This is a genomic window from Thalassospira sp. HF15 (assembly GCF_011806525.1).
In the GTDB taxonomy this organism is placed as follows: Bacteria; Pseudomonadota; Alphaproteobacteria; order Rhodospirillales; family Thalassospiraceae; genus Thalassospira.
This window is the reverse complement of the sequence record NZ_JAAVKI010000002.1, coordinates 346,028-401,596: the sequence shown is the minus strand read 5'-3', so window position 1 is coordinate 401,596 and position 55,569 is coordinate 346,028. Positions and strand designations below refer to the sequence as shown.

The window sequence follows — 55,569 nt, the reverse complement described above, 5'->3', positions numbered from 1 at the left end:
AGGCAACGACTTAGCAAGCTTCACGCAAATGACTATCGGAAACACGTTCCTATCAGTCCTCGTCGATCAATTTCTTGAGGAGATCAATCATCTCGGCTTTTCTATCGGCACCAATACGATCATCAAGCTGCTTCTTATGGATTTCACCCTTTTCCAGAACTCGCGCATAAAGCTCGCGCCCCTTGTCGGTGATATAACTGGCATAGGATCGACGATCCCCTTCGACACGGATACGTTCAATCAGTCCGTCATCTTCCATTTGGCGCAGCGAGAGCGTCACCCCGGACTTGTCGCGTCCGGCTGCACGGCAAATCTCGACCTGAGTAATGCCGGGATTTTCATAGATTAGAACCAGAAGTGTAAAGTTCCCCGGTCGCAGGGAATCATTCCCCAGAATATCGGAGAAATCGGAGAAAGCTTTTTCATAGGCGCGGCGTAAGTAAAATCCGATGAAATCTTCAAGCGGACCCAGCACGACATCGTTGTTTTTCGTCAAATTTTTAATCTCATTCTATTGAATGACACGGAATTCGGACCGATTCGATTTCATGTCTTTTCGAATAGCTTTGTTACTTCGAAAGATCAACTATATCCCGCAAGCCTGTCTGGGCCATCGCATTCGTCAGTTCTGCATGAAGCATGGCGAATGCTTCTGCTGCACCTTCTTCGCCAAGGGCGGCAACACTATACAAAAACGCCCGCCCCAACAGCACGAAATCAGCCCCGGCCAACAATGCCTTCAGAACATCTTCGCCGCTTCTGATGCCACCATCGACAATCAGCGGAAAATCCCGCCCGACAGCATCGCGGATCGGGCCAAGCGCATCAAGGGTTGCCGGTGCCCCGTCAAGCTGACGACCGCCATGGTTGGAAACCACAATGGCATCAACCGCCTGACCGGCAGCCTTTTTGGCATCTTCGGGTGACAAAATCCCCTTAAGGATCAGTTTGCCCGGCCATTTCGCACGAATATCGGCCAAGACATCCCAATCAAGACGCCCGGAGCTTTGTTTTGCCATCAGGCTGGCAAGCGACGTGGTGCTCGCACCCGGCGCAGCATAGCGTTCCAGATTGGCAAAACGTGGTGCACCATTGCGCAAGACAGCAAGCGACCATTTCGGATGACTTGCCAATTCCCAGACAAATCGTGGTGTGATGGCAAGCGGCAAGGCAAAACGGTTACGCAGATCGCGGCGTCTTTTGCCCGGTCGCGGTACATCTGCGGTCACAATCAGGGTATCATATCCCGCCACCCGGGCGCGTTCGATGAGATCATCGACAATTTCCGGTGAACTGCCGACATAAAGCTGAAACCAGCCCGATGTCGGCGCACAATCATGCAAATCTTCAAGGCAGGTTGTCGATGGGGTCGAGGCACAATAGGGAACCCCGGCCTTTTCGGCAGCGCATGCAAGAAACCGGTCAATTCCAGGCCAGCCCAGCCCAGCCAGGCCCACCGGAGCCACCCCGAACGGAGCCGCCCACGACCGCCCCAAAAAGCGGGTTCTGGTCGAAAGGTCGCCATCCACATTGATCAGGGCGCGCGGTTCAAGAACCCGGTTGATAAATGCCGTGCGGTTGCGCCCAAGTCCGGTTTCAGTTCCAGCCCCTCCATCAATAAAATCAAAGGCAAAGCGCGGCATCCGCTGCCGCGCCTTTTCCCGTGCATCGTCAAACGAAATGAGTCGTGACATGATATCAGCCTTTTATATCAGCCCTTACCAACACCGCGAGATGTCGGACGGGATGCGAAATCGCGCAAAGCATCGGCATCGGCGACAAAACCAAGACCCGGTTTTTCCGGCAGGGTGATGGTTGATCCAACACGGTCGGGCAAATTGCCATACAGCGCACGGCACATTTCAACCGAAATCAGATGCCATTCCACCAAACCGCCATTGGCCATGCCACCATGCAGATGCATGTTATGGAACGGGAAGGCCCCGCCATTGGCCATGGTCACGTTATGGGCCTGGGCCAAGGCCGCAACCTTTGCCCCGGCTGTCAGACCACCGCAAATTGCGACATTGGGCTGGATCACATCAACAGCCCCGGCTTCAAGGAGATCCCGGAATCGGAAAAGCTGCCCTTCGTTCTGACCGGCGGCGGTCCGCATTCCGGTCTGTTCGCGCAGATCGCGCATTCGTTTCACATCATTGTCACGAAGCGGTTCTTCAAAGAAGGTCACGTTATAATCGCGCAACCGATCCGCAAGATAACGCGCCGACGACGCATCAAGGCTGCAATTAGCATCAATGAACAGATCGCAATCGCCAATCGATTCACGCACGACGCGTACACGTTCGATATCTTCATCAATAATAGCGCGCACCGACGCGCCGTCATTGCGTTTTCTAAGCGCATGGTGACCAACCACCATCTTGAAACGTTCGACCCCGTCATTTTTAAGGTGTTTGGCCGCATCCGAAAGTTGATCGCGGTCAAAAGAGCCAAAGCCAAATGTGACATAAAGCGGAACTTCTGTACGTGCCCCACCCAGCAGACGCCAGCATGGCTGATCGACGACCTTGCCCAGAATGTCCCAAAGCGCAAGATCAACCGCTGAAACCACATGGCTGGCATAGCCGGTCTGACCACGCGGGCTAAGCAGCCAGTAAAGACGTTCGGCGATATGTTCGCGGTTCAGACTGTTGAGCGACACAATGTTGGGTTCGACGAGTTCCTTGATGATCCCGGCAATGACTTCTTCATCGGTAATCGCCGTGAAACCATGCCCTACCACCCCGTCTTGTGTTGTAATCTCGATCACAACACAAGACAGTGCCGTTTCGACATCAACCGGCCCGATTTCAAGGTTTACCGGAATATAGGCCGGGAAGGCCTTAACGGATTTGATAGCAAGGTTCACGTTTCTTCTCCTTGATTTATAAGCATTTTTTCCGGATTTCGATCGCCCGGAAACGACAAGTTTGAAATAATGTATAACTAGATAGTTGACTACTAGAATGTTTATAGTCAATCTAATTTTAATGATCGACACCAACAAGAATGTGCGATCACACAAAAACCCTGGGAGGAACAAAAATGCGATTTATGACCAAAACAGCCATTGCTGCCCTGATCGGAATTTCTTTCGGTGCAACAGCCATTCCGGCCCAAGCCGAATTTCCTGAAAAGCCGATCAAGCTGATCATTCCATTCCGTGCCGGTGGCGGCAGTGACGGGTTGGCCCGTGTTGTGCAGTCAGTGATTGAAAAGGAAAAACTGCTGCCTGTGCCGATGGTGGTGGTCAATGCCGATGGCGCTGCGGGCACAGTTGGTACCCGTCATGTGCTTGACTCAAAGCCGGACGGCTATACCGTCCTGCAAATTCACCAGGAAATGTTTGCGGCCGCGGCCCTTGGGCGTGTGAACTACAGCCCGTCGGATTTTGAACCGGTCATTCAGGCCAGCCAAGGCTGCATGTTTGTCGCTGTTCCAATTGATTCCGAATTTGACAGCCTTCAGGACATGCTTGATTACGCAGCGGAAAATCCCGGCGATATCAAACAGGCCGATGATATCGGCAGCGCAAGCCACTTCCCGTCGGCAGAATTGATGGCGGCATCCGACACCTCATGGACGATTGTCCCGACCGGTGGGACGTCAAAACGTTTTGCCGCGCTGAAAAGCGGTCTGCTTGACATGGCCTTCATGTCGGCATCCTGGATCACACGTGGCAAAGAAGACCTCAAACCGTTGGCCGCCCTTGGTAATGAACGTTTACAGGACGCCCCGGACCTGCCGACCGCCAAGGAACTTGGATTTGACGTCGAGGCCTGCCTGAATCGCCGCTACTGGGTCCCGGCGGGAACACCGCAGGAAAACATCGACACACTTGCCGATGCCATCGAAACGGCCCTTAAAAGCCCGGCCGTTGCGGAATATCTGGAGAAAAATGGTGAAACGTTGTCCATCAAACGCGGACAAGAGCTGAAAGAGGCAGTAGCCCAAGGCTATCAGCGTTATGTCGACGTGGTGGACATCGTCAAGAAGTCCTCTGCAAAATAAGAAAGCCTTCTTTTAAGGCGTTTCCTGTTTGCAGATGACACCCCGCCCCTTACTTGATCGGGGCGAAATTGGAGAAGTCCAATGTACCGCTTCCTCACACAGAATGCGGTAGCACTTGTTTTCCTACTTCTGGTCGCCGCCTTTGCGGCGGCCAGCCTTTACGGAAGCAGTTTGCTGCCCGCTGCCAGATATGAACCGCTTGGCAGTGCCGCTTTTCCCAAAGCTCTTGGGGTGATCACGCTGTTCCTGGTTGCATTACAAGCCATCAGTTTGATCCGAAATCATGCCAGCACAGAATCCTCGACTGAACCGGAAACCGCCAGCCTCTACATTTCTTGGAAGAAATATCGCAAACCGCTACTGATGCTTGGTGCGATGGTGCTTTACCTTGCTGCCATGTCCTACAGCGGAGTTGATTTTCGCATTTCGACATCAGTCTTTCTGAGCTTGGTCATGTGTCTTCTGGCCCGTCCCGACAGCCCGAAAAAGGTCATTCTGATTGCGGTGGCCAGCATTGTCCTTGCCGTGGTTCTCCACCTTGTCTTCAAGCATTTGTTTTACATCGATATCTAAGCCCCAGCACAGATTGCAGGGTCAGGAGTGTCTGTATGCTCGACGCCTATATTTATGTTTTTACGTCTGGTCTGATCTGGGTCTTTGCAGGAGCCGGGATCGGGATATTTGTTGGATCGATACCCGGCCTGTCCGGGGCGATGGTGATTTCATTGACCTTGCCGATGACCTATTTCATGGCAGGCAATGACGCATTACTTTTGCTGGTTTCAATGTATATCGGTGCGACCACAGGCGGTCTGATCAGTGCAACATTGATGCGCATGCCCGGTACCGAAGCCGCCATCATGACAACGCTTGACGGTTATCCGATGGCAGCACGCGGGGAACCGGGGCGGGCTTTGGGTCTTGGCGTTCTGGCCTCAGTCTTTGGTGGTATTTTTGCTTGGGTTATGTTGGCCGTTCTATCACCACCCCTTTCGGCCATTGCCGTAAAGTTTGGCCCATTTGATATTTTTGCCATGACGGTCGTCGCCCTCAGCCTGATTGCCGCTGTATCGCAGGGAAGCCTTCTGGCCGGGCTGATCGCGGCTGCTTTCGGGGCCATGTTATCTTTGCCCGGGATTGATCCGATCTCAGGTTCTTTGCGCCTGACCTTCGGTTTTTCATCACTCGATAACGGTTTGACCTTGCTGCCGGTTATTCTTGGAATGCTGGTTCTGGGACAGGTGTTGGTCGATTGCGAAGGCACATTCAACGGACCCAAAGCCAAACGTGCCAAAGCCAGGGTTTCCATGCATTGGCGCGACATCAGCAACTATATGATCACCTATATCCGATCATCCTTTATTGGAACCTGGATCGGCATTTTGCCTGGCGTTGGCGGTACAGCAGCGTCTGTTGCGTCCTATTCCGTCGCCAAGGCCACCTCGAAAACCCCGGAAAAGTTCGGCAACGGTGCCGAAGAAGGTATTATTTCCGCCGAAACAGCAAACAATGCCGGAACCGTCGGCGCGCTTGTGCCCTTGATTACCCTTGGCATTCCGGGATCAGTGATTACTGCTGTCTTGCTTGGCGCAATGGTTATTCACAATCTCAATCCTGGGCCCCTTCTTTTTGCCGAGAATCCCGACGTCGCCTATACCGTTATTGCCGGTGCCCTTGCTGGTAACCTTGCGATGTTTCTGATCATGGTGGTCGCAACCCCGTTTCTGGCCAAACTTGCCCATATCAACAAGGCCTATCTCCTCGCGCCCATTGTTGTGTTCTGCATGATCGGTGCTTTTTCTGTCTCAAGCCGGTTCTTTGATATTGGTGTGATGCTTGTATTTGCTTGCTTGGGATATGTCATGACCAAGGCCCGTATCCCCACCGGGGCATTCATCATTGCCTATATTCTGACCCCAATGGCAGAGCAGAATCTCAGATCCGGTCTGGTGATTTACGATGGCAGTTTTGTGCCGCTCTTTACCAATCCCACATCCGGTATTCTTCTGGCTATTGCTGTTCTTTCGCTGGTCTGGAGCCTGCGTAGCGAATGGAAATTCCGCAAGAAACGGCATACACAGGTGTCGTAATGCGAAATTCAGCACCGGTCTTAGGACTGATTGTACCACCGCGCGCAGGCCAGGTTCCGCCCGAGGCGAAGCATATCTATCCTGATATGAATTTCATCGCCCGCGGCCTCGGTTTGATGGAAATGGTCCACAAGGATTATGAGCGCGTGATTGCTGATACCACCGATCATGCCATGGCGCTTGCTGCATCGGGTGCCGACGCAATCAGTTTGATGGGAACGTCCTTGAGCTTTTTCAAAGGACCGGAATTCAATGACAAACTGATTGAGAAACTGAAATCCGCAACCGGGCTTCCGGCCACAACCATGAGCCAGGCAATCATTGATGGTCTGTCACGATTTTCGGCCAAAAAGGTTGCTGTTCTGAGCGCCTATGAAACGGATGTAAATATGAGGCTGCGTGAATATTTGTCGGCCTATGGCATAAGAACGACCAGTATTGCCGGTCTTAATATTCGTAATATTGCCGATCTTCGTAATATTTCAGGTGAGTATCTGTTGGCGCGATCACAAGAGCTTCTGAGGCAAAGCGGTGAATGTGATGCCTTTCTTATTTCCTGCGGGGGATTGCAGACGATTGACCTTGCACCGATCCTTGAACAGGATACCGGAATTCCCGTGATTTCAAGTGCAGTGGCAGGGCTTTGGTCAACAGTTGGTTTAATTGGTGATCCAAAGCAGCGTAAATCATTCGGAATGCTGTTTGACCACGCACCAGCGAGATGACAATCAGATAACCCTATTCGTCATTCGCTGACTTGTCGACACAGGTGACACCGTTATTATTCAGATCAAGCATCGCCTTGAGAAACGAGCTTTCAGGATTGGTTGAAAGTCCGTTCCGGCGGCGGTTTTCAACAAAGAAGCCGTTTGTTTTGAACTTATCAAGCTGGTTTTGAAGTTTGGCGATGTCATCATCGGGCACATCACCGCTGATCGCGATGTAAAGATAACAGGTGCGATAAGGCGCGGCACCGGTGACTTCAGGCACAGGCATATCGGGGTGTTCGCTGGTTGTCAGATCAACATAATGGCGCAGGATATTGCCACCAATCGCAATCAGATCAACGCGATCAGCCATCATCATCGGCAAAAGAAGCTCTTCACGTGGCACCATGATCAGCTGTTCTGCCCCACGATCACGCAGATAGGTCTCGCGTGCTGATCCCATCAGGACCCCGATGCGGGCGTCGCGCAACAGGGTTTCAAACGGCATGTCTGGCCAACCTGTGCGATCAAACCCATAGAGTTTCCAGAAGGTGCGGCTGACCGGACCGACCCATTTGAAAACGTCTTCGCGATAGCCAATCCGGGTGGTGGGATAAATTACGTGGCCAACTTCGTGTTCGGCCAGCTCCATCTGACGTTTCCAGGGCATCTGCGGCACGATTTCAACATCGAGGCCGGCCTGAACGAAAAGCTCGATGGCAAGACTGTCAAAATAGCCGGGCTCCGGCCGACCAGATGACCGTACCCGCGTGCTTTCCGACAAATGGATTATGTATTTGCCATCAAAGACGGTTTTGTCAGATGCTGCTTGTGTTCCAGTGTCCTGGGCGTTGACGCTCACAGACGCAAATAACAACGCCGCAGCAAGACTGTAGGCGATTTTTCTGAAATGCAGTTGCAGGAAACGCAGTGTTGGCCACTGCCCTTTTCCCATCTTATGCCTCTTGCTTTGCAAGCCAGAGCGCATCTTTGACCTTGGCTTCGATATAGGCGCGATGGGCAGCAAGTTCTTCCTCGCTGATCACGTGCGGCCTTGGTTCCAGCCGGTTTCCTTTTGGTCCCAGAACCCGCCGACCGCCGTTTTCATCGTCCTGATCGTTACTTAACGCATTGGGATCAAGCGACAGGCCATGCTGACGCCCACCAAGCAGTTCCAGATAAACCTGGGCGAGCAGATCGGAGTCAAGCAGGGCGCCGTGCAGGGTACGGTTGGAGTTGTCGATCTTGAAGCGACGACACAGCGCATCAAGGCTGACCGGGGATCCGGGGAATTTCTTGCGCGCCATCTGAACCGTATCAAGCGCCCGGTCCATGGCAATGCGCGGTTTGTTGAGCCATTCCAGTTCCGCGTTAAGGAACTTCATGTCAAAGCTGGCATTGTGAATGACCAGCACCGAATCCTCGCCAATGAATTCGACAAAATCGTCGGCCACCTCGGCAAAGACCGGCTGATCCTTCAGAAAATCATCGCCAAGACCATGAACGTCAAACGCCTCTTTGGGCATCGGGCGTTGCGGATTGATATACTGGTGATATTGGCGGCCCGTCGGCATGTGATTGATCAGTTCGATACAACCGATTTCGACCAACCGATGGTCTGCATAGGGATCAAGGCCGGTGGTCTCGGTATCAAGCACAATTTCGCGCATATATTCTGGGTCCAGTGATCAACTCAGTTGGTCAATAATGCCTTGAATATATTGAAAAGTTACCGCGCGTCCCAAGCCTGTCGGGATGATGAAATCAGCACGCTTCCGCTTTTCGATATCTGGCATCTGTTTGGACAGAATGGCGGAAAATTTTGCGTCCGTCATCCCCTGTCGCGAAAGAACACGCTGGCGTTGAATAAACCCCGGAGCTGAAACAACCGCAACATGATCACAGCGCTTTTCGCCGAACGTTTCGTAGAGAAGCGGGATATCAAGAACAACCAGATTGCGACCCAGACGCCGTTGGTTGGCAAGGAATCTGTTTTCGGCATCACGGACCAGGGGATGCAGGATGGTTTCGAGCTTTTTCAAAACCCCCGGATCAGAAAAGGCGATCTTGCCCAGCGCCTGTCGGTCGATCCGGCCGTCAACGATCACATCAGGAAAAGCCTTCGCAATCGGATCAAAGGCCAAACCACCGGGCGCCATCAATTCATGGGTGGTGGCATCGGCATCATGGACCGGCACACCAAGGGTGCGAAACATCGCCGCCGCGGTTGATTTGCCCATCCCGATGGAGCCAGTTAGCCCAAGAATTTTCATTATAAGATCACCACTATATTCTTAATCGGCTTATTGTTAATCGGGCGAAAGAACGAAGTCACGCAATTCCTGTGTGACTTCCGGATCAATCCCGAACCAGCGATGGAAGCCCGGTCGTGCCTGATGCAGCAACATGCCAAGCCCGTCGACAATCGGATTGCCGCGTTCCTTGGCCTGCACCAGAAGATCGGTCATCAGCGGCGCATAGACGATATCGGTGACAAGGGCGGTTTGCGGCAAACCGGCCAGATCAATTTCAAGCGCGGGCTGACCAACCATGCCAAGGCTGGTGGTGTTAACGACAAGCGATGCGCCTTCAAGGGCATCGGGCGCAAGCGGCCAGTCAACGACTTTGATCCGTGGGTCATTGATTTCGGCTGCAACGTCTTCAGCGCGTTTGCGGGTGCGGTTGGCCAGGCGAATTTCAGGGCTGCCTTCATCAAGCAAGGCGACCAAAACCGCCCGGCACGCGCCACCAGCGCCGAGAACCACCGCCGGGCCAGATGCAAAGGCGGTGTCGGGGGCAACTTGCCGCAGGTTTTCAATGAAGCCAAACCCGTCGGTATTGTCGCCCAGAAGGCGGCCATCCTTGGCAAAGGTAACGGTATTGACCGCCCCAATACGCCGTGCACGATCGGAAAGCTCGTCACATTCGGGCATCGCCATTTCCTTTTGCGGAATGGTGACATTCACCCCGGAAAATCCCAGATTACGCAATGAAATCAGGGCTGCCTGAAAGTTTTTCGGCTCCACGGGGAGTGGCATATAGCAGCCATCAATGCCGTATTTCGCCAGCCAATAGCCATGCAGGCGCGGCGATTTCGAATGTGAAACCGGCCAACCCATCACGCCCGCCAGGCGCGAGGTTCCACTGAGTGTGCGATAAGGATTACGCGAGGTCATTGACTGATATTTCCTGCCTGAATGCTTGTGAGCGATTTGTTTTTGTGAGGGTCAGGACCTAGGCTTTTAGAACGCCATGATCGCGCAAAAATCCGATCAGCGGCAAGAGCGGCATGCCAAGAACGGTGAAGTAATCACCACGCACCTCGGTGAAAAGCTGCGCACCGAGCCCTTCAAGCTGATAACCGCCAACACAGTGATAGATCTCTTCCCCGGCGGCATCGAGATACTCTTCAAGCCATTCATCGGTGAAGTTGCGCACGGTCAGATGGGCGGTATCAATCGTGCCCCAGATGCGCGATCCCTCTTTATATATAACAGCGGCCGACACCAGCTTGTGGCTTTTGCCACGCAGGGAGAGAAGCTGCGCGCGGGTATTGTCACGATCCATCGGCTTGTCAAACCATATGCCATTGCATTCAAGCATCTGATCGGCCGCAATCACGATGGCATCGGGCTGTTGGCGATACATGCGCAGTGCCTTCATTTCCGCCAGGGTTTCGGCGGCCTCGGCGGCCGTGGCACCCTCGGCCTTCATCGCCTGTTTATAGCCATCCTCGTCAATCATCGAGGCCACAGCTTCGCAATCGACGCCGGCATTGGTCAGCATGGCATGGCGGGCCTTGCTGCTGGAGGCGAGAATAAGACGATGAGTTACAGACATATATTTATCCTGATTGGAGACCGCGACTTTGTTCTGATGTGCGCGGGTCTAGTGACCACGCCGGTCATACATGGTCGATAAAATGATGGCAGCGGTTTCTTCGATGGAACGGCGGGTCACATTAATGATCTTCCAGCTTCGTTCGGTAAAGTAACGCCGCGCCTGATGGACTTCATCGCGCACCGCGACCGGATCAACGTAATCGCCACCCTCGCCGCGTTCGATCTGGCGCAGGCGGTTTTTACGGATCGAAACCAGCTGATCAACATCCTTGATCAGCCCCACCACCAACGGCTTTTTCAGATCATCAAGTTCCGGCGGCAAAGGACAGCCTGGCACAAAGGGAATATTGGCGGTCTTGATGCCACGATTGGCCAGATAGACCGAGGTCGGGGTTTTCGAGGTCCGCGAGACCCCGACAATCACCACATCGGCCTCTTCCAGATCCCAGCCCGATTGGCCATCATCATGGGTCAGGGTGTAATCGATCGCCTCGATCCGGTTGAAATATTCCTCGTCCATTTTATGCAGCGCACCGGTCCGGCCATGCGATTGCTGCCCCAGATAACCGGCCATCATGGTGACGGTATTATCGAGCACATGACTGTGGGGCACCTGAAGCCTGCGACAACCTTCTTCGAGCTTGCGGCGAATGTCGCTGTCAAAGACGGTGTAAAGAACGATACCGGGATTGCGTTCGATATCGGCCAGAACGCGCGCCAGCTGGGCGTCGGTCCGGATCAGCGACCAGACATGTTCATGGGCACGGACAGCAGGAAACTGTGCGACACAGGCACGCGCAATGCCATCAACCGTTTCACCGGTTGAGTCCGAAACCAGATGAAGATGGAAAATTTTGTCCGTCCCGACCATGCCTGTCCGTTTCTTTGGTCCATTTTGGCGCACCAAGCGGAATCTTATCCACTTTTTACGCGCCAAACGATTTTTCTAACTTTCTTCAAACATCCGAAAGCCTGTTCAAAATACCGATCACTAACCGCATGGATAGGATTTTTACCGCAACCCGAAGTTAGCAAATCGGAGTCGGCCCTGTGGATAATTGTGGATAACGGGTGCGACTCCGGCCCGATTTTTTCCACAGGAATTATCCTCCCACTCATACAAAGTTTCTCAGACCCTCTGTCCAGAGCGGGATAAGTGCCAAATTTTTCCCGTAATAACAGGGATAAGATTGCAAAAACCAGACTTATTCACCTTATCCCCATTATTCAAAAACGTCTTTTCCCAAGGCACAGTCAGGGAGTCGTTCGGAGTCGTACACAGTTTTCCCCAAGGCGGCTTGAGATGAATCATTTTTCCCGAGTCGGAATGTGAATAAACTGTGCGTTAAATTTAATCCCTGTTATCCACAGGGAACCACTCACAAACAACATCCTTTTTTATTAAATAAGGTTTTGTTAGGCAGAACGTGGAAAACGTCCCGGCAAAGGCCCCAGGACAAAATTCACGACATAGCAAAACCGGTTCTGGCGATTTCGGGTGAGCCCGTCGTCAGGGCAAAGATGAAAAAAGCGACCGGGACAGAGAAACAGGAAACCAGATGCCTAACACCCAAAAGACCTTCTTGCGTGCCCTTGCGGGTGAAACCCTTGCAACGCCACCAATCTGGCTGATGCGCCAGGCTGGCCGCTATTTGCCAGAATACAAGGCAACTCGTGCAGAAGCGGGCTCTTTCCTCGATCTTTGCTATAATCCTGATCTTGCTTGCGAAGTTACGTTGCAGCCGCTCAGACGCTATGACTTCGATGCGGCAATATTGTTCTCCGATATCCTCGTTATACCGCAGGCACTTGGACAGCATTTGGCCTTCAAGCAGGGAGAAGGCCCACAGCTTGAGGCCATCCGGGATGCTTCAGGCCTGGGCAAGCTTTCAGTTGATGGCATTCATGACACCCTTGGGCCGATCTATGAGACGGTTTCCAAGCTATCGCACGCCATTCCGTCCCATACATCGCTGATCGGCTTTGCCGGGGCCCCATGGACGGTTGCGACCTACATGGTCGAGGGCAAGGGATCCAAGGACTTTGCCAATATCAGGCGTTTTGCCTATGGCGATCCGGATGGTTTCGGCCAGATGATCGACATCGTGATCGAGGCGACCACCCAATATCTGCTCAAACAGGTTGAAGCTGGGGCAGAATGCATTCAATTGTTTGAAACCTGGGGCGGGGTTCTGTCCGAAACCGGCTTTAATCGCTGGGTGATCGAACCGACCAAACAGATCGTTGCCAATCTGCGTGCGGTTCACCCGGATTTGCCGATCATTGGCTTCCCGCGCGGGTGCGGTTTGCATCTGGTGGACTTCAAACAAAAGACCGGTGTGACCGCGGTCGGCCTTGATAGCGGGGTTAAACTCGACTGGGTGGCGGAAAACCTTCAGAAACTGGGGCCGGTGCAGGGCAATCTTGATCCGATGCTGTTGATCACGGGCGGCGATGCGATGTTTGATGAGACCAAACGTATCCTTGATACGCTGGGCAAAGGGCCGTTCATCTTTAACCTGGGCCATGGCATCACGCCGGAAACGCCGCCGGAACATGTCGGCCAGCTGGTGGAGTTCATCCGAAATTACAAAGGATAAATGTCGGCAATTGCTGCATTTTATTTTGTGATTTTTGAAATCAATCAAATCGATTGAAAAATTCAATGCGTATACTGGGTTAAACGCGTTGCGCTTTGAGCTTGTTTGACCAAAATAGGCCACAGCGGAACGGGTTCATCCACGATGTGATGGCTGGTTTATCGGGAACCGGTCGTTTAAGCGATCTGCCATGAAGGATAGCCAAATGTCGGAGACGACGCGCAAGAAACGCGCCATTGTTCTTTTCAATCTGGGGGGCCCGGACAGTCCGGAAGCCGTCGAACCGTTCCTGTTCAATCTGTTTAATGATCCGGCGATCATCAGCCTGCCCAATCCGTTCCGGTTTTTGCTGGCCAAGCTGATTTCACGCCGCCGCGCGCCAATTGCGCGTGAGATCTATGACCATATCGGCGGCAAATCCCCGCTTCTGGAACTGACCCAGGAACAGGCAGATGCGCTTCAAATCGCGCTGAATGCTGAAGATGACGGCTATGAAAACCGGTGTTTCATTGCCATGCGCTATTGGAAGCCGTTTGCCCAGGATACCGCGGCCGAGGTCAAGGCATGGGGCGCGGATGAGCAGATTTTGCTGCCGCTGTATCCGCAGTTTTCAACCACCACCAGCGGATCGTCGGTCAAGGACTGGAAAAGTGCCTGCCAAAAGGTTGGACTGACTCCTCCGATCAAGACAGCGTGCTGCTATCCGACCAATCCGGGCTTTGTCGAAGCATCGGCCGAGATGATCAAGGCGGGCTATGACCGTGCCCTTGCCAAGGCCGAGGAACTTGGCATTGATAAGCCGCGTATCCTGTTTTCCGCCCATGGTGTGCCCAAGGCGGTGATTACCAAGCGCGGTGACCCCTATCAGTCACAGATTGAAAAAACCTCTGCTGCCGTGGTCGAGAAAATGGCGATCGAGGGGCTTGACTGGAATGTCTGCTATCAAAGCCGGGTGGGTCCGATGGAATGGATTGGCCCGTCGACCGAGGACGAGATTGAGCGCGCTGGCGCGGAAAACAAGGCGATTGTCGTTGTGCCGATTGCCTTCGTGACCGAGCATTCGGAAACCCTGGTCGAACTTGATATCGAATATGGTGAGCTGGCCCATGAAAAACACGTGCCGATCTATGAGCGCGTGCGTACGGTTTGCTCCCATCCGAAATTCATCAATGGGCTTGTTTCGGTTGTAAAACAAACTCAGGACGAGCTCGATGAAAAGGGCCCGGATGACTATTCGGTCGAGACACGCGGCTGGTGGTGCCCGGATGAACATTCCTGTGCGGTGGCCAAACAGCCATCACTCAAACCGGCGGGAAAATCCGCCGCGGCCTAGATCACAGTCGTAACGCAAATCAGGCCGGTTCTGTTTTTGGATCGGCCTGATTGCTGTTATGGTCTGAAAAATTCCGAAAAATTCGCCGCTTACGCGGGGGTCGATCAAGGCTCCTGCCCCGATTTCGACCGTCACATCCAGAGAAGAGAGAGATGGATAGTTACAGCATTATCAAATCCCTGCATGTCATCAGCGTAATCGCTTGGATGGCGGGACTTCTGTATTTGCCGCGGCTTTATGTCTATCACTGCGAAGTGGCACCGGGATCAGAGGCCAGCGAGAAGTTCAAGGTGATGGAGCGCCGGCTTTTGCGCGCCATCATGAATCCGGCGATGATCGCGACATGGCTTTTTGGCGGACATCTGGTCTTTGCAATTGATGCCCTGTCCCAGGGCTGGTTCCATGCCAAGCTTTTGTGTGTGGTGCTGATGACCATCTCGCACATGATGCTGGCGCGCTATCGCAAGGCATTTGAAGCGGATGCCAATACCAAATCACAGAAATTCTATCGTATTTTCAATGAAGTACCGACGGTTCTGATGATTATCGTCGTCTTCTTGGTGATCGCAAAACCGTTCTGATTGCCATCACGGCTTCGATCACTACGTGATTTATTACGATATTAAAATAAAAAGGCCGCCAGATTGGCGGCCTTTGTTTTGGTATCGAACCAAAAAGTCGTGAAGGGGGTCAATCAGGCGTTTCCAGCCGGCTGACCTTCCATCTTTTTGGCGAATTTCTTGCGGAAAAGATCAGCAAAATCAATCTGCTGCATCATCAGCGGCGGGAAGCCACCGTCTGCGGTCAGGTCAGCGACGATCTTGCGGACATAAGGGAACAGCAGGCGCGGCACTTCGATCATCAGAACCGGCAGGCGGTGTTCGTCAGAAACATTGAGTGTGACAACGCAGCCATACTGAAGTTCGGCAATGAAGGCCACCTTGTCGGCAACGTCGGCTTTGACATTGATCTTGATGGTGACTTCGTGAAGTTTCTGGTCCTGGGTGGTGCGGGCCTCAACATCAACGTCGATATTGATTTTCGGCTGCTGCTGCAGGGCAACGCTTTCCGGTGCGTTCGGGTTTTCGAACGACAGATCCTTGATGTACTGGGTATGGATCGTAATCGGATTTGACGGCTGCTGCTGTTCTGTAGCGCCTTCTGCACCGGTGGTATTCTCGTCGGCCATTAAAGTCTAGCTCCCTTAGGGTCATTTTGTCTTGATCAGAAAAAAGCTTTCGGCAGGCGCGCTATGGCTTTGCTGAAATGCTTATTACTGACGCCGCCAGATTGCGGCAGATGAATTGGACTTGTTGGCCTAGCACGTCTGACAGAGACGGGCAAGCCAATCAGAAGACGCGTAAAGCGCTTATTTCTGCGGGTTTGCCTGATGCGATCAGCAATGATATCGCCGAAACCAAAGAAGGTTGGCCGTCCATGCCAGCCAACCTTCTGATTTTGTGATTTTCCTGTGAATTCAGCGGGTGTCGTTACGCGGATTGTCAGGTTTCCCGTCCTTGGGTTGCAGATTGCGCGTGGTTTCGCCACTGTCGGTGTCGTTTGACGGGTCATGCGGGCTGACATCTTCGAAATCGCCGTCAATGATCGGTCCCGACCCGCGTGGCCGCGCCCCGCCAGAGCCCCGCGGCCCTGATGCGCCCGGGCCGTGTGGACCATGCGAACCACTGGAATAGGTTGCGCCACCAAAACTGGTGCGGATATTGCCAGACTGAACAAGCTTCATGATCACCTTGGCGCCGATCAACTGGCGCAGTGGCGGCACCAGCAGCAGGAAGCCGAAGGTATCGGTGACAAAGCCCGGGGTCAGCAACAACACACCGGCTACCAGAATGCAGATACCATCAAACAGCGCCCCGATGGGCATTTCGCCCTGATCCATCTGGCTTTGCGCCTTGGCAAGGGTCTGCAAACCCTGGGCGCGCATCAGTGATGTGCCGATGATGGCCGTCAAAACCACTACGCCAATGGTCGGCCAGAGCCCGATCAGTTCGCCGGCCTGAATAAAGACCGCGATCTCGATGATTGGCATGGCGACGAATATCGCGAGAAAGTAAAAGCCCATTTCTTCTCCGTTTACTGGCGATGGATTGCCCGTATGGGCCGCAAATATCGCATCATCGCATGGATTTTACGGCCAAAGCTGACGTCTTGCTGAAACTATTGCAGAAAACAACTTGGTTTTCAGTGATTTCTGATTAATCTGCAGACTTAAGTTCCTTAGCTGGTTGGATAGAATGCTAATGTGACAACGCGACAAAAATGCGGCAGATCGTCACCTTTGACCGATCTCCGTGCTGATCGCGCAGGTGAAGGGTGAAGATGATCACATCTTGTGGTGCGATCGGCAGTTGCCCTTGCATTTGGTTAAGTTCATACCATCTCTCCACCACGGTTGTGATATAACGACAACCAGTTTGAAACCATTTGGATCACGAGACCGTCTTGCAGTATTTCGATATATTCTTATTCGCTCTGATTGCGGTTTTCCTTGTGTTGCGTTTGCGCGGCGTGCTTGGCCGTCGCACCGGCAATGAAAAACAGGGGCCGTCCGATATCTTTGGCCGTCAGACCCATGACAATGAAGGTCAGAAAGACGCAAGCCCTCAGACCGATAATGTTTATCGTCTGCCGGATTCCGGTAACGATCAGGATGCGGAAGATGTTCCTTCGGGCACGTTTGCAACCCTGCAGCAGATCCAGAAACACGATCCGAGCTTTACCCAGCAGGACTTCCTGAATGGCGCACGCATGGCGTTCGAAATGATCGTCGAATATTTCGCCAAGGGCGACAAGGATGGCCTGAACCCGCTGCTGTCGGCCGAGGTTTACAAGAACTTTGCTGCCGCCATTGATGCGCGTGCCGAAAAGGGCGAGCACGAGGAAACCACCCTGGTCGGTATCAAAAGTGCCAGCATCCATGATGCCAGCCTTGAAGGGCGTACCGCCTATGTCACGGTGAAGTTCGTGTCCGAGGAAGTGTCGGTCATTCGCAATGCCGAGGGCGATGTTGTCGACGGCGATCCCAATCAGGTGGTTGAGGCCGAAGACCTTTGGACCTTTGCGCGCAATATCGAAAGCCGCGATCCGAATTGGCAGCTGGTTGCGACCGAAACCCCGGAAGAAGAAACCACCGACTGATCCGGGTTTCGCAGCACCCCAAAAAATTAAAGGCGATCGGATAAACCCGGTCGCCTTTTTTCATGCCCGGGCGTTAACAGGCCCTGGCAATTATCGCCTTGTTAAGCAAGTCCGGGGCAAGATTGGATTTTCGTAAAACCGTTTCAAAAACGGTGACGTTTGCCTTGGTTATTCACGGGTTCCATCTTGAAAAGACGACTGGTTTTATCGCGCAGCCTGTCCCTGATTTCCGTATTGGTGGGTGCGGGGGCAGCCCTGATCTGGATGTTCTGGCCACAAATCACCGGTCAGATCGAGCCACCGGCCGAGCTTGAAGACAAGCTGACCTTGCGCCCTGCAAGCTTTGCCGAACTTGATGGTTGGCAGGGTGATGACATGCGCGGATCAATCCGCGCCTTTGCCCGGTCGTGCAAGGCGATGCTCAGACGCGATGATGACCGCGCGGTCGGACCCGACCCGCGCATGGGCACAATCGGCCAGTGGCGCGACCTATGCCAGACGGCGGTCAGTCTCGATGTTGGCAGCCTGCGCAAGGAAGATGCGCGTGCGTTTTTTGAAAGCGGCTTCAGACCGTATCTCAGCGGCAATCGCGATACCTCCGAGGGTCTGTTTACCGGCTATTACGAGCCGGAATTGCAAGGCCAGCTGACCCGCGGCGGGGACTATCAGACCCCGCTTTATTTGAAACCCAATGACATGGTGTCGATTGATCTGGGTGATTTTCGCGAAGATCTCAAAGGTACCAAGCTTGTCGGGCGCATATCAGGGGATGCGGTAAAACCCTATTATGACCGGGCCGGGATCGAGGATGGCGCCCTTTCAGACCGCGATCTTGAACTGGTTTGGGTTGATGACGCCGTTGATGCCTTTTTCCTTCAAATTCAGGGGTCTGGCCGGGTGGTTTTGCCTGATGACAGCGTGCTTCGGGTGGGCTACGCCGCGACAAACGGCCATCCCTATTTTGCCATCGGGCGGGAGTTGATTGCGCGTGGGGCCCTGACGCGTGAAACCGTGTCACTGCAATCAATCCGCAAATGGCTGCATGACAATCCGGGTGAAGCTGATGCGGTGATGAACACCAACGCATCTTACGTGTTTTTCCAGCCGCTTAAGGTTGATCCCAATGATCCCGAAGCCGGGCCACTGGGATCACAAGGGGTGCCGCTTGAACCCGGTCGGTCGCTTGCAGTGGATCGGCGTTTTCATGCCATGGGAGTGCCGGTGTGGCTTGAAACCCGGGATCCGATGAATGCGGACCGCAAGTTTCGCCGCCTGATGATTGCCCAGGATACCGGCGGGGCGATACGTGGCCCGGTGCGCGGCGATATCTTCTTTGGCCCTGGCGAGGACGCAGCCCTTTATGCCGGGCATATGAACCGGCAGGGCCGGAAATATATTCTGTTGCCGAGTAGCATTGATCCGGCAAACTGGCAGGATGCCGACAATCAGACAGGGAACAGTTCATGATCCGTCATATTGTATTGTTGCAGATTCCAAGCCACGTCCCGGATGCCGAGATCAATGCCATGATCAGCCAGCTTGAAAAGGCCGCCCTTGCCGTAACGGGGATGGTGGCGTTTTGCGCAGGGGCGAAACAGCCGGGATCGGGCATGAGCCAGGGATTCACCCATGCGGTCAATATCGACTTTGTGAATGAGGATGCACGCGATGTGTATCTGTCAGAACTTGACCACGACCGGGTGGGTATCCGGCTGTCGGAGATGACCGAAGGCGGCCTTGGTGGCATCCTGATCATGAATATCAGCATTGACGATATCCGCACGCCGGAAGGTGGACGGGATAAGAAGCCGGAACTCCGTTGGATCTAGAATATAACCAACTAGATGTTATACTGTGATCCTATATTGACTATATTGCGGTTTTCTGGCGTAAAAACAGTTTTATTAGCATTCCGCCAAACACATTGATCAGCAAACCCGCCCTTACCAGAAAGGCCGCGATCTTTAAATTCAGGCCGCAATCGTTGCATCGCGCGGCAACTGGATGACAAAGCGGGTGCCTTCGCCCGGTGTGCTGTCGACGGCCAGATTTCCAGAATGATTTTTGCAGATGATTGCGCGCGATATCGACAATCCCTGCCCGGTGCCCTTGCCGATTTCCTTGGTGGTATAGAACGGATCAAAGATGCGTTTTCGCACTTCTTCAGGCATTCCCGTACCGTTGTCGGTAACGACCATATAGACCGAATTTTCATCCTGACAGGCGGTGATGGTGATCAGGCCATCGCGCGGATCCCCATGATCGCAGCGTTCCTTGATGGCATCGGCGGCATTGATGATCAGATTGACCAGAACCTGACCCAACTCACCGGAATTTGCCACGAGTGGCGGGATATCATCGTCAATTTTGGTTTTGAGTTCCGCGACATAGCGCCACTGGTTGGTGGTGACCGTCACCGCGTTGCGGATAACTTCGTTCAGGTCGGTCAGCTGGGCGTTGCCTTGACCCGGGTGGGAATAGATCTTGATGGCCTTGACGATATCGGTGATGCGTTTGAGGCCATCTTCGGTCTGTTGCAGGGCGTCGGGCATTTCAGCACGCAGGAAATCAACATCATAGCGTTCATTCAGCGGGGCGATGACGGCCTGCTTTTTGTTTTTGGCAAGCTCGTCTTCGAGATCCTTGGCATAGGATGACAGGCGGTTGGCGGCATCCTTGATAAAGCCAAGGTTGGAATCAACAAACTGGATCGGGGTGTTGAGCTCATGTGCGATACCGCCCGCCAGCGTGCCAAGGCTTTCGAGGCGCTGCTTACCCAGTTCGGTGAATTCTTCACGACGGCGGTCTTCGGCCTTGCGATGAAGTTCCGAGACATCGGTCGAGACAATCACCCGCCCGCCATCGGGCAAGCGGCACATATGGTTTAGGATAATGCGCTGATCAAACAACTGAAATTCCCATTGCGCCTGTGCTTCCATACTGGCCATCTGTTCAAGCTGAATGCGGAAGCGGTCTTCTTCGGGTACCGAGCGGCTTTTGAGCGACACATCTACTGAGGGCATCAGGCCGACATTATGGACCTGTTCGGAGACCATGCGATCAAGCGGGATCGACATGCCTTCGGGGATGGCATCAAGTTCATACATTTCGCGACATGCGCGGTTGATATGAATGACCTCGTCTGCGCCATTGATGATGGTGACGGCCTGGGGAATGTTTTGCAGGGCGGCATATAGCCGGTCTTCGGCCTGAACACGGCGATTGTCGGTTTCGCGCAGGACATCTTCGGCCCGGTTGCGATAGGCAAGCAAGGCGGTGGACATGGTGTTGAAGCTGTGTGCGGTATCGGTGAGTTCGTCCTGACCGCGCAGTTCCATGGTATAGCCGAAATCACCGGCGGCAACACGGGCTGCCGCATCCTGAAGCCGGCTGAGCTGGCGGGTCAGAAAACCACCCAGCATGCTGCCAAACGCAGCGACCAGCAGGATTTCGGTAGCCGCAATGCCCAGCATCCATTCGCCTGCTTCGGCAAGGGTTTCATGAAGTTGGGTTGTAGACAGGCCAAGTTCGACAGTGCCAAACACCGTATTGCCGATCACAATCGGCGATGAAACATCATAAACATTGTCGAGTTTGGCATCAGGAATGCTGGCATCGGCAACAAAGGGGCGCTTGAGGATCAAGGCATCCCCGGCCGCAGCCAGAACGTCCCCATCGGCATGGCGGACCCGGGCATAGGCAATGCCGGGATTATCGATGGCCTGGGTCACCAATTCAGAAATCGTTGCCAGATCAAGGGCCACGACAGCATCGGTTGTCATGGTGGCCAGCAGTTTTGACGATGTCCGGGCTTGTTCAATCAATCGGGCTTCGTTCGACGAACGCAGATAGCCAAGTCCGCTGATAACAAGAATGGCCAGCAGGACAATCTCGATGATGGCAATGCCGATGACTGTTTTTAGTCGGAATGACATTGGTTGCTGTCCTCAACAACGACACCGGTGTCTTTTTTTGTCAGGCCAAGCCCACGAATATCATCCCAATCCGTGTCTATAGCGGCTTCGATTCCCTTCATTCCCAACGGGGACAGGGTGTCGGCATCAAGTGCGGTCAATGCATTGCCAAGGGTTGCAGCCTGATCTTCGGTCAGGGATGCCTGCACCGCAAAGGCATGCGGGGAATAGGGATCGGTTTGATAGAAGACGCGCAACTGATCGCGGATTGTGTCGGGAATGGTTTTCCAGGTGCGTTTGACGCCACCCCCGGCGACAGTCAGACCATTGGCGACCGCCATATAGACCGAATCGTGCGAGTTGACGTAATTTTCGCTGATCGTAATGCCGCGTGCGGCGATTTCGGCACGGGGAATGACACTGGCGCCAAAGGCCGCCGGGGACGGAAAGGCCACCTCCTGACCATCAAGATCATCAAGGGTTTCAATCGGGCTGTCCTTGCGGGTGACCAGAAGCCCGCGCAAGCGGTGATCCTGTTGACGGCCGATGGCACGATAGCCGCTGACATCACTGAAGACGACATAGTGATAAGGGTTCATATAGGCGATATCATAGGCGCCGTGTGCCAGGCAGGCTTCAAAGGTTGGAATGTCCTTGGCGGTTGCGAACTTGATGTTGTAACCACTTTTCTGACTGAGCTTTTCAAGGATCGGTAGCCAGATGCGGGCCAGACGGCTGGCCGACTGTTGGGGGACGACACCGAAACTTAGCGATGTATGGTCATCTGCGTACGCGTTGGTTGGCAGGGCAGTCCCGATGGTTAGGGCGAACGCCATCAGGGCGATTTTTCGAGCAGCCATTTCCAGTCTCCGGCAGGGTTCCTTAATGGTGCTTAAAATATGTCATGTGAAAACCACCCAATATCCCAATTTGGGGAGTGTTGTTTTCCCGATGCGTTGCCATGAGAAGGAAATCCGCAGCCAAAAAAAAACCCGCTGTTTCCAGCGGGTTTCGTGTATTCGGTTTATGTGGCCAGTTTTACTGTGCGGCAACGACGCCTTTGTCACCAGTTTTGGATTTACCGCATCCTCCAGCTTCATCAGCCGAACCAACGCGTGATTTGCGCTGACGCTGGCTTTCGGATTTCAGCTGGCCGCAGGCGGCCAGAATATCGCGGCCGCGCGGCCAGCGGATCGGCGCTTCATAGCCGTTATCAAGCAGGATTTGCGCGAACTTCTTGATGTCGTTGGTCGGCGTGCATTCGTAATCCGATCCCGGCCATTTATTGAACGGGATCAGGTTGAACTTGCAGTGAACGCCTTTGACCAGCTTGGCCAGTGCACGTGCGTGTTCCGGTTTGTCGTTCACGCCTTTCAGCATGACATATTCCATGGTGATCGGACGCGCATTGGACATGCCCGGATAGTTTCGGCAGGCGTCCATCAGTTCTTTCAGCGGATATTTCTTGTTGATCGGCATGATTTCATTGCGCAGATCATCATCCGGCGCATGCAACGAAATCGCCAGACCAACCCCCAGATCCTCGCCACAACGCACGATTTCCGGCACAACGCCAGATGTCGACAGCGTGATACGGCGGCGCGAGATCGAAATGCCTTCGCCGTCCATGGCAATGCGCAGTGCATCGCGGACGTTTTCATAGTTAAACAGCGGCTCACCCATGCCCATCATGACGATGTTTGACAGGCGGCGGATGCCATTGGCCGGGGTCGGCCATTCACCGTAACTGTCGCGCGCGACCATGAACTGGCTGACGATTTCACCCGGTGTCAGGTTGCGCACCAAAAGCTGCGTGCCGGTATGGCAGAACTTGCAGGTCAGCGTGCAGCCAACTTGCGAGGAGATGCAGACAGCCCCGCGATCTTCGTTGCGATCAGGGATATAGACCGTCTCGGCCTCGTTGCCGTCATGGAATTTCATCAGCCATTTATGGGTATCGTCCGAGCTTTTCTGATCGGCTGTCAGAAGCGGGCGACCGACATAGAAATCCTGCGAAAGACGATCACGCAGCTTTTTGGAAATATTGGTCATGTCCTCGATGTCGGTGACACCGCGGTTATAGATCCAGTTCCACAGCTGTTTGACGCGGAATTTGCTTTCACCCATGTTGGCCATGAGTTCGGTCAGCTCTTCGCGGGTGATGCCCACCAGATCCCGACGACCGTCGGCAGCCTGCCCGTTGGCGGCGCGCGAAACGAAATCGGACAGCGATGGCCCGTCCTGCGAAGCAGGGGCATCGGTCTGGGGTGCGTTTTCGGTCAGGACGTCGGTCATCCCGGGCTCTCTCTTTTGTGTATTGTGGGTTTGCCGGACGGTTTTTGGGCCGTCTCTTTCTGGCGTCCGCCGGACTATACCAGAAATGATGCAAAAATGCTCGGCCCCGCATATAGCGGGGCCGGGTCGATTTAGAAACGATAAATTTCACATTGCTGCTATCACAGCACTGCAATCACGGTTGCAAAGCGGGCCTGGGCGGCCCCACCAACCGGTTTGATCAGGTGCCTGATCAGTTGACCGGCTTGGTGTTGCAAGCCTTTGAAATCGCGTTATAGGCGGCGGTAAAGCCCGACAGCGAATAGGTGTCGGTGGTCTTGGTCCCGCGCGAGGAATAGCCCACCACGACCATGGTCGAGCCGGCTTTCATAGAACTGACCAGTTTGCGGTCTTCTTCGCTGTTGACAGCCCAGGCGGAATCATCGTGGGTGAACAGCTTGAACCGTTTGGAATCGATTCGAAGATCAACCTCACTGCCTGATTTATAGGTATAGCCGGTAATGAAGCTGACTTCATTGAGCAGCTTGAGCGCCGGGCGATGGGTCACCATGACATAGATTTTGCCGCGTTTGGTGTAGTCACCTTTGGCCGAGGTCGGCTGGCTGCCCATATAGCAGACTTTCTGGCCGTCTTCGGAATAGGTGTAGGCTTCCCACTTGCTGTAGACATCAATCAGCTGCGGGGAGTTCTGTGCCTGCGCATCGCTGGTCGGAAGACCAAGGGCAAGCAGACAGGCAATGGCGCCAAAAGCGGCGGCAAACGAATTTCTGACGAAACGATGGGCGTGTTTTTTCATGAGGTCGCGTATCGTGTCTGAAGTTTCGGGATCGGTCCGGGTGGACCGCGTTTGGACGCATCTAATCCAACGGATATGGCAAATTTATGAGGCTCGAATTTCGAGATTGCCGACAAAAGGTAAAGATTAAACCAAGGAATGTACTGGGCCGTGCAACCAGACCCGGTTTTTCAAAGTTTTTCATCTAAAAATCGGAAAACGGCATATAGCACGGCTTGTGAGCCTTAGCCCTGTGCAAGGTGCTTTTTGACCACCTGATCAAGGCAGTCCTGAACCGTGATCGGCTGATTGCCGCGGCGCATACGGGCCAGCATATGGCGCAGTTCGCGCGGTGCCCCCTCTGTCGCGGGGGCGAAAAATGCATCAAACGAACAAAGATCGGACCGGTACTGCCAGACACGGATATCGCCTTCGCCGCGGATCATTTCAGGCTTGCCAATCTTGCCTTCGACTTCCTGTTCGGAAAGACCCTTGAGCGTTGCATTGGGAATGGGCTTGAACGGAATGGAGGTCGTTCTGGTTGTTCGGGAATTTTCCGGTTTTTGGCGGGTATCGGGTTGGGTTGTGGTGACATTGCCCTGGGCGTCAAGCTGCCCGTAATTGGCATTTGTCGAACCCGGCGGCACAGAGGCCCCGCCGCACGCAACCAGACCCATGGCCATGGCAGCCATAAGCAAAATCACCCCGAAAGGACGGGTGATGTCCGTTCGGGGTGTGTTTCCGGTCAGATCAACCATGCGCAGCACAGATCAGGAATCGTCCGATTTGCGCGGGATGGTGATCGCACCGCTATTGCCAGCGCGGTTGATGATGGTGTCGGATCCTTCGACATAGTCGAGTTCGCCTTTGATGCGGGCACCGTTTTCGATCTGAAGCGCGCCATAAGTGATCTTGCCGCTCATTTCAGCCGAGTTGACAACAACCACACGGCCAGCTGTCAGTTCACCTTCGAACTTGCCGCTGATTTCGGCCTCATCCACCTGGGCAGAGCCGATGAAGCTGCCGCCTTCGGAAACTTCGAGGCGCGAGCATTCCTTGATCTGGGCTTCAACAACGCCTTCAACCACCAGAATGTCACAGGAACCGATTTCACCTTTGAGCGTGATGTCGCGACCAACTGTCAGCTTTTTGCCTTCGGCGTTGCTGCCCTGTCCTGCCGGACGGCCCGAATTGCCACGGGTCGGAATTTCAAGCGGGCGCTTGGGGATTTCCGGGCGGAAGTTGGTGGAGTGCGGTTTACTGGACATTTGCGGTTCATCCTTTGTGCGCGGCTGGGTGAAGAGTCGCGGCTCACTTCGATTTTCTGATTTGTCGATCGTGCGGGTCGTGGTGTTCTTTTCAGATGCAGGCTCGGAGGCCGTGGTCATGGTCCCGGAAAGCGCGTCTGATGCATCCGGGCGAGATGTATCTGACGAAGTCGTACTGCTGTCGACTGTTTTATTGGCTTTTTTCTTTCCAAACATGGGATGACCAGATCCTTAAAGTTGCAGTTTCGGTGTTGGTCGGGTTGATATGGCCTTGCGATCGCCGGTTATACGGTTTCGGGCACATAGGTTCCAAGACGCACAGAATAATGGACCATGAACGCGGTGGCGATGATTGGCGCGACCAGATTGACAACCGGAATAGTCATCAAGAATGTCAGGCCCACCCCTGCGATCCAGAGCTTGTTCTGGCGGCTTTTGCGAATGGCTTCAACCGTTCGCGCATCATAGCGGCGTGCGGCAACCAGTTCAAAATATTCGCGCGACAAAAGATAGCCATTCATGCCGTAAAACGCGACGACATAAAGCGGCCCGGCCAGAAGAAGCGGCAATATCAAAATGTTAAGCGCAAGTGCGGTGAGTGCGAATTTAAGACCGCTGATCAGCGCTTCGATGATCGGCTGCGGGCGGGTGTCTGGCAGGGTCGGATAATGCTTGTCTTCGACCGCGTCGGCAATCTGATCAAGCAAAAGGCTTGAAATCAGAACCGTGGCTGCGGGAAACAGCAAAAGCACCAGCAAGGTCAAACCAATGCCCAGAACCCAGTCGACGGCGGTTTCAAGCCAGCCGCCATCGGTAAAGAAGGTGATGGAATTCAGCCCGAACCAGATCAGCACCCAGAGCGCGACAATGGTGGCCAGCGCGCCAGCAACACCGATCAGCACGACTTTGCGAAAACGCGGGTCGGAAAACTGCGCAACGGATTTCATAAAGTCATTGATCATAGAAGGCGTCGGTCCTGTACTGTCGTGTGTCGAGTTTGTCCCCGCAAGGGAATCATGCCTGACATTCCTAGGCAATTAAAATTAACAGCCTGTGAAATCATCAGGTGGCTTTGTGGAATTCCCAATCATCGAACACCTATCGCAGGCATTAGGCAAAAAAAAGGCGTCCGGCCAGGGGGGAGAACCGGACGCCAGCGCTCCGATAATCTGGAGCGTGAGGAAAGGTAGGGGAAACCTTTTCCTCACACGGGGTTCCCGTCGTTTAGGGGAACCTTGTGACAGACTCACATATAGGAAGCGATCCGGCCCGCTGCCATGGGTTGAAGCCCGAAACAGGCACAAATTTTGTTACTTCAGAATGATTGCAGACCGGCTGGCATTTCATTACGAAATCCCAATAACGCCAATGGACAGGCCAAGCATTTGAATCAGAAAATAATCTTGATCCAACAGCTGCTTATGGTCGGGCGATGCCGGTCAAAAAGCGAATGGAAAAAATTTTGCTGCCTGCTTAGCCGCGCTCGGGCCAGACGCGTTCAAACTTGAACAGTTCGGGATCAAGTTTCATGCCAGCCTTGGCGTTAAACAGGGTCACGGTGGTCTCGATCCCGGTCGGGTCGGTGACGATCCATTGGCGGAGCTGCATCGGCTTTTCGGAAAAGACCAGGGTCACGCTTCCGGCACCGGGATCGGTTTTACGCACCAGTTCGACACGAATGGTTTCGGCCGTGCGGCGATAATCGACAATCTTGACCTTGTCGGTCAGCGAGATGTTTTCGGCCAGAATGATGCCAGCCGGGGTTTCATCAATGTCGAAATAGGTCGGCGCGTTGATTTCCTTGTCATAATAGATGAAATCATGCCCGGTCGAGACCAGCAGGATTTGCGCCGGCGGGTTATATTCAAACCGCATCTTGCCCGGGCGTTCCATGAACAGTTTGCCCTCGGCAGCACCACCGTCTGATGAAATCTGAACGAAATCGGCCGTCAGGGTGGTGATCCCGGCCAGATAGTTTTCGATCTTTTTGACCATCTCGGGGCTGATCTGATCGTTTGACTGCGCATGCGCGGTGCCGGGCAACAGGGTCAGACTGGTAACGGCACCAAGACCGATGGCGGTGGCAAGGACACCGGCAGCCACAACGGCGCGGGCTTTCTTGCCAATCATGCCAAGGGATTTCCAGCGGGTCTTCGGGTCTTGGGTCAAACGGGTCATATGCCTTACCGGGTATCGTCACAATTTATTGATCGCAATCATCGCGATTGCAGAAGGTGAATGGCGAATGATAAAAATCGTGCCATCTATTACGCGAAATACATATCGCATCATTTGGCCGGGAAGGCCAGCCGGGTCAAGCCATGCCCGCAAATGACCTTATTTGGCCGGTTTGGGCCATATTTGCGGATTAAACAGACGGCTTGATCGACGGTCTATAAGGAGAACGCTTTATAATGAGCCGTATCGTCGCCATCCAGATGGACCCGATTGAGTCAATCGACATCAAGGGGGACTCCACCTTTGTCATGGGCCTTGAAGCCCAGGCGCGCGGATATGAACTTTTGCATTATCATCCCGATGACATGTTCTATGACCGCGGTCGGATCAAGGCGGAAGTCCGTCCGATGACGCTGCGGTATGAGCATGGCAATCACCATGATCTGGGGGCCCCGCGCGTGATTGATCTGGCGCGTGAAACCGATGTCATCCTGATGCGTCAGGATCCGCCGTTCGACATGAATTACATCACGGCGACCCATTTGCTTGAGGCGATCCACCCGGAAACCTTTGTGGTTAACCATCCGGGCCATGTCCGCAATGCGCCGGAAAAGATCTTTGTCACCGAATTTCCCGATCTGATGCCGCCGACCCTGATCACCCGGTCGGGCGCGCGCATCAAGGATTTCCGCGAGGAATACAAGGACATCATCGTCAAGCCGCTGTTTGGCAATGGCGGGGCGGGTGTCTTCCACCTCAAACCCGGTGATGAAAACCTGAATTCCCTGCTTGAACTGTTTGCCGCCCAATCGCGTGAACCGCTGATGGTGCAGGCCTATCTGCCCGATGTGCGCAAGGGTGACAAACGCATCATTCTGGTCGATGGCGAACCGGTTGGCGCAATCAACCGCGTTCCGGCCGAGGGTGAGGCGCGTTCAAACATGCATGTCGGCGGTGTTGCCGAGAAATCGATGCTGACCCCGCGCGAACGCGAAATTTGCGAGCGTATCGGCCCGGAGCTCAAGAAACGCGATCTGATCTTTGTCGGGATCGACGTGATTGGCGATTACATGACGGAAATCAACGTCACCTCGCCTACGGGTCTTCAGGAGATCAACCGTTTTGATGGTTCCAAGCTCGAAGGCCTGATCTGGGACGCCATTGATAAACGCCTTGGCTAGTCGGTGCTTTACCTAAGCGCCGGAAAATGACAACGGGCAGGTGATCAACACCTGCCCGTTTTGCTTTTAACCCTGCTTGGTGTGCGAGGCTTATTTGGCTTCGATCTCGACAAAGGTGATGGCGAAGTCATTATCGTTGATGACGTTATGCGCTACGCCGGTCTTGCGGGAATAGGATTTCCCGGCGGTCATTTCCGACGGAAACGTTGTGCCGTCATCGTTAACAATGGTCAGGGTTCCGGTGGTCATCGGCACGACGACGTAATCCATGCCATGGACATGATCACCCGTTTCCGATCCCGGCGGAAAATGCCATTCGGTGACCCGAAATGTGTCATCATCGACCTGAACGGTGGGAATTGCTTTGGGGCGCTGTGTTGTCATGGGGCTTTTCCTGTGTGTGGCGTGTTAAGACCCGAAAACACTAACGCATTCGGGTATTTAATCAATCTCTCGCCTTGGAAGTCGTTTTTATTCGATATTCCCGACCCAATTGTTTTTAATCGTCGGGATGGGTCGCATGTCATGACCCTGAGGGAACCAAAACCGCGATCAAACGTATGATTTAAGGACAAAATTGGCAGGTATGACAGGCGCATGACCATCACCCAGGCGAAAACAATCACTGACCAGGATCTTTTCGGACCATACCTGTTTGCCCGGGGCGCGGATGCAGAAACAGCAAAGCTCGCCGCCCTTGTGGTTGCCGATGAGGATGTTGAAATCCCGGAGCTGCGGGCGCATGGCAGTGACGTCATTGCGCCGGTGAAACTGGCAAACCTGTTCGGTCGGACCTATTGGCGGTTTGACTTTGATCTGCCGGCAAACACGACATCCAGTTATAGTTTCGGAACCGAAACATATGACGTTTGCACCGATCTGAGCAAAGATCTCCGCATCGGGTTTGTCTCGTGCAATGGTCAGGAAGACGGCGATCTGGACCGGCCGCTTGAAGACCGCAATGCGCTGTGGACCGATCTGGGCCGGGAACATGCCAAACAGCCGTTTTCCCTGCTGCTGCATGGTGGCGATCAGATCTATGCCGATGGGGTATGGGAATGCCATCCTGATATCATCAAGTGGGACAAGGCCGGACGGCGGGAACGCATGGCAACCGCCTTTTCCGATGTCATGCGTGACGCGGTTCTGAAATTCTATCTTGATCACTATCTGGCGATCTATGGCCAGCCGCAAATCGGCCACATGCTGGCACGTGTGCCGTCGCTGATGATGTGGGATGACCACGACATCTTTGATGGCTGGGGCAGTCACAAGAAGTGGTTTCAGGGAACAGCGGTGGCCAAGGGCATGTTTGACTGCGCGCGCGAGGCCTTTTGCCTGATGCAGCTGTGCTGTGCGCCGGGGGATCTGCCTGACATGGTGCTGGATCGCGATGGCAAAAGCCTTGCCTGGCGGACTGATTTCCCCGGTGTCAGCATCATCGCGCCCGATCTGCGATCCGAACGTACCCCGAATGCGGTGATGGGGGAGCATGGCTGGCGGGATTTGCCGCAATGTCTGGAGTCCGTGCCCGATGGCAATCGTATTTTACTGATGTCGAGCGTGCCGGTAATCGGGCCCAGATTGTCATTGGTCGAGATGATGATGCACCTTTTGCCCAAGGCGCAGAAATACGAGGATGACCTGCGTGATCAGTGGCAAAGCCGCTGGCACCGGCGCGAATGGTGCCGCTTCCTTGAACTGATCGAAGCGATCGCCAACGAGCATGACCACGAGATCACCCTGCTGTCTGGCGAAATCCATGTTGCCACCCGCGGAACCTTTGAAACCAGGGGGAAAACCATCCATCAGCTGGTGGCATCGGGTATTTCGCACACCGCTCCGCCAAAGGCCTTTGCACGGGGCTTGGGCCTTTTGGCATGGATTGGCGACAATCCGCTTCCGGATCGGCCGACAAAGTTAAAACCGCTGCCGGAACGCAAAGGTACCTATTGTGCGGCGCGAAATTACCTTACACTGTTACGCAGCGACACCAACTGGCATGCCAAATGGCATCTCGAGGATATCGGCTGGACGCCGGATTTACGTGTTTGACGGCGTTCATGTGCCAACGGGATATGTGCTGATGGCAAGGGGCTTTGGATTATGATGCAGCTTTATTACGCGCCAACTTCACCCTTTTCGCGCAAGGTGCGGGTTATCTTGCGTGAACTTGGTCTGGAAAAACAGATCAACGAGATTCTGATTGATCCCTGGACGGATGAAGCGCTGCGGGCTCACAATCCACTATCGAAAGTCCCGACCCTGATTCTTGAAGACGGCATGGCGGTTTTTGAATCTGCTGTGATCTGTGACTATCTCGATCAGCTTGCCAAATCCCAGGGCATTTCCGAAGGCGTCATCCCCGAAAGCGGTCCAGGCCGCCTGAGTGCTCTTAAATGGCAGGGCCTGGCGGATGGCATGATGGTGGCGACCGCGCGCCTGTATGCCGATTCAAATCGTGAAGAGAGTGAACGTTGCGAAAACGTAATGGAACGACAGGCACAAGCCATTACCTCTGGCATCGAAGCCATTCTTGAAGGTCTGCCGAGCCTGCGGACCGAGGATCCCCATCTTGGCACCTGGTCGGTTCTGGTGGCGCTTTATTATATTGATTTCCGCTGGCCGGACCGCCGGTTTGATATTCCGGTGCGCGTACGTGACTGGATGGCGATCATGTCCGAACGCGAATGCTTTACCGAGACCACCTTCCACCTGCCCCATGATGATGACTGATCAGTCAGCCCGTCGATTAGGTGCGACAAACGTCGTCAGACGTGCTATCGCGCCTTTTTACTGATTGAACTGCGAAAGCCAGACATGACCGAACCAACCATCACCAAAGCGATGCGCGAACGTGCGTGGGCGCGCGCCGAACGGATCGAGGGCGAAGATCCAGGCGAAGTGCGCAAGCACAAGGAAAGTGGCATCACCATGAAAAAGGCGAGCTTCGGCAAGTTCCGCAATTTCGGCTGGACCGTGGTTGATGAGGTTGCCGTGCCGTGCCGCAAGGAATTTCTGCCGCCACGTGAAAGCGATACCGGGTCTTCGGACTAAACCGCTATCGCAAATGTGATGGGTGCAGCCGGTGTGCTTAATTGACAAAGTCGGTGATGAAGGGCGCTATGAACCGATGGTTCTTGCGCCTTTTTTATTACACCAGATGGTTTTGCCCCGATGAAACCCATAGACGATGCAATTTCGTTTGGTCAGCTTGATGATATCGCACCTGCGACCCTGATTGCCCATATGTCTGATCCGCGCATGGTGCAACATATGCCGTTGCTCAGCCATCCCTGGGATCGGGCGGATGCCGATCGTTTTGTTGCTGCCAAGCAAGCCTGTTGGCAGCGGGATGGTCTGGGGCACTGGGCGATTTTCCATGATCGGGAATATGTCGGCTGGGGTGGATTTCAAAAGGAAGGCGATGACTGGGATTATGGGCTGGTGCTGCGCCCGGAATGCTTCGGGCTTGGCATGGCGATTACCCGCAAGGCGCTTGATTTCGCCCGATGTGATCCCCGTATTGCGTCCGTTACCTTCCTGTTGCCGCCCACCCGCACCAAGCTTGCGGCACTGAGGCGGATCGGCGCGGTCTTTGAGAGAACTGTTAATTACGAAAACGAAATATTTTCGCGCTTTCGCGTTCTAACATCCTGACGGGTCGGAATCCGCATCCCTAATCCCCTGATATTAAACCATGCGTTGCGAAAATCTTCGTAAGCGGCCAAGATAAACAACCATTGGTTTTGTTTGCGGGGGTCTATGACAGCGCGGGTGATGACGGTTGCCTTTGCCGGGATTGAAACCATACCGGTCGATGTTCAGGTGCAGATGGCAAGTGGCCTGCCGGCCTTTACCGTGGTGGGGCTTCCCGACAAGGCAGTGTCCGAGGCGCGTGAACGGGTGCGTTCCGCGCTTTCAGCCATGGGGTTGGCCCTGCCGCCCAAGCGGATCACGATTAATCTGGCCCCGGCGGATTTGCTCAAGGAAGGATCGCATTTCGATCTGCCGATTGCGCTGGGTATTCTGGTCGAGATGGATGTCATCGGCCATGACGATATCGAGCGGTTTCTCGTACTCGGTGAGTTGGGGCTTGATGGCAGTATCACCAAGGTGGGCGGGGTGTTGCCTGCCGCGATGGAAGCCGGGATGCAGGAATGCGGTGTTATTTGCCCCGAGGCCAATGGGGCGGAGGCCCTTTGGGCCGGTGATTTGGAAATCCTCGCCGCCCCCAGCCTGGTGACCCTGATCAATCATTTCAAAGGCACGCAAATTCTGCCGCGCCCGGTCCGGCGTGACGCGGACGAGATCAATGATTTCCACGGCGATCTGCGCGATATCAAGGGGCAGGAAAGTGCCAAGCGCGCGCTGGAGATTGCGGCTGCTGGCGGACATAACCTGCTGATGTCCGGGCCGCCAGGATCGGGGAAATCCATGCTGGCCGCGCGTTTGCCGGGCATTTTGCCCGATCTTGATGCCAGACAGGCACTGGAAACCACGGTCATTCATTCCGTATCCGGAATGCTACCCGAAGGCGGGTTGATCCGAACGCGCCCGTTCCGGCAACCGCATCACTCAGCCTCGATGCCAGCCCTTGTTGGCGGTGGTCATCGGGTCAGGCCGGGTGAGATATCGCTGGCCCATAATGGCGTCTTGTTTTTGGATGAATTGCCGGAATTTCAGCGCAATGTGCTTGATGCGCTGCGCCAACCCTTGGAAACCGGGCAGGTATCGGTCGCGCGGGCCAATGCGCATGTGACCTATCCGGCACGCGTACAACTGGTTGCAGCGATGAACCCGTGCCGGTGTGGCTATCTGGGGGATAACGAGCTGGCCTGTACCCGCGCGCCCAGATGCGGCGAGGAATATCAGGCACGGCTTTCGGGGCCGCTTCTGGACCGGTTTGACATCCAGATCGAAGTGCCGGCGGTCAAGCCCGAAGACCTTGATTTACCCAGCAAGGGTGAAACCAGTCAGGCGGTGCGCGAACGGGTGTTTCTGGCCCGCGAGTTGCAAATGTTGCGATATAAAAACGAAAACATATCAACCAATGCACTGGCCGATGGTGAAGTCCTGCAAGAGGCAGCTGCCCTTGAACCTGACGGGCGCGGATTGCTGCAGGATGCAGCACGTCAGATGAAGCTGTCAGCCCGCGGGTACCACCGGATTCTGCGGGTCGCGCGCACGATTGCCGATCTGGCGGGAAGTAGCGCGGTCAAACGCATTCATATTGCCGAGGCCCTGAATTACCGACAGATGGTTTATCGCCGTTAGGCTCAGGCCGGAGCAAGGACCCGGCGACGCGTGTTCGCCAGTACGGCCAGGCAGAGACATCCAAGGACGACTTCAACGCCAAGGGCGGTGAGAATGGCGCTGTTTGGCATGCCGTCCATCATGATGCCGACAAGACGTGCAGCAGCGTAAGAAAGATAGAGCAGGCTTGCGAGCATGAGAGACAGCTGCACCATCTGGCGTCGGAAAGCGCCAAGCAGGATCATGATGCCCGCAGCCAGAAGAAAGCCGCACGGCGCGCGAACCTCGCTCAGCAGGTTGATATCAGGGCCGAGGACGACCCCTGCAGATGCCTGAAACTGTGCGGGTACAAACGTAAGCCCGCCTCCGATAATGACCGCAATGGCACCGGACACGGCCAACAGGACCCGTGTGGCGCGGGACGGCATATCATTTCGTTGCGAATTCGTATTCATCCTGACCTCCGACGTGAGAGCGTTTGGCGTTGTCAACTTGACGCCGTGTCAATTGACATGGTGTCAAGTACAGGTTACTTTACATCATGTCAAGAGATAACGCCGAAACCAGAACCCGCATCCTCAACGCTGCCTGGGAGCTTCTTGAAGCCCATCAGGGCAAAGAAGTCCGTATGAGCGACATCGCCAAAGCCGCAGGAATCAGCCGTCAGGCGGTCTATCTGCACTTTCCGACGCGTGCCGAACTCCTGGTGGCGACCACGCGCCATGTCGATGAGGTCAAGGATGTCGATGCCCGCCTACGGGCCAGTCGCACCGCAAATACGGGTGTCGAAAGGCTGGCCGCCTTTGTTGAGGCATGGGGAAATTACATCCCCGAAATTCACGGGGTTGCCCGCGCCCTGATTGCGATGCAGGACAGTGACGATGCGGCCAAGCTGGCCTGGGCGGACCGCATGCGCGGCTTGCGACAAGGGTTTGAAGCCGCAATACGGGCGCTGGAAGGAGATGGCGATTTGTCCGCCGATTATAGCGCGACCGAGGCCACCGATCTTTTATCGTCGCTGCTATCCGTGCAGACGTGGGAGCAGTTGACGCAGACCTGTGGCTGGTCGCAGCGCCAGTTCGTTGATCACGCCAAGGCAATGGCCGTGAAACTGTTCGTTGCCGCCTGAGGCAATCAAGCCCGAAGGCAACGCCAGATTCTTTCCACGAAGGGTTGGAAATGTTGAGTTTGCCAACATGGGAGGGCATCAGGGCCGTCTCACCCAGATCCTCGGCAGCAGTGGCGGCGAAGAAATACCGTCATTGCCGGCACTCGGGATCTGATCCGGGATCATATGCGCGACAGGCCGTTCTGTTTGCGGATGATGTTGATCAGGCCGCGCAAGCCCGGATGATTGTTGTGGCGGCTGCTGTAATACATATGGAAGGGATCATCAGATGATGCATAGTCTTCCAGCACGATTTCAAGCTGTCCGCTGGCAAGCTCATCGGCAATACGCGATTCCAGCAAATATGCCAGTCCAAGCCCGGCCTTGGTGGCCGAGATCGTGGTTGCTGTGTCCTGAATGGTGATGTGGCCGGGCACGCGATAGCTTTTCTGATCCGGCCCGGTGCCAAGTTCCCATGGAAAAGGCGAATTATCGCCGAGAAGAAGTTGCAGGCATGTGTGATTGCGCAGGTCTTCGGGGGTATCGGGTTTTCCGTGCTGTGCAAGATAATCCGGTGCACCGGCGACGACCCAGCGCTGCGGTCCGCTTAGTGCGACGGCAACCATGTCTTCAGGGACCAGATGCCCGTAGCGAATACCGGCATCATATCCTTCTGCGACGATATCAATTGGCCGGTTTTCAACAATAATGCTCAGGCTGACATCGGGAAAGGTCTTGGCAAATTCTGGCAGTGCAGGGGCGATGAGAAGGTGTGCTGCATCAGAAAAGGCGTTGATGCGGACCTCGCCAAAGCTGGCAGCACCGGGGGCATCCAGCGTCTGCAGGGCTTCATCGAGTTTGTCAAAGCCCTCGGCAAGCTTGGTGGCAAGGTCCTGGCCCAGTTCGGTTGCCACGATCGCCCGCGTGGTGCGATTGATCAGCTTGACCCCAAGGCGGCTTTCCAGACGACGGATCGCATGACTGGCGGCCGACGGCGAAAGCCCGAACTCAATGGCCGCCGCCTTGAAGCTCTGGCGGCGGACAATCGCCAGGAACAGGCGTAGGTCGGCAAACTCTGCGCGGTCGATTCCAGTCAAGTTGAACTCTATTCACTTTGTGGATGATTCCAGTTCATGAAAAACCACACCACGCCGGGCCGTGCAACAAGTAATCTCAGGGCCAGGACCCTAACCCAAGTCAGACAATTCAGCCGGAGGAATGCGATGAGTGATATTCAGGCAATCAGGATTCCAGACCTGATGTCGCGCCGTGTTTTGGTCACCGGTGGATCCACCGGGATCGGGGCCGAGATTGTCAGGGGATTTGCCGCACAGCGTGCCAAGGTCGCGCTTCACTATAATGAAAGCCGTGATGCAGCACTTGCCCTTCAGGCAGAGTTTCCCGAGCATGTCTTCGTGGTTCAGGGCGATATGAGTGTATCGGGCACGCCTGCGAATGTTGTCAGGGAAGCCGCCCGGATGCTGGGCGGGCTGGATGGCCTGATCAACAATGCCGGTGGCATGCTTGGGCGTGTGCCGACGACCGAGGTCGAGGCTGATCATCTTGACCGTGTCTTTGCCCTGAATGGCAAATCGGTCTGGGAAGCCACTGTTGCGGCGTATCCGTACCTCAAAGCGGCAGAAAACGGCTTTGTGGTGAACACGACATCGATTGCCGCGCGCAATGGTGGCGGCGGTGGTGCTGTGCTGTATGCTGCGGCCAAGTCCTTTGTCAGCAGCCTGACACGCGGACAGGCCAAGGAATTTGTCGCAGACGGCATTCGCGTGAATGCCGTTTCGCCGGGTCTGATCCAGACGCCGTTTCACGACCGCTATACACCGCCTGATGTTCTTGCCGCGCAAAGTGCAACAGTACCGATGGGCCGCGTGGGTCGCCCCGATGAATGTGTCGGGGCGTTCCTGTTTCTCGCCTCGAACGTTATGGCGGGCTACATCACCGGCCAGATCATCGAGGTCAATGGCGGCCAGTTAATGCCTTAGGAAGGAATTCGATATGAACTACAGAAAATTCGGTAAGACAGGGCGCACGGTATCCGAAGTCGGTTTCGGTGCCTGGGCCATTGGTGGCGCGTGGGGCGATGTTTCGGAAGCTGACGCGCGTGCAGCCCTGCATGCCGCACTTGATAACGGCACGACATTTATTGATACCGCAGATGTTTACGGTGATGGCCGGTCGGAAAAAATCATCGCCGATGTCATGAAGGAACGCGGTGGCGAACGCCCGTTCATCGCAACCAAGGCCGGGCGTCGTTTGGATCCGCATGTGTCTGCTGGGTACAACAAGCAGAACCTGACCGCATTTGTTGAACGCAGCCTAAAGAACCTTGCAACCGATTGTCTTGATCTTGTCCAGCTTCATTGCCCGCCGACAGAGGTTTTCTATCGCCCGGATGTGTTCGAGGTGATGGAAGACATGGTCACCGACGGGAAAATCCGTAATTACGGTGTTTCGGTCGAAAAGGTCGAAGAAGGCCTCAAAGCCATCGAATATCCCGGTGTGGCGTCGGTTCAGATCATTTACAACATCTTCCGCCAACGCCCGTCCGGTCTTTTCTTCCGCGAGGCGAAGGCGAAAAATGTCGGGGTTATCGTCCGTGTGCCGCTGGCATCGGGCCTTTTGACCGGCAAGATGACCAAGGATACCGCCTTTGCCGCAGACGACCACCGTGCGTTCAACCGCAACGGCGAGGCGTTTGACAAGGGCGAAACATTCGCCGGTGTGCCATTTGATGTTGCGCTTGAAGCGGTCGAAGAAATCCGTCGGCTGGTTCCGGAAAACATCACCATGGCGCAGTTCGCCCTGCGCTGGATTTTGATGGAAGAGGCCGTTGGTGTTGTGATCCCGGGGGCCAAGAATGCAGAGCAGGCAGCGGCGAATGCGGCGGCAAGTGATGTTGCACCCCTGCCCTCAGAAGTGATCGGCGAACTGCGCACCATCTATGAGCAGCGCATCGCCCCGCACGTCCATCATTTGTGGTGATCAAACGTTTCCGTCGGCTTTGAAGCGCGATGATGCAGATAAAGGGGTACCACGAAGTTGGTACCCCTTTTTTTGTGTTTTTGGAAGACGAAGCAGAGCCGTGCCGCCCGTTACCCGCAGGCTCTAAGCCGTAAAACTTGAATGAGCTGAAAAAGACGGTGGCTTTGAGCACATGGTGACAACTGCTGACATAATGCTGGCAACAGCAGTGTGAGAGACAAAGCCAAGGAATTTCAATAGGTGGCAAATGAGCTACCGCTGCAGGAGCTGTCCATGAAACTCGCATCCATCCGCATCATCGCTGGCGATATAAAGAATATGGTTGCCTTCTATGAAAGGATCACTGGCGTAACGGCACAGTGGCCAGCGCCGGTTTTTGCCGAACTTGTCATGCCCGGCGCCGTCCTTGCGATCGGTTCGGTGGAGACAGTGCCGCTTTGGCGAGAAAACAGTGCGGAGCCGGGTGCCAACCGCACGGTTTTCAGTGAGTTTCAAGTTGATGATATTGATGCGGAATATATGCGCCTGAAGGATAGTGTCCCACTCGTGCATGAACTCAAAACCATGCCCTGGGGCAACAAAACCTTCCAGTTCCGAGATCCGGAAGGCAATGCGGTATCGTTCTACATGCCGGCGACGGAAGAAGCTAAAGGCAGGTTCGCCGGTCGGGGATAAGAACAAGCTCAGTGCGTGCCGTGCCCGCTGCATAACTTTTGTGAGTGGCAATCCTGCAGTAAAGGTGATGTTGGCCTTAGCTTGGATGCTCTTTAGGATGCTCCGGTGTCGCAGTTAAGCAGGCCCATATCGCCGAAGCACTGAATACCCGGCAAATGTTGATCAGCGCTAAAATCCGATTCACCCGGTTTTGCGGACTTCCTTGCGAAGTTGTAGGCGGCCTTTGCGTTCGATTTTGTAAACCGACGAGGGGGGCATGTTGCGCACGGTCGTTCCGATGCGGGTCGCCTGCAGATCAAGGCGGGCAAGGATGGCCTCCGGCACTGGGCAGCGCGGGCCATAGGTGAACTGGTAAAATGCGCCGTCGTCACGCAGATATTCAAAACTGCCCGACAATATCCCCATGATCTGGCGTGGCTTCATCGACAGCAATGGCAGGCCGCTTATGGCACGTGCCAGTTCGCCGGGTCCAAACAGGCCCTTATGGCCCAGTCGGCAGGCGTCCATTTGCAGAATGCGGGCCTTGGGATAGCGTTTTGACAGCAGGCGGGAGAAATCCGGTCCGGCCTCGATCAATGTGAGGTCATTCTGATTGATGCCGCGATCGAGAAGTGCGCGCGTAAACACACCTGTCCCCGGTCCGAGTTCCAGAACCGGGGTGCTTTGGGCGGTGACTTCCGATGTGATCAGCCTTGCCAGTGCCGGGCTTGAGGGCGAGATGGCTGATACTTTTCTGGGGTCTGTGACCCAGGCACGAATAAACGGCAAAAAATCCGACATCGAATGGCCTGTCTTGGTTGCGAGGAAAGCGGCATCACCCTGCCTGCCTTTTATGTCGCTACAGGTGCATGTTTGTGTTCATTTTGCGAAATGCCACCCCGGATATCTCCGAGGTGGCATTTTTCAAACGATCAGGCCGCGCGTTTGCGGCGCAGGATATCGATGATTTCGGCCTTTTGCGGATCGGCGTGAAACGCATCTGCCATGATGATCACACCCTTGGTGCCGTCATTGGCCTCGATCATGAACAGCGTTGCCTCGTCACCCGGATCGGTACCGTGGTCGGTGCTGTTGGAATGGACAAGGCGCAGTTCATCAGGGCTGTAAAGCTTGCCGGTGCCGTCGCTGCGCACACCGTCTTCTTCTGCCATGAAATGATGTTCAAAACCGTGTTCTTTGGCGTTTGCCTGAAGATCAGCCAAGTTCATTGCGGGCCTCCTCGATCAAAAATGTCTCGTAGGAATAAAACGCAAGCCTTGGCTGCTTGTTCCGAAATCAACCCTGTTTGCGGCGCAGGTGATCAATCAGGTCGGCCTTGTTCGGGTCGGTATCAAAGCTGTTGGGCACAATCAGCATGCCGCGCGTGCCATCACTGGCTTCGATCATGTAAAGGGTGGCGTCATCGCCCGGATCGGTTCCGACATCAACAGAACGGCAATCAATAATGGTGAGGTCATCGGGGTGATATGTCGCCTGTTTGCCATCGCATGTCACATGGCTTTCCGATGCGCTGAACACATGCGAAAAGCCGCGTTCACGGGCCATATCCTGTAATTCGATCAAGTTCATGATGGTCCTCCGTTCGGTGGATGCTGCCATTAGGCAAGCGTTCATCAGACCCTATCATGAAATCTGCCCGGCGTATTTGCGCGTGCGCAATCTGGCGGAAAGCGATGTCCTATTTCGGATCAAGCGACATCTTCATGCCTTCGTGGCTGGCCACAAAACCAAGCCGTTCATAGAAACGGTGGGCATCCTTGCGGGTCTTGTCGGTGGTAAACTGCACAAGCGCTGCGCCAAGTGATTTTGATATCGAAATGGATTGATGGATCAGCTTCTCGCCGATTTTCTGGCCGCGTGCTGTGCCTGCTACCCGAACCCCTTCGATCTGGGCCCGAAGCTGGCCGCGCCGCGACAGTCCGGCAATCAGGGTCAGCTGCAAACAGCCGACAATTTCCGTTCCTTGGATCGCCAGCAGGTACTTGTTGGGCAGGGCATCGGTGGACTGGGATTCCATGGCATCAAACGCGGCGTAATAGGCATCCGGAAGCGGATCAGTGAATTCCTCGCGGGTTTTGCCTTTTTCATCATCGGCCAGAAGGGCAACGATGGCAGGCAGGTCATCGCGGGTGGCATAGCGGAATGTGATGTCCGCCGGTTCGGTGCTGTTTGACATTGGTATCCCTTTCCTGATGACGAGACATCATGGGCAAAGCCAGATGAATTCACAAGTCGCCAAAGGTCTGGGATTGTTCACCTTTGGTGCATGGGGTCCCCGCCAAATGGCAATGATGCCGCCTGTGTGTTTGTCAGGCGACATCATTGCTGGGTTGGCAGGAAGCATGGACCAAAACCGGCACGGGGATGGGGGAATAATGCCGGTCCTGAACCAGGTTTCCTGCAATCAGAGGGGGTCAGTGGTGTATGGCTTAAGCGAGACCGCCATTGGCCCGGATGGTCTGACCATCCACCCAACCGGAATCCGTGCCAGCCAGGAAGGACACCACACCGGAGATATCATCTGGTTCGCCAAGTCGTTCAAGCGGCGGCATTTTGGCAAACTGGGCAACTTGTTCGTCGGTTTTGCCATTCAGGAAGAGTTCGGTCGCGACCGGACCGGGGGCGACGGCATTAACCGTGATCTGACGACCGCGCAGTTCCTTGGCATAGACGCCTGTCATCGCCTCGACCGCGGCCTTGGTGGCGTTATAGACCGCATAACCCGGCAGTTTGAGATGCAGGGCGGTGGTGGAGAAATTGATCACCCGGCCATGATCGCGCAGATGTTTGGCGCCTTCGCGCAGCATGTTGAATGTGCCGCGCACATTGATGTCCATCATCGCGTCATAGGTGGCGTCATCCATCTCGGCAATCGGGGTGGTGGTCATGACACCGGCATTGTTGACGATGACATCAACACCGCCGAATTCGGCAATGGTCTTGTCAAACAGGGCGGTGACGGCATCCGGGCGCGCGATATCGGCCTTGATGGCCAATGCCTTGTGCCCCTGTGATTTAAGGCTTTCGGCCAGTTCTTCGGCGGCCTTGGCAGAGTTGGCATAATTGATCACAACGGCAAAGCCATCAGCCGCCAGACGTTTGGCCAGTGCAACACCAATCCCGCGCGCGGCACCGGTGATGATGGCAGTTCTGTTTTCATTGGCAGACATCAAAAGTCTCCTTGGTTTTTGAAGGGGCCTCATTTGCGATAGGCCCAATATGCCCAAGATGACTTTTTGGATAATTAGGCTATATTCGACATCATTATTCGAAAATGAACAACAATAAGGACCGCAATGGACCGGTTTGAGGAAATGCGCAATTTCGTGCGCGTGGTGGAGCGCAAAAGCTTTACCAAGGCGGCGAGTGATCTTTTGATCCCGCGCGCAACCATGACCAATTCCATCCAGCGGCTTGAAGACCGGTTGGGGACCCGGTTGCTGGAACGTACGACGCGCACGGTTAATCCAACCCGTGACGGGGACGCATATTATCAACGCTGCGTTCGGATTCTGGCCGATCTCGAAGAAGCCGATGGCAGCTTTACCAATGCCGATCCCAAGGGGTTGCTCAGGGTTAATTTGCAAGGGACGCTGGCGCGGACCTTTATCATCCCGGCACTCCCGGAATTTCAGGGTCGCTATCCGGGGATCGAACTGGTGCTGGCCGATGGTGACCGGTTTGTCGATCTGGTGCATGAAGGGTTTGATTGCGTGTTGCGCAGTGGCGATCTGGCCAGTTCATCGATGATTGGGCGAAGGCTTGCGCTTTTGCATGAGGCCACGGTGGCCAGCCCGGATTACATCGCCCGCACCGGTATGCCCGAAACCCTTGATGAGCTTAAAAGTCAGGGGCATCGGATGGTTTGTTTTTTGTCGGGTGCGGATGACAAGCCGATCCCGCTTGATTTCAAGGTTGATGGCAAACTTGTCGAGGTGATGTTGCCCGCAAGCATTTCAGTGACCGGAGCGGACAGCTATGCCGCCTGTGCCTCGGCGGGGCTCGGTATTGTTCAGGTTCCGCGCTATCGCGTTGCCGAAGATTTGAAATCCGGAAAACTGATCGAAATCCTGCCCGATTGTCCGCCGGATCCGATGCCGGTTTCAGTTCTCTATCCGCAAAACCGGCAGCTTTCAGCCCGGGTGCGGGTATTTGTCGACTGGCTTTCGGCGTTGATTGCCGGGATTGATTTTGCTGGATCAGGCCGTGCCGGACTCCTTGCTGATGATTTTGATGCGATTTCGAAATGATACCAGATGCGCCTGCCAGTAATGGGTCATCATCGGCTTGAATCGGTTGTCATTGAGGCCATTGCGACCCGGATGGCCCATGGACAGTTTTTCAAGGCCAAGATGCTCAAGCGTGATGCGGGTGTAATCGCCCTGGGCGGCAAAGCGGATGTCGACAAGCGTTGCCGGTTCTTTTGGATCCGCCATCGGCCACTGCCATTCAAAAGCAAGGCGTTTGGCGGGTTCCCATTTGGTTACCTTACCGGCACGCACGATGAAATCCGGGCGGCGTTTGTCGACTTCCTGCAAATAGCGCACGCCATCGCTTTCGCCAAATTCCATGATGCCCGGTCGATTGCCGATCAGGCGGTTGCGCGGCCCCTGTTTCCACCACTGATCAATCTCGCCTGTGAACTGGTCAAAGGCGGTGGTGGCATCGCATTCAACACGAAGCGCAACAAAGGTTTTGGCTGACATCGAAAATCCTGTCCAACAGCAAGGGCGCCGATATTTCCGGCGACTGTCCTTCTTTTGCAGAAAGCCCGCAGGCGGACAAGCAAAACCCGACCCGGCGGGGAAATTGTGCCGGATCGGGTTCTATAAAAATGCGTGTCCTGGTGGTCCGGCTGGCTTAGTAACCGATCTCGCGATTGACCAGACCGCGCGGGGTTTCACCGCGTGCCAGACGATCCAGGTTTTCGGCGATCTGATCGACCGATTCTTCAAACCGGGTGGCGGCCGCAATATGCGGGGTGATGCGGATTTTGGCGTGGTCCCAGAACGGGTGGCTTTCGGGCAGCGGTTCGGTTGCCGCAACATCCAAAAACGCGCCACGCAGATGGCCGGTATCAATCGCGCGTAGTAAATCGGCCTCGTTGATCATCGCACCTCGGGCGGCATTGATGATCGCAGCCCCCTTGGGCAGGAAGGACAGCGTGCTGCTGTTAAGCACATTTTCGGTTTCCGATGTGCGCGGCAGAAGGCAGATCAGGATATCGGACTGACCCAGGAATTCGCCCAGCGTTTCCTTGCCGGCATAGGTCGAAATGCCCTCAATCGCCTTCATCGAGCGGCTCCACCCCGAGACAGAGAAACCCAGATTGGAAAGCGACGTGGCAACCGCCGAGCCCAGCGCGCCAAGCCCCATGACCCCGACGCGGCATCGCGAAATGCGTGCAACATCATGCTGGGTCCAGTCGGCCTTGGCCTGTTGGGCGCTATAGACATCAAAATCACGCATGAAATGAAGCGCCGCATAAAGATGGTACTGCACCATCTGATCGGCCATGCCGGCATCCTCAAGGCGAATGACCGGAAGGCTTTCGGGCAGGCTGGGCGAGGAAACCACATGATCCACCCCGGCGCCGAGCGAGAAGATGGCCTTGAGGTTCGGAAGGGTTTTGATCAGGCCCTGTGGCTGTTTCCAGAACAGGGCATAGTCAATCGTTTCAGGATCGTAATTATCGTCCTCGGTGACGATATTGGCATCCGGCAGACGGTCAACCATCACGCTTTTCCACTTTTCATCATCACCGGCGGCGGAAATCAGAATATTGAGCGGGGCGTTGGCGGTCGACATCGGGGTCTCCTGATCAAAAGGTCGAAATTTGGGGCGAAAAAAGGTTCTGCACATATCAAACGCGCCAGAGCGCAAAGCGTTCCGGCGCGTCAATTGGCGCTTTGGTTACAGTCTGTCATGGACCGGCCCGGTTTCACAAGGCCGGTTGGCCGTTACCAATGCAAAGGTCAGTGGGCAAAGATCATCGCCGGATCGCGGAAGGTCTTGAATTCAAGACCATTTCCCGCCGGGTCTTCGACAAAGAAGGTGCCCTGCTCGCCCGGTTCGCCCTTAAAGCGGATCTTGGGTTCGAGGAGGAATTTGACATTGGCTTCTTTCAGCTTGTCGGCCAGTGCGTGCCATTTTTCCCATTCAAGAACCGCCCCGAAATGCGGGATCGGCACCGCATCGCCATCGACATCTCCGGCTCCTTTGTTCTGGCCAGCTTCCGGGCGGACATGGGCGGACAGCTGATGACCAAAGAAATCAAAATCAATCCAGGCCTCGGTCGAGCGACCTTCGTCACAGCCGAGGATATCGATATAGAACGCGCGGGTATCCGCAATCGATTTGATCGGGAAGGCTAAATGGAACGGGGGCAGGGATGGCGAAGACATGATCGATCTCCAAGATTATCTAACGATGTTGTGTTGGAACCACTTTAATACGTCAGAATGTGGCGGGTAAAATCAGAAGTTCCAAGTTTAGAGCGCACCATGGTTAATCTGTATTGTCAGGATAGTTCTGCAAAACATTGAAAAGATGAATTTATTTTCTACAATTCGGCCTGTCAGGCGCGGCGATAGATGCTGTGCAGCAGGTGATCTTTCTTCGGACCGGTGACTTTTATTTTTGTTTCGAAATGATCGGGCCCGTTCCAGATCATGCAGTGGTGATAAAAGTCCTCACCACAGGGATGAATGTCGCGGGCACAGAGACCTGATTCCCCAGCCTCACCCTGCTCGGTCTCTTCGCCAAATTGCAGCAGCACATAGCGATTGCCGAAACTGAGTGGATCGCGGAACAGAAGCTCGATCGCGCCTAAGTCCTCGTGCAGGACAAAATCATATTCCCGATAACCATCAAACCGTTTGCCATCCGGACGGGTCAAAAATCCCTCCTCGCGATAGCGCAGCATGTTGGGTTGTTCCGGATCGGCAGCATGAAACGTCACGTCACCGGTAAACTGCCCGGCCTCACCCAGATCGCGCGCGAGCGTCCAGTTGCCCGCAAGGGCCCGGAAAATCTCGGATGCATTGGGGATACTGGCTGTCATTTGTGCTTTCAGGTCCGCTTTGAAACACAAAAGGCAGGGCGCGTATCGCTGTCCCTGCCTTTTTATCGGGTTTGGTCTTGCTTAGGCGCCGGGCAGCATCCGCGGGAGTTTCTCACCGCCAAGGATATGCACATGCAGGTGCGGGACGTCCTGGCGACCGTGTTCGCGGGTATTGGCGATCAGGCGATAGCCGTCTTCAACCACGCCAGCTTCCTTGGAGATTTTGCCGATTGCGCGGGTATAGGCGACGATTTCGGCGTCCGAGGCATTAAGCGCAAAGTCGTCATAGCTGGTGTAGGCCCCTTTGGGGATCACCAGCACATGGGTCGGGGCCTGTGGCGCAATATCGTTAAACGCCAGCACATGGTCATCTTCATAGACCTTGGTGCACGGGATTTCGCCGCGCAGGATTTTGGCAAAGATGTTTTCCGGATCGTAGGGCTGAACGGCCATGGTGATGCTCCTGATACCTTGTCGGGACATTGCCCGGATAGTTGAGGCTTTATGCCTTAATCTTTGCTGCGCGATGCCTTTTCGGCAATACCTGAAATGCCCTGACGCTCCGCCAGGATCTTCCAGACATCTTCTGGCTTCACCCCCTGATCGGCCCAAAGCACGGTCAGGTGATAAAGCAAATCTGCACTTTCAGATGCGACCTTTTCCGGGGTTTCGGCAAGGGCGGCAATCACGGTTTCAACGGCCTCTTCGCCGACTTTCTGGGCGATTTTGGGCGTGCCCTTGGCAAACAGCTTGGCGGTATAGCTGGTTTCCGGGTCCGCACCCTTGCGCGCAGCCACGGTTGCGTAAAGCGCATCAAGGATGTGTTGGCCTTTATCGGTGTCAGCCATTTTTCAGTCCTCTCTGACCGGGATACCGGCGGCTTTCATGTGGTCTTTGACCTCGCGAATGCGATAGGTGCCGAAATGGAAGATCGAGGCGGCCAGAACTGCCGATGCATGCGCGTCGCGCACGCCTTCGACCATATGGTCCAGCGTCCCCACCCCGCCGGACGCAATAACCGGCACATGCACGGCATCGGCAATGGTTTTGGTCAGCGGAATGTTAAAGCCAGACTGGGTGCCATCACGGTCCATCGAGGTGACAAGAAGTTCGCCAGCACCGTATTCAACCATTTGTTTCGCAAATGCAACGGCATCAATCCCGGTCGGTTCACGCCCGCCATGGGTAAAGATTTCAAAGGTGTCCGGGCCGGTTGATTTGGCGTCAATCGAGACCACAATGCATTGCGATCCGAACTTGCGCGCCGCTTCACGCACGAAATCGGGATTTTTCACCGCAGCAGTGTTGATCGAAACCTTGTCGGCCCCTGCCAGCAGCAGCTTTCGGATATCTTCAAGGGTACGCACGCCCCCGCCGACGGTGACCGGCATAAAACAGGCCTCGGCCGTGCGGGCGACCACATCAAAGATGGTATCGCGGTTATCGCTTGATGCCGTGATATCAAGGAAGCAGAGCTCATCCGCGCCCTCGGCATCGTAAATGCGGGCCTGTTCGACCGGGTCGCCGGCATCGATCAGATCAACGAAATTGACCCCTTTGACGACGCGGCCGTCCTTGACGTCAAGACAGGGAATGACACGGGTTTTCAGCATGGTCTGTTTCCTGTTGGGTCGGTTACGAAAGGGCCGCGATGGCCTCTGCCAGATCAATGCGGCCATCATAAAGGGCACGACCGGAAATCGCGCCATCAATGCCAGCATCGGTATGTTTCTTGACCGCGATCAGATCATCAAGCGACGAAACCCCGCCCGAGACAATCACAGGCGTCGAGATTTCCGATGCAAGCGCCACGGTAGACTCAATATTTGGCCCACCCATCGCGCCATCACGGTCGATATCGGTAAAGATGATCGCCGCCACACCGCAATCTTCGAATTTCTTGGCCAGTTCAAGCGCGGTGACTTCGGATGTTTCCGCCCAGCCTTCAACCGCAACATAGCCATCACGGGCATCAATGCCGACCGCAACCCGGCCCGGCCATTTGGCACAGGCTTCCTTGACGAAATCGGGATTGCGCAGCGCCACCGTCCCCAGGATCACGCGCGTGATGCCTTTATTGAGCCAGTAATCAACCGTTTCCATGGTGCGGATGCCGCCACCCAGCTGGGTTTGGGCCTTGCCCGATACGGCGGCCAGGATTGAGTCCACCGCCGCACCATTGACCGGTTCACCGGCAAAGGCGCCGTTAAGATCAACGATATGAACCCAATGGCAGCCAGCGGCGACAAATTCGCCAGCCTGTGCGCCCGGATCGTCGTTAAACACGGTTGCCTTGTCCATGTCGCCGCGCAGCAGGCGCACACATGCACCGTCTTTCAGGTCAATTGCGGGATAAAGGTTCACTGATCGGTGTCCTGTATTTTCTTGGTGTAGTAATAGCCTTCGACCATCTTGCCATCGACCATCGCGTAATAGGGATTGATGCCCCAACGGACATAGCCAAGCCCGTTATACAGTGCGATGGCGGCTTCCTGGGTTTCGCGAAGGTCGAGTTTCAAAACGCTATAGCCCGCTTCACGGGCGAAATATTCGATCGAACGCACAATCGCCTTGCCATTGCCGCGCCCGCGCGCCCACGGGGAGACAAAATGACCGGAAATCTGGGCGGAGTGGCGCTGCGCTTCGAGGTTGGCCGGTGTTTCGATCAACTGTGCGGCACCCGAAATGGTGCCATCAACGCGCGAAACAAACAAATGACGCCCCGGCATCAGCAACACACCGCGCCAGTATTTTTCCATATCCGGACGGTCCGGCGGGGTCAGCCAGCCAAAACCGCCGCCTTCGACAATCGCCTGAGTACAGGCATCGACGATATCGGACAGGTCGCCAGCTGAAAGTTCAGTCACGCGTTCGGCGATTACGCCCGGTTCAATGGTATCGGATGGTGCGATCATGGCTTCCACCCCAGAAAGTTTCCAATGATGGTCAGCCCGGTTTTCTGGCTTTTTTCCGGGTGGAACTGGGTGCCGATCATGTTGTCACGCCCGATCATGGCCGTGATATCCCCGCCATAGGAAACCGTTGCCAATCGCTGATCAGGATTGGTGACATGCATGTGATAGCTGTGCACGAAATAGGCGTGATCGCCATCCGAAATACCTTTCAGCACCGGGTGCGCCTTGCCTGCCGGATCAAGAACCAGTTCGTTCCAGCCCATATGCGGGATTTTAAGGGTTGGGTCGCTGGGCTTGATCGCGACAACTTCGCCGGAAATCCAGTCCAGACCGTCGGTGACAGCAAATTCGCGGCCCACTGTCGACATCAACTGCATGCCAACACAGATGCCAAAGAACGGCTTGCCGCCCTTGATCACTTGTTCGGTCAACACATCAACCATGCCGGTGACGGCATCAAGGCCCGCCCGGCAATCGGCATAGGCGCCAACGCCCGGAAGCACGATATGGCTGGCGTTGCGGACCTTTTCCGGGTCATCGGTGACAATGATGTCGTCAGAAAAGCCGGTTTCGCGTGCAGCACGCTCAAACGCCTTGGCGGCAGAGCGCAGATTGCCGGAACCGTAATCAATAATCGCAACACTCATGGGTAGGATGGGCTCCCGGTTGAGGGGGTGGAGGTAACGGCGGGCACTGATTGTGGGGGCTGCCGCCGTGAATTCTTGAAACGTTCAAAACAGCGATGTTCGGCGTCGGTTTCATCATGACCCGCGACGATATCAACCATCTGCCAGCCCTTTGCGGCCAGTTTGCGACGCCTGAGATCATTGGCGATCAGGCCAAAGCCGATGCCGGTCAAAAGGGCAAGCGCAAAGTCCATTTCCGGACCGCCGTCAAACAGTTCGACCGCGAAGGTACAAAGCATTGAAATCACCATGAGGCCGATAAAGCCCAGCCACAAGCGATGATACAACGCCCAAAGGCCCGACAGCAGAAAGGCCCAGAAATTGAAGCCTTCGCGGATCAGGATGGCGTTTTCCATCGGGTCGGCATCGCCGGGATGGGTATGGACTGTGTAAACCTTCATCGAAAACCGGTTCTTTGAACCGGTGGCAATCAATGCCACCGGTAACTTTTCGATCAGATCGAACTGATCTGCTTACAAGGATCCGCCAAGGGTTCCCTTGGTCGACGGAATGGCATCGGACTTGCGCGGATCAATTTCGATGGCTACGCGCAGCGACCGTGCAAGCGCCTTGAAGGCACTTTCGATGATATGGTGATTGTTCTCACCATAAAGGTTCTCGACATGCAGCGTGATGCCGGCTGCCTGGGCAAAGCCCTGGAACCATTCGCGGAACAGCTCGGTATCCATATCGCCCAGCTTGTCGCGGGTGAATGCGACATTCCAGATCAGATAGGGACGGCTTGAAATATCAAGCGCGACACGGGTCAATGCCTCGTCCATCGGCAACAGGCAGCTGCCATAGCGCGTGATGCCCTTTTTGTCGCCAAGCGCCTTGGCAAAGGCTTCGCCGATTGCAATGCCGCTATCTTCGGTGGTGTGGTGGAAATCAATATGCAGGTCGCCCTTGGCCCGGACTTTAAGGTCCATCAGGCTGTGACGCGAAAGCTGTTCGAGCATGTGATCAAGGAAGCCTACCCCGGTCTCGACGTCATAAACGCCGGTCCCGTCAAGGTTCACTTCGACCATGATCTGGGTTTCGTTTGTGTTACGCTCAACGCGGGCCTTGCGCATGCAAAGCTCCTTTCCTGCAGATATTGATGCATATGACGGACCGTATGTAGCAATAAAGTCAGACAAAAGCCAGTTCTAGGTGGCTACGCAATGGCCGCAAACAGTGGTTTTGCAACCCTGATCCGGCCACCAATCGGGCTATACGGTGATCCTGGGGTTATTTCCGGGTCAGATGATTGACTTCATCCCAGTTTTTTTCGGGCGGATGATCGACAAATTCCCGGCATCTTTTGATATAGATTTCAACCAGCTTCGGGGTGGTTGCGGCGCCAAGATGGGCTGTGAAGGCATCATGTGCTTCGGCCCATTTCTGGTCGTGATAAAGGTCCATGCAGGCATCCCATGCCGCAACCTCGGCTTCCTGTTCGGCGATATTGACGAGGGCGTTTGTCGTATCGTCGCGATCCCCGATCAGTTCGAAGATATTGATGGGCGAACTTGTTCCGACCGGGACGACACGGTCGACATATCTCAGCAGGAAGTTATCCGATGCGCGTTTTGCGGTGGCCTCAGTAACGAGGATGCGCGTGCCATAAATTTTGTTCAGTCCCTCGATCCGTGAGGCCAGATTAACCGCCTCGCCAAGGGCAGTATATTGCAGGCGATGTTCGGATCCGACATTGCCGACAACCACCCGATCGGTGTGCAGGCCAAATCGGGTATAAAGCGGAAACAGCCGGGAATCCTTGGAAATCGAGTTTAGTCGGCGGCCAGCCAAGCGACAGGCAAGGGCTGCCTTGCACGAATGATCGACATGGTCGGGATCATTGGTCGGCGCATTCCAGAAAGCCATGATCGCATCACCGATATACTTGTCGATGGTGCCGTTGCCGTTGATCGTGATCTGGTGTTCCATGGCGGCCAAATAGTTCGAAAGCTCATGCGCCAGATCGGTTGGCGAATAGTTTTCGGTTTTCGCAGTAAAGCCTTCGATGTCGGTAAACATGATCGACAATTCACGCGATTCGCCGCCGATTTCCACCGGCTTGCCGTCCGACATGATTGATTTCACCACATCTGCCGGAACATAGGCGCCAAAGCTTTTGAGGCTGAGCTTCATGTTCGCCACGGCTTTGGACAGGGCATCAACCTCGTAGATATGGGATTTCATATCGAAATCGCCGCCCAGATCAAACTGACCGATCTTTTCGGCTTCTTCGGCGACGGCATTGATCTGGCGGCTCAGCATCCGGGAAATGATGGCGATCAGTATGATGGTAAAGACAAGGATCCCTGATGCGATCTGCAACACATTGCGGGTTGTTGCCTTGATGTCGCCGACGAATTCATCCTCGGGCACAATAAGACCCAGAACCGGGGCCAAACCATAGGTTTCCGGGATTGCCGCGGCGGAGGCGAGGTATTTTTTACCATCCGTTTCATCAACAAATTCAATGAAGGTGTCGGGGTTGTTGCGCCAACGTGCAATGGCGCGACTGACAATCGGGTCCGTGATCTCGCGGTTGCCGATCTTGAAAAGCGTCTCGGTGTCGTTGCTGCCATTGGGACCACTATAGGCCAGAACGCGTTGTTCCCCATCGAGCATGAAGACACGGCCTTCCTCGCCGATGCGAATATCGCCGAGGATCTGTGTGATACTTTCCAATGTCAGATCGACACCGACAACGCCCATCAGGCTGCCATCCGGGTTCATGACCCGCTTGGCAAAGGTCATGCCGGGTTTGTTGGTGCTGTTGAAGATATAAAACGGGCTTACGAAAACGTCGTCTTTTTGCTTTGCGCCCTCGTACCAGGTGCGGGTCCTGGGGTCATAGGTGACCTCGGTATATTCGATGCCGGTAAAGGTGCCCCAGTCCGATTGATAAAGGTAGGTATCAAGCCTGCTGCCCGATATTGCGTAATCAATTGTGCGATAGATGATCCGGCTTTGTTCGGGGATGGGACTGTTATTGGGGCCAAAGGTTTGAAGACCATCGGGGATCTGAACGACCTGAAAGAACCGGCCATCCTCCTCGAACCCGAAAAACAGGCCATAAATCTGTGACAGACCCTTGATCTGGCTTGCCATGACCGATCCACCGGTGGGCTCGGATATCGCATCGGGGAAGGCATTGATCATATCGGCTGTGGTGGTCACCACCTGCCCAACGGGCACGATGACGTTGATCAGGCCATCAACAGTTTTCTGCCGGGCATTTTCCATCTCGGCACGGGCGGTTTGCAGCGCAAGGTTACGATTGCTTTCATAGAGAAAGGCGACCGTCACACCCAGCATCACAACCGCAATCGTCGTAAACGCAGCGGTAACGCCAATCTGAAGCCTGATTTTCACCTGATAGAATGTCCATCATGCCAGGCGACGGAGTGCCACCTGTTCATATAATCATACCTTTAGATTAAGTCGCGATGGATGAAAAACAACATTACGTTGAGTAGTCAGGTGAAAAAAAATCGCAATGGTTACTTGGAGTTGTTCTAAACAAAATCGAACTTATCGACGTCAAACAGGCCACGATCGGTCATTTTCAGATGCGGGATCACCGGCAGGGCCAAGAAGGCAACCTGAAGGAACGGTTCTGGCAAAACGCATCCGAGATCCTTGGCTGCCTTGCGCAGATCAATCAGGTGTTCCTCGACGGTTTCAAAGGGTTCAAGGCTCATAAGCCCCGCGACTGGCAAGGCCAGCTCAGCAGTCACTTTGCCGCCATCGGCAACCGCAAAGCCACCACCCATTTCAATCAGGCGATTGACCGCAGCGGCCATGTCGGCATCGCTTGCACCGACCACCGTGATATTGTGGCTGTCATGCCCGACAGAGGAGGCAATTGCCCCGCGCTTCAGGCCAAAGCCGCGCACAAAGCTGCGCCCGATATTGCCATTGATGCCATGGCGTTCGACCACGGCGACCTTGATCACGTCATTATCCAGATCGGGTTTGAGACCGTTATCACCAATTTCTAACGTCGCTTCATCGCGGAAGGTCAGGATAAGACCCGGCTTGACCTTGATCACCGGGGTCTGGTTCTGACCCGGTTTGGGATCGCAGGCAAAGGCTTCGGCACCAACCGGTGTTGCTTTCATCGAAGTCAGGCCGACCGGGGCAATTTCTTTGCGGGCGGCAAACAGATCCTTGGTGACAAGGCGACCAGCAGCAACCACGTCGGTGACATTGCAGGCGTCAAGATCATCAAGAATGGCGATATCCGCCCGCCAACCGGGCCCGATCAAACCACGATCACGCAGGCCAAAAATGCGGGCTGCCGAATGCGATGCAGCGCGATAGGCATGATGGATTGGGCAATTACGTGCCTTCAAATGACCAATTAATCGCGAAACAAGACTATCAAGATGACCTTCTTCGCCGATATCAAGCGGGTTGCGGTCATCGGTGCACAGGGCAACGAAGCTTGAGCTGTTTTCATCGAGGATTTCTGCCAAGGCCTCAAGGTCCTTGGATACCGATCCTTCGCGGATCAGGATCGCCATGCCCTTGGCAAGTTTTTCGCGCGCTTCCTCGGCCGAGGTGGCTTCGTGATCGGTACGGATGCCTGCGGCCATATAGCCATTAAGGTCCGATCCGCGCACCAGCGGCGCATGGCCATCAATATGACCATCCTGAAAGGCTTCAAGCTTGGCCATGATGCCCGGATCAAGGTTGAGCACGCCGGGATAGTTCATCATTTCGGCCAGACCGACGACCTTTTCGTGGCTTCGAAACGGCAACAGGTCCTCGATTTCAAGCCGCGCGCCGGCGGTTTCAAAGGCGGTGGCCGGTACGCAGGATGAAAGGTTCACCCGCACATCCATGACGGTCTGCTCGGCGCAATCAAGGAAGTATTTGATGCCCTCGGCCCCCAGCACATTGGCGATTTCATGCGGGTCGCACAGCACCGTGGTCACCCCGTGCGGCAACACGCAGCGATCAAATTCCAGCGGGGTGACGAGCGAGCTTTCAATATGCAGATGGGTATCGATAAAGCCGGGGACAGCGAACTTGTCGGTGCAATCAATCTCGGTCTCGCCCGCATAGCTGTCGTGGGTGCCAACAATCCGGTCGCCGACGATTGCGATATCGGTTTGGGTGATCTTGCCGGTGATCACGTCCAGAAGCCCGATATTTTTCAGGACCAGATCCGCCTTGATTTTGCCCTGACCGGCAAGGATGCATTTGCCAAGATGGGTGTTGGAAAGATCGTTGCTGCTCATCGGTTCTGGTCCTTTTGGCGCGGATTGTTCTTGAAATTCTTTTCTGCCCCAAGGGTAAAGCATGTGGGGCGGGGATGCCTTGAATTTTTTGAGTATCTCGGCGTTGAAACTGTGTTTTGGCTGTGATGAAGGTCATGCGGGCGGGTCCGGGTGGCTTCCGCCCTTGACCGGGGCGTCTGCCGTGCTAACTCTTGGTCGAAGCAATCGAGAAGATTCAAGGATTATTCATGAGCGAACAACAAAGCTGGCATGGCACGACGATCCTGTCGGTGC

At 54.8% G+C, this 55,569-nt stretch carries 63 protein-coding genes (1 of these 63 running past the window's edge); 22 read left to right on the top strand and 41 right to left on the bottom strand.

Annotated elements, in window-relative coordinates:
• Positions 1-52: 52 nt before the first annotated feature.
• The 3 genes from HED22_RS05420 to HED22_RS05410 all read right to left on the bottom strand — a co-directional run bounded on the left by HED22_RS05420 (position 53) and on the right by HED22_RS05410 (position 2,869).
• Positions 53-496 (bottom strand): MarR family winged helix-turn-helix transcriptional regulator, encoded by a 444-nt coding sequence (locus HED22_RS05420; protein WP_175581121.1) that lies wholly within the window; start codon positions 494-496, stop codon positions 53-55.
• A 73-nt stretch (positions 497-569) separates the two neighbouring features.
• The gene (locus HED22_RS05415) at positions 570-1,694 is read right to left on the bottom strand and encodes an alpha-hydroxy acid oxidase (RefSeq protein ID WP_167719918.1); all 1,125 of its coding nucleotides are present in this window, start codon (positions 1,692-1,694) and stop codon (positions 570-572) included.
• A 17-nt stretch (positions 1,695-1,711) separates the two neighbouring features.
• Positions 1,712-2,869 carry a mandelate racemase/muconate lactonizing enzyme family protein gene (locus HED22_RS05410; RefSeq protein WP_167719916.1) on the bottom strand — a complete coding sequence of 386 codons (1,158 nt, stop codon included), beginning with the start codon at positions 2,867-2,869 and terminating at the stop codon, positions 1,712-1,714.
• Positions 2,870-3,045: 176 nt separating this feature from the next.
• Here HED22_RS05410 and HED22_RS05405 point away from each other — a divergent pair, with 176 nt between their 5' ends.
• The 4 genes from HED22_RS05405 (at position 3,046) to HED22_RS05390 (ending at position 6,826) form a co-directional block, all read left to right on the top strand.
• Positions 3,046-4,011 carry a tripartite tricarboxylate transporter substrate binding protein gene (locus HED22_RS05405; protein WP_217701858.1) on the top strand — a complete coding sequence of 322 codons (966 nt, stop codon included), beginning with the start codon at positions 3,046-3,048 and terminating at the stop codon, positions 4,009-4,011.
• Between the two features lie 81 nt (positions 4,012-4,092).
• Complete coding sequence (locus HED22_RS05400; protein WP_167719914.1) at positions 4,093-4,584, top strand: tripartite tricarboxylate transporter TctB family protein; 492 nt, start codon at positions 4,093-4,095, stop codon at positions 4,582-4,584.
• A gap of 35 nt (positions 4,585-4,619) precedes the next feature.
• Positions 4,620-6,101 carry a tripartite tricarboxylate transporter permease gene (locus tag HED22_RS05395; RefSeq protein ID WP_167719912.1) on the top strand — a complete coding sequence of 494 codons (1,482 nt, stop codon included), beginning with the start codon at positions 4,620-4,622 and terminating at the stop codon, positions 6,099-6,101.
• On the top strand, positions 6,062-6,826 hold the full coding sequence (locus tag HED22_RS05390; protein WP_368484476.1) for an aspartate/glutamate racemase family protein: 765 nt from the start codon (positions 6,062-6,064) through the stop codon (positions 6,824-6,826). Before HED22_RS05395 ends, HED22_RS05390 begins: the two co-directional genes overlap by 40 nt.
• A 13-nt stretch (positions 6,827-6,839) precedes the next feature.
• Here HED22_RS05390 and HED22_RS05385 read toward each other — a convergent pair whose 3' ends face one another.
• From HED22_RS05385 to HED22_RS05360, 6 genes are read right to left on the bottom strand one after another with little or no spacing between them, the layout of a single operon-like run.
• Positions 6,840-7,763, bottom strand: a complete 924-nt coding sequence (locus HED22_RS05385) for an ABC transporter substrate-binding protein (RefSeq protein WP_167719908.1) — start codon at positions 7,761-7,763, stop codon at positions 6,840-6,842.
• Between the two features lies 1 nt (position 7,764).
• Positions 7,765-8,478, bottom strand: coding sequence for a DNA polymerase III subunit epsilon (dnaQ, locus tag HED22_RS05380; protein WP_167719906.1), 714 nt, complete (start codon positions 8,476-8,478; stop codon positions 7,765-7,767).
• 18 nt (positions 8,479-8,496) lie between these two features.
• Positions 8,497-9,081 (bottom strand): dephospho-CoA kinase, encoded by a 585-nt coding sequence (gene coaE / locus HED22_RS05375; protein ID WP_167719904.1) that lies wholly within the window; start codon positions 9,079-9,081, stop codon positions 8,497-8,499.
• A 36-nt stretch (positions 9,082-9,117) separates the two neighbouring features.
• On the bottom strand, positions 9,118-9,984 hold the full coding sequence (locus tag HED22_RS05370) for a shikimate dehydrogenase (RefSeq protein WP_167719902.1): 867 nt from the start codon (positions 9,982-9,984) through the stop codon (positions 9,118-9,120).
• A gap of 58 nt (positions 9,985-10,042) precedes the next feature.
• Positions 10,043-10,648, bottom strand: coding sequence for a nucleoside triphosphate pyrophosphatase (locus HED22_RS05365; protein ID WP_167719900.1), 606 nt, complete (start codon positions 10,646-10,648; stop codon positions 10,043-10,045).
• A 48-nt stretch (positions 10,649-10,696) separates the two neighbouring features.
• Positions 10,697-11,521: a pyruvate, water dikinase regulatory protein gene (locus HED22_RS05360; RefSeq protein WP_167719898.1), complete on the bottom strand. Its 825-nt coding sequence runs from the start codon at positions 11,519-11,521 to the stop codon at positions 10,697-10,699.
• Between the two features lie 688 nt (positions 11,522-12,209).
• Between HED22_RS05360 and hemE the strand changes: the two genes are divergently transcribed.
• From hemE to hemJ, 3 genes are all read left to right on the top strand, one after another.
• On the top strand, positions 12,210-13,250 hold the full coding sequence (hemE, locus tag HED22_RS05355; protein WP_167719896.1) for a uroporphyrinogen decarboxylase: 1,041 nt from the start codon (positions 12,210-12,212) through the stop codon (positions 13,248-13,250).
• A 205-nt stretch (positions 13,251-13,455) separates the two neighbouring features.
• Entirely contained in the window at positions 13,456-14,583 is a 1,128-nt protein-coding gene (hemH, locus tag HED22_RS05350; RefSeq protein WP_167719893.1) for a ferrochelatase, read from the top strand.
• A gap of 152 nt (positions 14,584-14,735) precedes the next feature.
• The gene (hemJ, locus tag HED22_RS05345) at positions 14,736-15,164 is read left to right on the top strand and encodes a protoporphyrinogen oxidase HemJ (RefSeq protein WP_167719891.1); all 429 of its coding nucleotides are present in this window, start codon (positions 14,736-14,738) and stop codon (positions 15,162-15,164) included.
• A gap of 113 nt (positions 15,165-15,277) precedes the next feature.
• On the opposite strand, the gene secB is transcribed toward hemJ, so the two are convergent.
• Both secB and HED22_RS05335 read right to left on the bottom strand, forming a co-directional pair.
• Entirely contained in the window at positions 15,278-15,772 is a 495-nt protein-coding gene (gene secB, locus HED22_RS05340; RefSeq protein WP_167719889.1) for a protein-export chaperone SecB, read from the bottom strand.
• A gap of 288 nt (positions 15,773-16,060) precedes the next feature.
• Entirely contained in the window at positions 16,061-16,666 is a 606-nt protein-coding gene (locus HED22_RS05335; protein ID WP_167719887.1) for an FxsA family protein, read from the bottom strand.
• 362 nt (positions 16,667-17,028) lie between these two features.
• On the opposite strand from HED22_RS05335, the gene HED22_RS05330 reads away from it, so the two are divergent.
• From HED22_RS05330 to HED22_RS05320, 3 genes are all read left to right on the top strand, one after another.
• Positions 17,029-17,742: a Tim44/TimA family putative adaptor protein gene (locus HED22_RS05330; protein WP_254869793.1), complete on the top strand. Its 714-nt coding sequence runs from the start codon at positions 17,029-17,031 to the stop codon at positions 17,740-17,742.
• A gap of 186 nt (positions 17,743-17,928) precedes the next feature.
• Positions 17,929-19,209 (top strand): murein transglycosylase A, encoded by a 1,281-nt coding sequence (locus HED22_RS05325; RefSeq protein WP_167719885.1) that lies wholly within the window; start codon positions 17,929-17,931, stop codon positions 19,207-19,209.
• Entirely contained in the window at positions 19,206-19,571 is a 366-nt protein-coding gene (locus HED22_RS05320) for a Dabb family protein (protein WP_167719883.1), read from the top strand. Before HED22_RS05325 ends, HED22_RS05320 begins: the two co-directional genes overlap by 4 nt.
• A 141-nt stretch (positions 19,572-19,712) precedes the next feature.
• Here the strand turns inward: HED22_RS05320 and HED22_RS05315 are convergent, their stop codons facing one another.
• The 8 genes from HED22_RS05315 to HED22_RS05280 form a co-directional block, all read right to left on the bottom strand.
• Positions 19,713-21,677, bottom strand: a complete 1,965-nt coding sequence (locus HED22_RS05315; protein ID WP_167719881.1) for an ATP-binding protein — start codon at positions 21,675-21,677, stop codon at positions 19,713-19,715.
• The gene (locus HED22_RS05310; RefSeq protein ID WP_167719879.1) at positions 21,662-22,516 is read right to left on the bottom strand and encodes a PhnD/SsuA/transferrin family substrate-binding protein; all 855 of its coding nucleotides are present in this window, start codon (positions 22,514-22,516) and stop codon (positions 21,662-21,664) included. Before HED22_RS05310 ends, HED22_RS05315 begins: the two co-directional genes overlap by 16 nt.
• Before the next feature lie 178 nt (positions 22,517-22,694).
• Entirely contained in the window at positions 22,695-23,951 is a 1,257-nt protein-coding gene (rlmN, locus tag HED22_RS05305; protein WP_167719877.1) for a 23S rRNA (adenine(2503)-C(2))-methyltransferase RlmN, read from the bottom strand.
• A gap of 232 nt (positions 23,952-24,183) precedes the next feature.
• Complete coding sequence (locus tag HED22_RS05300) at positions 24,184-24,747, bottom strand: invasion associated locus B family protein (RefSeq protein ID WP_167719875.1); 564 nt, start codon at positions 24,745-24,747, stop codon at positions 24,184-24,186.
• Between the two features lie 224 nt (positions 24,748-24,971).
• Entirely contained in the window at positions 24,972-25,493 is a 522-nt protein-coding gene (locus tag HED22_RS05295; protein WP_167719873.1) for a hypothetical protein, read from the bottom strand.
• 3 nt (positions 25,494-25,496) lie between these two features.
• The gene (locus tag HED22_RS05290; RefSeq protein ID WP_254869792.1) at positions 25,497-25,994 is read right to left on the bottom strand and encodes a polymer-forming cytoskeletal protein; all 498 of its coding nucleotides are present in this window, start codon (positions 25,992-25,994) and stop codon (positions 25,497-25,499) included.
• Positions 25,995-26,278: 284 nt separating this feature from the next.
• Positions 26,279-26,956 (bottom strand): EI24 domain-containing protein, encoded by a 678-nt coding sequence (locus HED22_RS05285; RefSeq protein ID WP_167719869.1) that lies wholly within the window; start codon positions 26,954-26,956, stop codon positions 26,279-26,281.
• 511 nt (positions 26,957-27,467) lie between these two features.
• Positions 27,468-28,172, bottom strand: coding sequence for an outer membrane lipoprotein carrier protein LolA (locus HED22_RS05280; RefSeq protein WP_167719867.1), 705 nt, complete (start codon positions 28,170-28,172; stop codon positions 27,468-27,470).
• A gap of 236 nt (positions 28,173-28,408) precedes the next feature.
• On the opposite strand from HED22_RS05280, the gene gshB reads away from it, so the two are divergent.
• Positions 28,409-29,353 carry a glutathione synthase gene (gene gshB, locus HED22_RS05275; protein WP_167719865.1) on the top strand — a complete coding sequence of 315 codons (945 nt, stop codon included), beginning with the start codon at positions 28,409-28,411 and terminating at the stop codon, positions 29,351-29,353.
• Between the two features lie 90 nt (positions 29,354-29,443).
• Here the strand turns inward: gshB and HED22_RS05270 are convergent, their stop codons facing one another.
• Positions 29,444-29,737 carry a cupin domain-containing protein gene (locus HED22_RS05270; RefSeq protein ID WP_167719864.1) on the bottom strand — a complete coding sequence of 98 codons (294 nt, stop codon included), beginning with the start codon at positions 29,735-29,737 and terminating at the stop codon, positions 29,444-29,446.
• A gap of 213 nt (positions 29,738-29,950) precedes the next feature.
• Here HED22_RS05270 and HED22_RS05265 point away from each other — a divergent pair, with 213 nt between their 5' ends.
• The 5 genes from HED22_RS05265 (at position 29,951) to HED22_RS05245 (ending at position 34,630) form a co-directional block, all read left to right on the top strand.
• Positions 29,951-31,408 (top strand): alkaline phosphatase D family protein, encoded by a 1,458-nt coding sequence (locus HED22_RS05265; protein WP_167719862.1) that lies wholly within the window; start codon positions 29,951-29,953, stop codon positions 31,406-31,408.
• A 51-nt stretch (positions 31,409-31,459) separates the two neighbouring features.
• Positions 31,460-32,089, top strand: coding sequence for a glutathione S-transferase N-terminal domain-containing protein (locus HED22_RS05260; RefSeq protein WP_167719860.1), 630 nt, complete (start codon positions 31,460-31,462; stop codon positions 32,087-32,089).
• An 84-nt stretch (positions 32,090-32,173) separates the two neighbouring features.
• Entirely contained in the window at positions 32,174-32,410 is a 237-nt protein-coding gene (locus HED22_RS05255; RefSeq protein ID WP_167719858.1) for a hypothetical protein, read from the top strand.
• 120 nt (positions 32,411-32,530) lie between these two features.
• Complete coding sequence (locus HED22_RS05250; RefSeq protein ID WP_167719856.1) at positions 32,531-33,013, top strand: GNAT family N-acetyltransferase; 483 nt, start codon at positions 32,531-32,533, stop codon at positions 33,011-33,013.
• Positions 33,014-33,118: 105 nt separating this feature from the next.
• Complete coding sequence (locus tag HED22_RS05245) at positions 33,119-34,630, top strand: YifB family Mg chelatase-like AAA ATPase (RefSeq protein WP_167719854.1); 1,512 nt, start codon at positions 33,119-33,121, stop codon at positions 34,628-34,630.
• Positions 34,631-34,632: 2 nt separating this feature from the next.
• Here HED22_RS05245 and HED22_RS05240 read toward each other — a convergent pair whose 3' ends face one another.
• Complete coding sequence (locus HED22_RS05240; protein WP_167719852.1) at positions 34,633-35,064, bottom strand: DUF4345 domain-containing protein; 432 nt, start codon at positions 35,062-35,064, stop codon at positions 34,633-34,635.
• A gap of 86 nt (positions 35,065-35,150) precedes the next feature.
• On the opposite strand from HED22_RS05240, the gene HED22_RS05235 reads away from it, so the two are divergent.
• Positions 35,151-35,738 carry a TetR/AcrR family transcriptional regulator gene (locus HED22_RS05235; protein WP_167719850.1) on the top strand — a complete coding sequence of 196 codons (588 nt, stop codon included), beginning with the start codon at positions 35,151-35,153 and terminating at the stop codon, positions 35,736-35,738.
• Between the two features lie 161 nt (positions 35,739-35,899).
• Here HED22_RS05235 and HED22_RS05230 read toward each other — a convergent pair whose 3' ends face one another.
• Positions 35,900-36,814 carry a LysR family transcriptional regulator gene (locus HED22_RS05230; protein WP_167719848.1) on the bottom strand — a complete coding sequence of 305 codons (915 nt, stop codon included), beginning with the start codon at positions 36,812-36,814 and terminating at the stop codon, positions 35,900-35,902.
• Positions 36,815-36,940: 126 nt separating this feature from the next.
• On the opposite strand from HED22_RS05230, the gene HED22_RS05225 reads away from it, so the two are divergent.
• From HED22_RS05225 to HED22_RS05215, 3 genes are all read left to right on the top strand, one after another.
• Positions 36,941-37,717 carry an SDR family NAD(P)-dependent oxidoreductase gene (locus HED22_RS05225; RefSeq protein ID WP_167719846.1) on the top strand — a complete coding sequence of 259 codons (777 nt, stop codon included), beginning with the start codon at positions 36,941-36,943 and terminating at the stop codon, positions 37,715-37,717.
• A 13-nt stretch (positions 37,718-37,730) separates the two neighbouring features.
• The gene (locus HED22_RS05220) at positions 37,731-38,717 is read left to right on the top strand and encodes an aldo/keto reductase (protein WP_167719844.1); all 987 of its coding nucleotides are present in this window, start codon (positions 37,731-37,733) and stop codon (positions 38,715-38,717) included.
• Between the two features lie 273 nt (positions 38,718-38,990).
• Positions 38,991-39,392, top strand: coding sequence for a VOC family protein (locus tag HED22_RS05215; protein WP_167719842.1), 402 nt, complete (start codon positions 38,991-38,993; stop codon positions 39,390-39,392).
• Between the two features lie 180 nt (positions 39,393-39,572).
• Here the strand turns inward: HED22_RS05215 and HED22_RS05210 are convergent, their stop codons facing one another.
• The 5 genes from HED22_RS05210 to HED22_RS05190 all read right to left on the bottom strand — a co-directional run bounded on the left by HED22_RS05210 (position 39,573) and on the right by HED22_RS05190 (position 42,562).
• Positions 39,573-40,172: a class I SAM-dependent methyltransferase gene (locus HED22_RS05210; RefSeq protein ID WP_167719840.1), complete on the bottom strand. Its 600-nt coding sequence runs from the start codon at positions 40,170-40,172 to the stop codon at positions 39,573-39,575.
• A 131-nt stretch (positions 40,173-40,303) separates the two neighbouring features.
• A complete protein-coding gene (locus HED22_RS05205) occupies positions 40,304-40,600 on the bottom strand; it encodes a phosphoribosylpyrophosphate synthetase (protein WP_167719838.1) in 297 nt (98 codons plus the stop codon).
• 67 nt (positions 40,601-40,667) lie between these two features.
• Entirely contained in the window at positions 40,668-40,961 is a 294-nt protein-coding gene (locus tag HED22_RS05200) for a phosphoribosylpyrophosphate synthetase (protein WP_167719836.1), read from the bottom strand.
• Positions 40,962-41,070: 109 nt separating this feature from the next.
• Positions 41,071-41,568, bottom strand: coding sequence for a GNAT family N-acetyltransferase (locus HED22_RS05195; RefSeq protein WP_167719835.1), 498 nt, complete (start codon positions 41,566-41,568; stop codon positions 41,071-41,073).
• Between the two features lie 253 nt (positions 41,569-41,821).
• Positions 41,822-42,562, bottom strand: a complete 741-nt coding sequence (locus HED22_RS05190; RefSeq protein WP_167719833.1) for an SDR family oxidoreductase — start codon at positions 42,560-42,562, stop codon at positions 41,822-41,824.
• 126 nt (positions 42,563-42,688) lie between these two features.
• Here HED22_RS05190 and HED22_RS05185 point away from each other — a divergent pair, with 126 nt between their 5' ends.
• Positions 42,689-43,642, top strand: coding sequence for a LysR family transcriptional regulator (locus HED22_RS05185; protein ID WP_167719831.1), 954 nt, complete (start codon positions 42,689-42,691; stop codon positions 43,640-43,642).
• Here HED22_RS05185 and HED22_RS05180 read toward each other — a convergent pair.
• The 14 genes from HED22_RS05180 to ade form a co-directional block, all read right to left on the bottom strand.
• Positions 43,592-44,098, bottom strand: a complete 507-nt coding sequence (locus HED22_RS05180; protein WP_167719829.1) for an SRPBCC domain-containing protein — start codon at positions 44,096-44,098, stop codon at positions 43,592-43,594. The two genes, HED22_RS05185 and HED22_RS05180, sit on opposite strands and share 51 nt — an antisense overlap.
• A gap of 154 nt (positions 44,099-44,252) precedes the next feature.
• Complete coding sequence (locus tag HED22_RS05175; protein WP_167719827.1) at positions 44,253-45,200, bottom strand: glyoxylate/hydroxypyruvate reductase A; 948 nt, start codon at positions 45,198-45,200, stop codon at positions 44,253-44,255.
• 167 nt (positions 45,201-45,367) lie between these two features.
• A complete protein-coding gene (locus HED22_RS05170) occupies positions 45,368-45,796 on the bottom strand; it encodes a VOC family protein (RefSeq protein ID WP_167719825.1) in 429 nt (142 codons plus the stop codon).
• Positions 45,797-45,969: 173 nt separating this feature from the next.
• Entirely contained in the window at positions 45,970-46,455 is a 486-nt protein-coding gene (locus tag HED22_RS05165) for a DUF6314 family protein (RefSeq protein WP_167719823.1), read from the bottom strand.
• A gap of 81 nt (positions 46,456-46,536) precedes the next feature.
• Positions 46,537-46,908, bottom strand: a complete 372-nt coding sequence (locus tag HED22_RS05160; RefSeq protein ID WP_063086170.1) for a histidine triad nucleotide-binding protein — start codon at positions 46,906-46,908, stop codon at positions 46,537-46,539.
• Between the two features lie 56 nt (positions 46,909-46,964).
• Positions 46,965-47,303: a phosphoribosyl-ATP diphosphatase gene (locus HED22_RS05155; protein WP_167719821.1), complete on the bottom strand. Its 339-nt coding sequence runs from the start codon at positions 47,301-47,303 to the stop codon at positions 46,965-46,967.
• A gap of 3 nt (positions 47,304-47,306) precedes the next feature.
• Positions 47,307-48,068, bottom strand: coding sequence for an imidazole glycerol phosphate synthase subunit HisF (gene hisF / locus HED22_RS05150; protein WP_064787960.1), 762 nt, complete (start codon positions 48,066-48,068; stop codon positions 47,307-47,309).
• A 22-nt stretch (positions 48,069-48,090) separates the two neighbouring features.
• Positions 48,091-48,819 carry a 1-(5-phosphoribosyl)-5-[(5-phosphoribosylamino)methylideneamino]imidazole-4-carboxamide isomerase gene (gene hisA / locus HED22_RS05145; RefSeq protein WP_063086164.1) on the bottom strand — a complete coding sequence of 243 codons (729 nt, stop codon included), beginning with the start codon at positions 48,817-48,819 and terminating at the stop codon, positions 48,091-48,093.
• A complete protein-coding gene (locus tag HED22_RS05140) occupies positions 48,816-49,370 on the bottom strand; it encodes a GNAT family N-acetyltransferase (protein WP_167719819.1) in 555 nt (184 codons plus the stop codon). The genes hisA and HED22_RS05140 overlap by 4 nt, the downstream gene beginning before the upstream one ends.
• Complete coding sequence (gene hisH, locus HED22_RS05135; protein WP_167719817.1) at positions 49,367-50,017, bottom strand: imidazole glycerol phosphate synthase subunit HisH; 651 nt, start codon at positions 50,015-50,017, stop codon at positions 49,367-49,369. The genes HED22_RS05140 and hisH overlap by 4 nt, the downstream gene beginning before the upstream one ends.
• On the bottom strand, positions 50,014-50,496 hold the full coding sequence (locus HED22_RS05130) for a DUF2628 domain-containing protein (RefSeq protein WP_368484475.1): 483 nt from the start codon (positions 50,494-50,496) through the stop codon (positions 50,014-50,016). Before HED22_RS05130 ends, hisH begins: the two co-directional genes overlap by 4 nt.
• A 33-nt stretch (positions 50,497-50,529) precedes the next feature.
• Positions 50,530-51,129, bottom strand: coding sequence for an imidazoleglycerol-phosphate dehydratase HisB (hisB, locus tag HED22_RS05125; RefSeq protein ID WP_167719814.1), 600 nt, complete (start codon positions 51,127-51,129; stop codon positions 50,530-50,532).
• Positions 51,130-51,286: 157 nt separating this feature from the next.
• Entirely contained in the window at positions 51,287-53,422 is a 2,136-nt protein-coding gene (locus tag HED22_RS05120) for an adenylate/guanylate cyclase domain-containing protein (RefSeq protein ID WP_167719812.1), read from the bottom strand.
• Between the two features lie 143 nt (positions 53,423-53,565).
• Entirely contained in the window at positions 53,566-55,296 is a 1,731-nt protein-coding gene (gene ade, locus HED22_RS05115; RefSeq protein WP_167719810.1) for an adenine deaminase, read from the bottom strand.
• Between the two features lie 227 nt (positions 55,297-55,523).
• On the opposite strand from ade, the gene hslV reads away from it, so the two are divergent.
• A protein-coding gene (gene hslV / locus HED22_RS05110) for an ATP-dependent protease subunit HslV (protein WP_167719809.1) crosses the window boundary here: on the top strand, positions 55,524-55,569 show its 5' portion. Its footprint extends 515 nt past the window's final position; 46 of the gene's 561 nt are visible here — the first part of the coding sequence; it begins with the start codon at positions 55,524-55,526; the stop codon falls past the right edge of the window.

What these genes read in the sequence shown, in the direction of transcription:
- HED22_RS05290 (WP_254869792.1), bottom strand. Translation starts at nt 25,994, where the DNA reads ATGTCCAGTAAACCGCACTCCACCAACTTCCGCCCGGAAATCCCCAAG.
- HED22_RS05335 (WP_167719887.1), bottom strand. Translation starts at nt 16,666, where the DNA reads ATGGGCTTTTACTTTCTCGCGATATTCGTCGCCATGCCAATCATCGAG.
- dnaQ (WP_167719906.1), bottom strand. Translation starts at nt 8,478, where the DNA reads ATGCGCGAAATTGTGCTTGATACCGAGACCACCGGCCTTGATCCCTAT.
- HED22_RS05195 (WP_167719835.1), bottom strand. Translation starts at nt 41,568, where the DNA reads ATGTCAAACAGCACCGAACCGGCGGACATCACATTCCGCTATGCCACC.
- HED22_RS05415 (WP_167719918.1), bottom strand. Translation starts at nt 1,694, where the DNA reads ATGTCACGACTCATTTCGTTTGACGATGCACGGGAAAAGGCGCGGCAG.
- HED22_RS05235 (WP_167719850.1), top strand. Translation starts at nt 35,151, where the DNA reads ATGTCAAGAGATAACGCCGAAACCAGAACCCGCATCCTCAACGCTGCC.
- HED22_RS05360 (WP_167719898.1), bottom strand. Translation starts at nt 11,521, where the DNA reads ATGGTCGGGACGGACAAAATTTTCCATCTTCATCTGGTTTCGGACTCA.
- HED22_RS05140 (WP_167719819.1), bottom strand. Translation starts at nt 49,370, where the DNA reads ATGATCGCACCATCCGATACCATTGAACCGGGCGTAATCGCCGAACGC.
- HED22_RS05390 (WP_368484476.1), top strand. Translation starts at nt 6,062, where the DNA reads ATGGAAATTCCGCAAGAAACGGCATACACAGGTGTCGTAATGCGAAAT.
- HED22_RS05255 (WP_167719858.1), top strand. Translation starts at nt 32,174, where the DNA reads ATGACCGAACCAACCATCACCAAAGCGATGCGCGAACGTGCGTGGGCG.
- HED22_RS05205 (WP_167719838.1), bottom strand. Translation starts at nt 40,600, where the DNA reads ATGAACTTGGCTGATCTTCAGGCAAACGCCAAAGAACACGGTTTTGAA.
- HED22_RS05270 (WP_167719864.1), bottom strand. Translation starts at nt 29,737, where the DNA reads ATGACAACACAGCGCCCCAAAGCAATTCCCACCGTTCAGGTCGATGAT.
- HED22_RS05365 (WP_167719900.1), bottom strand. Translation starts at nt 10,648, where the DNA reads ATGTCTGTAACTCATCGTCTTATTCTCGCCTCCAGCAGCAAGGCCCGC.
- HED22_RS05210 (WP_167719840.1), bottom strand. Translation starts at nt 40,172, where the DNA reads ATGTCGGATTTTTTGCCGTTTATTCGTGCCTGGGTCACAGACCCCAGA.
- HED22_RS05300 (WP_167719875.1), bottom strand. Translation starts at nt 24,747, where the DNA reads ATGAAAAAACACGCCCATCGTTTCGTCAGAAATTCGTTTGCCGCCGCT.
- HED22_RS05250 (WP_167719856.1), top strand. Translation starts at nt 32,531, where the DNA reads ATGAAACCCATAGACGATGCAATTTCGTTTGGTCAGCTTGATGATATC.
- secB (WP_167719889.1), bottom strand. Translation starts at nt 15,772, where the DNA reads ATGGCCGACGAGAATACCACCGGTGCAGAAGGCGCTACAGAACAGCAG.
- rlmN (WP_167719877.1), bottom strand. Translation starts at nt 23,951, where the DNA reads ATGACCGACGTCCTGACCGAAAACGCACCCCAGACCGATGCCCCTGCT.
- HED22_RS05175 (WP_167719827.1), bottom strand. Translation starts at nt 45,200, where the DNA reads ATGTCGACCGCCAACGCCCCGCTCAATATTCTGATTTCCGCCGCCGGT.
- HED22_RS05160 (WP_063086170.1), bottom strand. Translation starts at nt 46,908, where the DNA reads ATGGCCGTTCAGCCCTACGATCCGGAAAACATCTTTGCCAAAATCCTG.
- HED22_RS05215 (WP_167719842.1), top strand. Translation starts at nt 38,991, where the DNA reads ATGAAACTCGCATCCATCCGCATCATCGCTGGCGATATAAAGAATATG.
- HED22_RS05260 (WP_167719860.1), top strand. Translation starts at nt 31,460, where the DNA reads ATGATGCAGCTTTATTACGCGCCAACTTCACCCTTTTCGCGCAAGGTG.
- HED22_RS05310 (WP_167719879.1), bottom strand. Translation starts at nt 22,516, where the DNA reads ATGGCTGCTCGAAAAATCGCCCTGATGGCGTTCGCCCTAACCATCGGG.
- hisB (WP_167719814.1), bottom strand. Translation starts at nt 51,129, where the DNA reads ATGCGCAAGGCCCGCGTTGAGCGTAACACAAACGAAACCCAGATCATG.
- HED22_RS05370 (WP_167719902.1), bottom strand. Translation starts at nt 9,984, where the DNA reads ATGACCTCGCGTAATCCTTATCGCACACTCAGTGGAACCTCGCGCCTG.
- HED22_RS05400 (WP_167719914.1), top strand. Translation starts at nt 4,093, where the DNA reads ATGTACCGCTTCCTCACACAGAATGCGGTAGCACTTGTTTTCCTACTT.
- HED22_RS05285 (WP_167719869.1), bottom strand. Translation starts at nt 26,956, where the DNA reads ATGATCAATGACTTTATGAAATCCGTTGCGCAGTTTTCCGACCCGCGT.
- HED22_RS05200 (WP_167719836.1), bottom strand. Translation starts at nt 40,961, where the DNA reads ATGAACTTGATCGAATTACAGGATATGGCCCGTGAACGCGGCTTTTCG.
- HED22_RS05280 (WP_167719867.1), bottom strand. Translation starts at nt 28,172, where the DNA reads ATGACCCGTTTGACCCAAGACCCGAAGACCCGCTGGAAATCCCTTGGC.
- gshB (WP_167719865.1), top strand. Translation starts at nt 28,409, where the DNA reads ATGAGCCGTATCGTCGCCATCCAGATGGACCCGATTGAGTCAATCGAC.
- HED22_RS05320 (WP_167719883.1), top strand. Translation starts at nt 19,206, where the DNA reads ATGATCCGTCATATTGTATTGTTGCAGATTCCAAGCCACGTCCCGGAT.
- HED22_RS05190 (WP_167719833.1), bottom strand. Translation starts at nt 42,562, where the DNA reads ATGTCTGCCAATGAAAACAGAACTGCCATCATCACCGGTGCCGCGCGC.
- hemH (WP_167719893.1), top strand. Translation starts at nt 13,456, where the DNA reads ATGTCGGAGACGACGCGCAAGAAACGCGCCATTGTTCTTTTCAATCTG.
- coaE (WP_167719904.1), bottom strand. Translation starts at nt 9,081, where the DNA reads ATGAAAATTCTTGGGCTAACTGGCTCCATCGGGATGGGCAAATCAACC.
- HED22_RS05180 (WP_167719829.1), bottom strand. Translation starts at nt 44,098, where the DNA reads ATGTCAGCCAAAACCTTTGTTGCGCTTCGTGTTGAATGCGATGCCACC.
- HED22_RS05405 (WP_217701858.1), top strand. Translation starts at nt 3,046, where the DNA reads ATGCGATTTATGACCAAAACAGCCATTGCTGCCCTGATCGGAATTTCT.
- HED22_RS05240 (WP_167719852.1), bottom strand. Translation starts at nt 35,064, where the DNA reads ATGAATACGAATTCGCAACGAAATGATATGCCGTCCCGCGCCACACGG.
- HED22_RS05155 (WP_167719821.1), bottom strand. Translation starts at nt 47,303, where the DNA reads ATGGCTGACACCGATAAAGGCCAACACATCCTTGATGCGCTTTACGCA.
- HED22_RS05395 (WP_167719912.1), top strand. Translation starts at nt 4,620, where the DNA reads ATGCTCGACGCCTATATTTATGTTTTTACGTCTGGTCTGATCTGGGTC.
- HED22_RS05170 (WP_167719825.1), bottom strand. Translation starts at nt 45,796, where the DNA reads ATGTCTTCGCCATCCCTGCCCCCGTTCCATTTAGCCTTCCCGATCAAA.
- HED22_RS05165 (WP_167719823.1), bottom strand. Translation starts at nt 46,455, where the DNA reads ATGACAGCCAGTATCCCCAATGCATCCGAGATTTTCCGGGCCCTTGCG.
- HED22_RS05315 (WP_167719881.1), bottom strand. Translation starts at nt 21,677, where the DNA reads ATGTCATTCCGACTAAAAACAGTCATCGGCATTGCCATCATCGAGATT.
- hemE (WP_167719896.1), top strand. Translation starts at nt 12,210, where the DNA reads ATGCCTAACACCCAAAAGACCTTCTTGCGTGCCCTTGCGGGTGAAACC.
- HED22_RS05265 (WP_167719862.1), top strand. Translation starts at nt 29,951, where the DNA reads ATGACCATCACCCAGGCGAAAACAATCACTGACCAGGATCTTTTCGGA.
- hisF (WP_064787960.1), bottom strand. Translation starts at nt 48,068, where the DNA reads ATGCTGAAAACCCGTGTCATTCCCTGTCTTGACGTCAAGGACGGCCGC.
- ade (WP_167719810.1), bottom strand. Translation starts at nt 55,296, where the DNA reads ATGAGCAGCAACGATCTTTCCAACACCCATCTTGGCAAATGCATCCTT.
- HED22_RS05220 (WP_167719844.1), top strand. Translation starts at nt 37,731, where the DNA reads ATGAACTACAGAAAATTCGGTAAGACAGGGCGCACGGTATCCGAAGTC.
- hemJ (WP_167719891.1), top strand. Translation starts at nt 14,736, where the DNA reads ATGGATAGTTACAGCATTATCAAATCCCTGCATGTCATCAGCGTAATC.
- HED22_RS05385 (WP_167719908.1), bottom strand. Translation starts at nt 7,763, where the DNA reads ATGGGAAAAGGGCAGTGGCCAACACTGCGTTTCCTGCAACTGCATTTC.
- hisH (WP_167719817.1), bottom strand. Translation starts at nt 50,017, where the DNA reads ATGAGTGTTGCGATTATTGATTACGGTTCCGGCAATCTGCGCTCTGCC.
- HED22_RS05245 (WP_167719854.1), top strand. Translation starts at nt 33,119, where the DNA reads ATGACAGCGCGGGTGATGACGGTTGCCTTTGCCGGGATTGAAACCATA.
- HED22_RS05185 (WP_167719831.1), top strand. Translation starts at nt 42,689, where the DNA reads ATGGACCGGTTTGAGGAAATGCGCAATTTCGTGCGCGTGGTGGAGCGC.
- HED22_RS05225 (WP_167719846.1), top strand. Translation starts at nt 36,941, where the DNA reads ATGAGTGATATTCAGGCAATCAGGATTCCAGACCTGATGTCGCGCCGT.